This is a genomic window from Acidovorax sp. SUPP1855 (assembly GCF_030158955.1).
In the GTDB taxonomy this organism is placed as follows: domain Bacteria; phylum Pseudomonadota; class Gammaproteobacteria; order Burkholderiales; family Burkholderiaceae_C; genus Paracidovorax.
Genome location: NZ_BQXI01000035.1, coordinates 1 through 47,550 on the forward strand (window position 1 = coordinate 1; position 47,550 = coordinate 47,550).

Sequence of the window (47,550 nt, forward strand, 5' to 3'; positions counted from 1 at the left end):
GAGCAGCGGCCCCACCTGTCCCTAGAATACAAAACGCCCGATGCGGTGCACCGGGCGTCTCTTGCAAGCCAATTACGGCTAGGGTTCAGTCCCGCATAGGTGTCAACCTATTCCAGGACGGGTCACATTTTTTGCCTCCGGAGACTTCTTCCATGAGTTACACCGCCCCCGTCAAGGACATGCTGTTCGCGATCGAACACCTGGCGAACATCGAGCAGGTGGCCCAGTTGCCCGGCTTCGAGGATGCTGGCCTGGATACCGCCCAGGCGGTGCTGCAGGAATGCGCCCGCTTCAACGAGGGCGTGGTGGCGCCATTGAACGTCGTGGGGGACCGCAACCCGTCGTCCTGGAAGGACGGGGTGGTCACGACCACGCCGGGGTTCAAGGAGGCCTTTCGCCAGTACGCCGAGGGCGGCTGGCAGGGCCTGCAGCACCCTGCCGACTTCGGTGGCCAGGGCCTGCCCAAGACCATCGGGGCGGCGTGCATCGAGATGTGCAACAGCGCCAACCTGAGCTTCGCGCTGTGCCCGCTGCTGACCGACGGCGCCATCGAGGCGCTGCTCACGGCCGGCAGCGATGACCTCAAAGCCACCTACCTCGAAAAGCTGGTGACCGGCGAGTGGACCGGCACCATGAACCTCACCGAGCCGCAGGCCGGCTCGGACCTGGCGCTGGTGCGCACGCGCGCCGAGCCGCAGGGCGACGGCACCTACCAGGTGTTCGGCACCAAGATCTTCATCACCTACGGCGAGCACGACATGGCCGCCAACATCGTGCACCTCGTGCTGGCGCGCGTGCAGGGCGCGCCCGAGGGCGTGAAGGGCATCAGCCTGTTCGTGGTGCCCAAGTTCCTGGTCAACGCCGATGGCAGCCTGGGCGAGCGCAACGATGCGCATTGCGTTTCCATCGAGCACAAGCTGGGCATCAAGGCATCGCCCACCGCGGTGCTGCAGTTCGGCGACCACGGCGGCGCCGTGGGCTACCTGGTGGGTGAGGAAAACCGCGGCCTCGAATACATGTTCATCATGATGAACGCGGCCCGCTACGCCGTGGGCGTGCAGGGCATCGCGGTGGCCGAGCGCGCCTACCAGCAGGCCGTGGGCTACGCGAAGGACCGCGTGCAGAGCCGGCCCGTGGACGGCAGCGTGAAGGCCAGCGCCACCATCATCCACCACCCCGACGTGCGCCGCATGCTCATGACCATGCGCGCCTACACCGAAGGCTGCCGCGCCATCGCCACCGTGGCCGCGGCCGCCTACGACGCCTCGCACCACCACCCCGATGCCGAGATGCGCCGGCAGAACACGGCGTTCTACGAATTCATGGTGCCGCTGGTCAAGGGCTACAGCACCGAGATGAGCCTGGAAGTCACCAGCCTGGGCGTGCAGGTGCACGGCGGCATGGGCTTCATCGAGGAGACCGGCGCCGCGCAGCACTACCGCGACGCGAAGATCCTCACCATTTACGAAGGCACCACCGCCATCCAGGCGAACGACCTCGTGGGCCGCAAGACGGCGCGCGACGGCGGCCAGACGGCCAAGGCCATCGCCGCGCAGATCGCGGCGACCGAGGGCGAACTCGACGCCAGCGGCACACCCGCCGCCCGCGCCGTGGCCCGGCGCCTGTCCCAGGCCCGCGCGGCGTTCCTGGAGGTGGTGGATTTCATCGCCGCCAGCGCCAAGGCCCAGCCCAATGCCGCCTATGCGGGCAGCGTGCCGTACCTGATGCTGGCCGGCAACCTGGTGGCGGGCTGGCAGATGGGCCGCGCGCTGCTGGCCGCGCAGCGGCTGTTGCCGGAGGGACAGGACGAAGCGTTCCTGCGCGCCAAGATCGCCACCGCGCAGTTCTACGCGGACCACATTCTGGTCAAGGCCGGCGGCCTGCGCGATGCCATCGTGGAAGGTGCCGACAGCGTGACCGCGCTGGCGCCCGAGGCGTTCTGACGCCCCTCTGGCTGCTTTGCTTGCTATTGAATCGATAGCTGAATGCCCTAGAGAAATATGTGCTGGGGCCGTTTTTCTTCATTAATACCCACCCCGGAGACCGTCCATGTCCCAGTTGCCACCGGCGCTTCAAAAACTCTCGCTGCCCGTCATCGGTTCGCCGCTGTTCATCATCAGCAACCCACAGCTGGTGATCGCGCAGTGCAAGGCGGGCATCGTGGGCTCGATGCCCGCGCTCAACGCCCGCCCGGCCGAGCAGCTGGACGACTGGCTGGCCGAGATCACCGAGGCGCTGGCGGCGCATGACAAGGCGCACCCCGACCGGCCTTCGGCCCCGTTCGCCATCAACCAGATCGTGCACAAGAGCAACGACCGCCTGGAGCACGACATGCAGGTCTGCGCCAAGTACAAGGTGCCGATCGTCATCACCAGCCTGGGCGCGCGCGAAGACGTGAACCAGGCCGTGCACGGCTGGGGCGGCATCGTGCTGCACGACATCATCAACAACAAGTTCGCGCACAAGGCGATCGAGAAGGGCGCCGACGGCCTCATCGCCGTGGCCGCGGGCGCGGGCGGCCATGCGGGGGTCAAGAGCCCCTTCGCGCTGATCCAGGAGATCCGCCAGTGGTTCGACGGCCCCGTGGCGCTGTCCGGCGCCATCGCCTCGGGCGGCGCCGTGCTGGCCGCGCAGGCCATGGGGGCCGACTTCGCCTACATCGGCTCGGCCTTCATCGCTACGCACGAAGCGCGGGCGCAGGAGGCCTACAAGCAGGCCATCGTGGACGGCAACTCCGACGACATCGTCTACAGCAACCTGTTCACGGGCGTGCACGGCAACTACCTGGCACCCTCGGTGCGCGCGGCCGGGCTCGACCCGGACCACCTGCCCGAGTCCGACCCGAGCAAGATGAATTTCGGCGGCGACGCCAAGAAGGCCTGGAAGGACATCTGGGGCTGTGGCCAGGGCATCGGCGCGATCACCGAGGTGACCGGCGCGGCCGACCTCGTGGCCCGCCTGCGCCGCGAGTACCAGGCCGCGCGGGGCCGCCTGGCCGTCATCTGAGCCGCGCCACCGGGCCGGCTGCCCCGGCCCGGGACGCTATACTTTTCGACCCCCGCGCTCCCGGCGCTGCCGCATGGCAGTGCCGGGAGCGCTTTTTTGCGGGCCCGCGGGCACTTTGCCGCGCGGCCCGTTCCATGGTTCGTCCCTCGCCGGTTTCCGCATGTCCTCCGCCTCCCGCAGTTCCCTGATCGACACGGTCAAGGGCCTGGCCTGCGCGACCATCGTCGCGCACCACCTGGTTTTCTACGGCCCCATGTCCGATGTGGCCCTGCCGCTGATGCCGCAGGTGATGGCGTGGCTGTCCCAGCATGGGCGGATGGCCGTGCAGGTGTTTCTGGTCCTCGGCGGCTACCTCGCCGCGGCCAGCCTGGCGCCCACCGGTGCGGCGCGCTTCGACAGCGCCTCCGAGCAGATCGGCCGGCGGTTCGTGCGGCTGGCCGTGCCCTACGCCGTGGCGCTGGTGCTGGCGGTGCTGGCCTCCGCCGCGGTGCGGCCCTTCCTGGACCACTCCTCGGTGCCGGGCGAGCCCAGCCCCGCCCAGCTGGTGGCGAACGCGCTGATGATCCAGGACATCGTGGGCGAGGAGGCGCTGTCCGCCGGGGTCTGGTACGTGGGCATCGACTTCCAGCTCTTCGCGCTGGCGGCGCTGCTGTTTTCGGCCGTGCGCCGCTGGCCGGGCGTGAGCCGGCCGCAGGCGGAGCGCCTGGGCAAGGCGCTGGTGCTGGCCGGCACGGCGCTGTCACTGCTGTGGCTCAACCGCGAGCCGGGCCTGGACATGTGGGCCTGCTACTTCTTCGGCTCGTACGGCCTGGGCATGCTGGCGTGCTGGACCGTGCGCGCGCCCCGTGCGCGGGCGGGGCTGCTGGCCATCGCCGCGCTGGGGGTGGTGGCGCTGGCGGTGGAGTTCCGCGAACGCATCGCGGTGGCCTGGGTGGCCGCGCTGGTGCTGGTGCTGTGGCTGCGCTGGGGGCAGCCCTGGCTGTCGGCGCGCTGGCCCGCCGGGGCATCCAGTGCCGTGCCCCATCCCCTGGAGCGGCTGGGGCGCATGTCGTATTCGGTGTTCCTCGTGCACTTTCCCGTGTGCCTGCTGGTGAATGCCGTGTTCCAGCAGGCCTGGCCGGACTCCGCCGCGATGAACCTGCTGGGCATGGCCACCGCCTTCGGCCTGTCGCTGGCCGCGGGGCGCCTGCTGTACTGGCGGGTGGAGCGCCACGTGCCGTCGTGGACGGTGGCGCTGCGCTGGCAGGCCGGGCTCGTGGGCACCGGCGTGGTGGTGGCGTTCGCGGCCGGGCGCTTCGGCTGATCAGGCCCGGCGGTGGGCCCGGGTGCTGAGGCCCGGGGCCTCGCCATGCCAGGCCGGGATGACGCTCAGGCGGGGTCCTTCGCCACCTCGCGCCCGCGGCGGCGCCAGTCGATGAACCAGGCCATGAACGGCAGGATAAGCATGGAGCCGGGCACCACCCACACCAGCAGGTAAGGGCTGACCGACGAGGCCGAGCGCATCACGCTGCGCAGCCGGTCGCGCTCCTCGGCCGTCCACAGCCCCTGGCGACGCTGCTGCACCAGCCACGTCACCGACCCTTTCATGGTGGCCAGTTCCTTGAGGAAGCGGTTCTTCTCCCGGTTGCTGCCCGCCAGGAAGGCGCAGAACCACTCCGGTGCGCACTCGACGCGGCGCTGCAGGGCCGCGGCGGAGGCGGGATCGGACGCCTGCGTCAGGGCGGTGTCGGGCGGAAGCGGGGGCTCCGGATCGTGGGGAGAAGCGGTGTTCATGGGTTGGGGGGCGTTCACTGCGCAGTGCCGGGCGGGTTGCCTGCAGGCGTGCCCTCCGACTGTGCCACAGAGCGAAATCCATGGTGGGCCAGAGTGTACTGAGTGTCTGTATTTAAATACAGTATGGGCGGCTTTCTTCGGTGCACGGGGCGCGCCGCGATCAGAGCGTCAGCAGCAAATCGTGCCCTCCACTGTCGAGCGGCACGCGCACGCCGCTGTCTTCGCAGTGCACGGGGGCACCGTCCAGCCAGGCCTGCGGCGGGCCGCCGGCATCCGGGGCACGGGTGATGCGGATCGCGCAGTGGCTGGTGCCGATGGTGACCGTCGCCTCGAACCCCGGCCAGTCCGCAGGAATGCAGGGCCGCACGCGCAGCGCCGTGCCTTCGCGGCGCAGCCCCAAAATGCCTTCGATGCCCGCGCGGTACATCCAGGCGGCCGAGCCGGTGTACCAGGTCCAGCCGCCGCGCCCGGCATGCGGGGGCACGGCATAGACGTCGGCCGCGACCACGTAGGGCTCGACCCGGTAGCGGGCGACCTGCTCGGGCGTGCTGGCGTGCAGGATGGGGTTCACCAGCCGGAACAGCGCGGCGGCCCGGTCGCCATCGCCCTGCTGGGCGAAGGCGAGGATGGACCACATGGCGGCGTGGCTGTACTGGCCGCCGTTCTCGCGCAGGCCGGGCGGGTAGCCCTTGATGTAACCCGGGTCGCGCGGCATCTGGTCGAACGGGGGGGCCAGCAGCAGCGCGAGCCCGTCGTCCTGGCGGATCAGGTGCCGCTCCAGCGAATCCATGGCCTGCGCGGCCCGCGCCGGGTCGGCGGCGCCCGACAGCACGGCCCAGGCCTGGGCGATGGCGTCGATGCGGCACTCCCCGCTGTCCTGCGAGCCCAGCCAGGTGCCGTCGTCGAAGGTGGCGCGGCGGTACCAGGCGCCGTCCCACGCGACCGCCTCGATGGCGGCGCGCACCGATTCCGCGTGCGCGCGCCAGAGCGCGACCCGGGCATCGCCCCGGCCCTCGGCCAGCGGTGCGAAGAGGGCGACGGTGCGGATCAGCAGCCAGCCCAGCCACACGCTTTCGCCTTGCCCTTCGGCGCCCACGCGGTTCATGCCGTCGTTCCAGTCGCCGGTGCCGATGAGCGGCAGCCCCTGCCGGCCCGTGAGCGCCATGCACTGGTCCAGCGCGCGGGCGCAGTGCTCGAACAGCGAGGCCGACTGTCCGGACGGCATGGGCTGGAAGAACGCATCGTGTTCGCCGGGCTGCAGCGCCGGGCCTTCGAGGAAGGGCACGGCTTCGTCCAGCACGGCGCGATCGCCCGAGGTGGCGACGTACTCCGCCGCCGCATAGGCCAGCCAGGCGCGGTCGTCCGAGATGCGGGTGCGCACGCCCTGGCCGGAGTGCGGCAGCCACCAGTGCTGCACGTCGCCTTCCGGGAACTGGCGGCCGGCGGCGCGCAGCAGGTGCGCGCGGGTCTGCTCCGGGTGGGTGAAGCGCAGCGCCATCCCGTCCTGTAACTGGTCGCGAAACCCGTAGGCGCCGCTGGCCTGGTAGAAGGCCGCCCGGGCCCAGAGCCGGCAGGCGATGGTCTGGTAGAGCAGCCAGCCGTTGAGCAGGATGTCCATGGCCCGGTCGGGCGTGCGCACCTGCACCGCGCCCAGCGTCTGCCGCCAGCCTGCGGTCACCTGCGCCAGCACGGCATCGAGATCGCAGGTGCGGTAGCGGGCGATGAGCGCCTGCGTGGCCTGCAGCGAGTCGCCTTGCCCCAGCAGGGACACGACCTCCACCGAGGCCCCCGGGGCCAGTTCGACCACGCACTGCAGCGCCGCGCACGGGTCGAGCCCGGCGCCCGTGCGGCCCGACAGCGGGTCGTTGCTGGCGAACGCGGCGGGTGCCCCGGGCCCGCCGTGGCGGCCCAGGAACTCCGTGCGGTCGGCCGTCCACGCCGTCTGCTGCCCGCACAGGTCCGCGAAGGCCACACGCCCGGGAAAGGCCATGTCCCAGGGCTTGTGGGCGAGCAGGGCGCCGCTGCCGGCATCCACCGCAGTCACGATGAACGGCGCCGACGCGCCGCGCGAGGTGCCCAGCACCCATTCGGCGTAGGCCGTGACGGTCAGGCGCCGGGCCTTGCCCGAGGTGTTGCGCAGCGTGAGGCGAGAGATCTTGACGGGGTCTTCGCCGGGCACGTACTGCAGCAGCTCCAGCCCCAGGCCGCGCGCCGCGTGCGCGAACCGGCTGTAGCCGTGGCCATGGCGCGCTTCGTACACGCCATCGTCGCCCAGGGGCTGCGCCGTGGCGGTCCATGCTTCGCCCGTGGCTTCGTCGTGCACGTAGATCGCTTCTCCGGACGGATCGCTCACCGGGTCGTTGGACCATGGGGTCAGCTGGTTCTCGCGGCTGTTGGTGCACCAGGTGCAGGTGCTGCCGCGCTCGGACACCTGGAACCCGAACCCCGGGTTGGCGATGACGTTGATCCAGGGCGCCGGGGTGGCCTGGCCCGGGCCCAGCCGCACCACATACTCCCGCCCGTCCAGGGCGAATCCGCCCAGGCCGTTGAAGAATTCCAGGTCCGCGGAGGCGGCCGCGGCCGCGGGTGTGTCCACCGCCGGAGAGGAGGGCGGCGGCGCCCAGGCCGGCCTGGCGGGGGCCGGTCCCACGCCCGGGGCGGGGGGCGCGATGCGGGCGAGCCGGTCGGCGACCGGGCCCTGGCGCGCAACGAGTTCCAGGCGCGCCGCCGACTGCAGCAGCGCGCGCCCCTGGACCCCGAGCAGGTCGGCCCGCAGCACATGGACCGCGCCCTGCGCCAGGCCCGACGCCATGGCCGGGCGCGCCTGGCTGCTGCGCACCGCGGTCTCGATGGCCACCTGCAGGTCCTGCACGTAGGAAGACGCGCGTTCGTTGAGGATGACCAGGTCCACGCTCAGCTGCTTCATGCGCCAGTATTCGTGGGCGGTGAGCAATTGCCGCACCTGCGGCATGTCCTCGATGTCGTCGATGCGCAGCACCACGATGGGCAGGTCGCCGGAGACCGCGTGCGGCCACAGCCCCGACTGCGGCCCGGCGCCCTGCAGCAGGGTCTCGGGATGGGCGCGGAACCGGCGGTCGGCATACAGCAACGGGGCGGCCAGGCGCTGGAAGTCGGCGGCTTCCTCGCCGTCCACCCCCAGGTGGCGCAGCTGCACCTGGGCCTGCGTCCACGACAGCGTGGCGGCGCGGTCGAAGGCGCTGCGCTCATGGTGCTGATCGATCAGGTCCAGCAGCCCCGCGCGGGTCGATGCCACCACCGTCCAGAAGGCGATGCGCGCCAGCCCGCCCGGTGCCACGCGCACCCGCTGGCGCAGGGCGAACACCGGGTCCAGCACCGTGCCCACGGCGCCCGACAGCGGCAGGTCCTGCAGCACGGCGGCGGCGGTGGCGGGTTCGCGCCCCCGGCCCAGGAAGCCCGCGCGGTCGGAGCCGTACTGGGGCGCCGCGGTGATCTCGCCTTCCAGCACCGCGAAATGCCCGGCCCATGCCTGCGGCTCGTGCGGCGTGCGCGGCCGGCGCGTGGCGATCAGCGCGCCGAATTCCGGCAGGTACTCGGTCAGCACGAAGAGCTTGGAGAACGCGGGATGCGCGTCGTCGGCGGCCTGCGGTGCCAGCACCACCTCGGCGTAGGAGGTCACATCGACCTCGCGCGCCCGGCGCCCGCTGTTGGCCAGCGAGATGCGGCGCACCTCACCGTCGGTCTCGCCGGACACCAGCACGTCCAGCGTGGTGAGCAGGCCCTTGTCGTGGTGCGAGAACGTGGCGTGGTCCTCGCCGAACAGCACGTCGCCGTGGTGGTGGCTGGCGCCCAGGGGCTGGGTGGTGGGGGACCAGAGCTGGGCGCTTTGCACATCGCGCAGGTAGATGAAACTGCCGTGCGAATCCCGCGTGGCGTCCTCGCGCCAGCGGGTCACCGCCACCCCGCGCCAGCGGCTGTAGCCCGCACCGGCGGCCGTGAGCATGACCGTGTAGCTGCCGTTGGACAGCAGGTGCGTGACCGGCCCCGGCGCTCCGGCAACCAGGCGGCGCACGGTGGGTGGCTGGCCCACGCCGCCGTCCAGCGAGGCCTTGACCTCTTCGGCGCGCGGCCGGTCCACCGCCACGTTGCGCGGCGTGCGCTCCTGCAGGAGCAGCTCGCTGGACTGGACCATGGGCTCGCGGTGAAAGCGCTCCCGCATGCGGCCGTCCTTCAGCACGTTGAGCAGGGCCACGATGGTCATGCCCTGGTGGTGGGCCATGTAGTTGCGCACGATGGCCACCGGCTGCCCTTCGGGCAGGCGGGTGGGCGTGAAATCCAGCGCTTCGTAGAAGCCATGGTGGCCCAGCGCGCCCAGGGCGGCCAGGCGCTCGTAGTTCAGCAGCGCCGCGCGCGGCTCCACCATGGCGGCCAGGCCGGTGGCGTACGGCGCGATGACGCGGTTGTCGCCGAGGCCGCGCTTGAGGCCCAGGCCCGGCACGCCGAAGTTGGAGTACTGGTAGGTGAACTCCCGGTCGCGCGCGTTGTAGGCGGACTCCGAGATGCCCCACGGAATGCCGAGCGCCTGCCCGTACGCGATCTGCCGCTGCACCACCAGGCGGTTCGTCTGCTCCAGCAGGCTGCCCGCGGGCGCCCGCATGACCAGCGAGGGCATCAGGTATTCGAACATCGAGCCGGACCAGGAGATCAGCGCCGAACTGCCCGCAAGCGGCGTGGCGGTGCGCCCCAGGCGGAACCAGTGGCGGGTGGGTGCGTCGCCCTTGGCGATGGCGAAGAGGCTCGCCAGCCGGGCTTCGGACCCGAGCAGGTCGTAGCAGTTCTCGTCCAGGCGCTGCTCCGCCAGGGCGTAGCCGATGGACAGCAGCTTGCGCTCCGGGTGCATCAGGAACGCGAAATCCATGGCCAGGGCCATCTCACGTGCGGTGCCGGCCAGTGCCTGCAGCCGCTGGGCCAGGGCCGGCGCCGAGGTGGGCGCCAGGGCATCGTCGGCGTGCGCCGCGGCCACGCGGGCGATCTCGCGGGTCCAGAACAGCATCTCGTCCACGCCCGGATCGCCGTCCACCGAGCCCGCCGGCGTCGCCGCGCTGGCTGCCTTGTCGGCCAGGCGGCCCAGCGCGGGCGCCAGTTCCCGCAGCGGCAGGGGGCCATCGATCAGGGCGGCCATGCCGTCCAGCAACTCGCCCATGCGCTGCGCCAGGGGCACGCCGCGCGCGCTGGCCAAGCCCGGCAGGCCCGCACGCGCCAGCTGCAGCGCGTCGCCGATGCCCATGCGGACTTCCGCGCAGGGGCCGCCCTGGGCCCGCCACTCGTCGCAGGTGTTGGCCAGGGCGATCAGGTGGCCGGCGAGATTGCCGCTGTCCACCGATGACACGTAGGGCGGATCGAGCGCGCGCAGGTCCGCCGTGCCATACCAGTTGAAGAAGTGGCCCCGAAAGCGCTGCAGCTGCTGCAGCGTGGCGAACGTCGCCTCCAGGCGCGCCACCGTCTCCAGCGTGCCGGCCCAGCCGAAATCGCGCGCCGCGGCCGTCGCCAGCAGGTACAGGCCGATGTTGGTCGGCGAGGTACGGCGCGCCACCACGGGCCGGGGCGTTTCCTGGAAGTTGTCGGGCGGCAGCATGTGGTCCGCCGGTGTCACGAAGGTCTCGAAATACCGCCAGGTGCGCCGTGCGATCCGGCGCAGCGCCAGGGCCTGCGCCGGTTGCAGTGCCAGCAGCGGGGCCGTGCCCGGCGGTCGGCTGGCCCAGGCGGCGAGGGCGGGCGCCGCCAGCCACAGCGACAGCATCGGCAGCAGGAGCGCCAGCGTGGCCGCCCAGTGCGATGGCGCAAGCGCGATGGCGGCCCCCGCCACGGCCAGGCCCAGCGCCATGCCCGGGGCCATCTGGCGGTAAAAGCCAATGACGCCCGGTCGGGGCCGCTGGCCGGACTGCGCCGCAGTCGTCCATTCCAGCAGGTGGCGGCGGGTGGCGAACATTCTGGTCAGCGTGCGCACCAGGGCATCGCCCATGCGCCAGGCCTGGTCCGCCAGCAGGCTCCAGGCCAGGACGGTCTGGGCGCAGGCCATCCGCGCATCGGCGGCCAGCACCCGCCATTGGCTGCGCAGCCGCACGCCCGGCCGGTGCGACCAGGCGCTGGAGAGCAACGGCAGGCAGGAAGGAATGGCCAGCACCAGCAGCACCAGCAGCATGGCGACGGCGGCGGGCGCCGTGGGCATCGCCCAGGCCATGCCCAGCGCCAGCAGCGCCGATGGCGCCAGCAGCGAGCGGCGCAGGTTGTCGATCATCTTCCAGCGCCCCACGGCGGACACGGCCTGGGGCCCGCTCCAGTGGCCGGCGATCCAGGGCAGCAGCTGCCAGTCGCCCCGGGTCCAGCGGTGCTGGCGCCGCGCGGCCACGTCGTAGCGGGCCGGGGCTTCCTCGATCAGTTCGATGTCGGAGGCCAGGCCGGCGCGCGCGAAAGTGCCTTCGAAGAGATCGTGGCTCAGCAGGGTGTTGTCCGGCACCCGGCCCTGCAGCGATGCTTCGAAGGCATCCACGTCGTAGATGCCCTTGCCGGTGTACGAGCCTTCGCCAAAGAGGTCCTGGTAGACGTCCGAGATGGCCATCGCATAGGGGTCCATGCCGCCCGGGCTGGAGGAGATCCGCTGGTAGAACGAGCCCTGGCTGCCGGTGGGCAGCGACGGCGTGATGCGCGGCTGCAAGATGGCGTAGCCGCCCACGACGCGTTGCGACACCGGGTCGAACCGGGGGCGGTTGAGCGGGTGGGCCATCTTGCCCACCAGGCGCAGCGCCGCGTCGCGCGGCAGCCGCGTGTCGGCGTCCAGCGTGATCACGTAGCGCACGCCCTGCGGCACGGCCGGGGTGGGAACGAAGCTGGTGTCCGCCGCGCCGCGCAGCAGCCGGTTCAGCTCATGGAGCTTGCCCCGCTTGCGCTCCCATCCCATCCAGGTGCTCTCCGCCGCATTGAACAGGCGGCGGCGGTGCAGCAGCAGGAATCGCGGCCCCTGCGGCGCGGGGCCGTGGCGCAGGTTCAGCGCCGCGATGGCCTGCTCGGCCAGTGCGACGAGGGGGGCATCGGAGGGCAGGTCCTGCGTGGGCGCATCCACGCCATCGGCCACCAGCGCGAAGGCGATGTCGCCCTCGCCGCCCGCCAGGTAGTGCACCTCCAGCCGCTCGATCTGCTCCAGCAGGTCCGCCGGGCTGGTGAACAGCGTGGGCATGGCCACCAGGGTGCGCATCGAGGCCGGAATGCCCCCGGCCAGCTCCAGCCCGGGCAGGGGCGCCGCGCCCAGGCGCCAGGCCACCAGCCGGTGCACCAGGCTGGTGGCGACCTCGGAGGCGGGCAGCAGCAGGCCCAGCAGCCACAGTGCGGTCAGCCACGCGCCCGCGCCCACGGGCAGCACGAACCAGCCCGCGGCGCACAGCGCACCCGTGGTCAGCGCGATGGCGCCCACGTAGCCGCGCAGGCTGTGCTCGCCCCGCAGGCGCGCCAGGCGCCAGTGCAGCGGCGCATGGAAGCCGATGGCTTGCTCGAGTGCCCTGCGGCCCGCGGAAATGAGGTGGTAGCCGGGGTCGTCGGCGCCGTCGCCGCCGTCGCCGCGCTCTGCACCCGGGGCGCTGGCAGCGGCCTTCGCGGCGGCCAGTGCGTGTTCGGCGATATCCAGCTCCGAATGGCGGGAGCGGCGCGCCAATTGCTCGATGGCGTCGCGGTAGAGGTTGCGCGTGGGAAAGTCCATCGCGGCGAAGTGGCTGCCTTCGCGCAGCCGCTCGTCCACCAGGCTCACGCTTTCGAACAGGTCGGCCCAGTCGATGTCGGACATGAGCCGCAGGCTGGTGATCACGTTGCGCACGGTGACGTTGGAGGCGCCCTGGCGCTGCTGGGCATGCGACACCACTTCGTCGATGGTGGTGCCCTGCTGCTGCAGGCGCTCCTGCAGCCAGCCCAGCGCCGGCATGGTCCGCGGGTCGTGGTCGCGCAGCCGCTTGGCGAGCTGGGCGGCGAACAATTCGGACAGCGCCAGGGGCGACCGCGCGGCGATGTCCTCGTCCAGCGCCGAGCGGGCGGAGCCCAGGGCCATCAGGTGCGTGGCGAGCCGGTCGGCGTCGGCCCGCGCGGCGCGTCCCACGGTCATCTGGTCCACCAGCCGGCGCAGGTTTTCGATCAGCACGATGCGCAACGTGATCGCCACCGCCCACAGCTCGCCGATGGTCAGCGGCTGCACGCGCTGGTAGGCCTGCAGGAAGGCCCGCAACGTGCCCGCATCCACATGGCTGTCGGTGTGGGCCACGAAAGCCCATGTCAGGCCCAGCACCCGGGGATAGCCCGCGAACGGGCCCGATGCGAGCTTGGGCAGTTGCCGGTAGTAGTCGGCCGGCAGGTCGCCCCGGATGTCGCGCACCTGCTTTTCGACGAGGTGGTAGTTGTCCAGCAGCCACTCGGCGGCGGGCACGACCCGCCGGCCCGCCTCCAGCTCGGCCGCGCTGGCGCGGTAGGTGGCCAGCAGCACCCGGGCGTTGTCGTCCAGGCGCCGGCGCAGCGGGGCGACGGCCGGGGGCCTGGCGCTGACGGCTTGCGCGGCGGCCAGGCTCTGGGCGTGCTGCTCCAGGCGCTCCAGCCCGAACAGTTCGCCGCGCACCGGCGCCGAGCCGGACCACAGCGATGCATCGTTGCCGCGAAAAAAGAGGCGTTGGAGGAAGGGGGGCATGGTGCCTTTCGGTGGGCAGTGGGCGGTGGTGCGCCCAGGCGACTGAACGGCGGATCGGGCAACGGAAGGCGGGGCGAAGGGGGCGCGGGTGCGCGGCCGGCCGCTCTAGGGCGCGCGCAGGTCGAACTCGCGCAGCATCACGGGCTCGATGGCGCCCTGGTCCACCCGGCGGCGCACCGCGGCCTCGATCTCGGGGGCGTGGCTGCGGTAGGTGTCCATCGGGTCCTCGTCCGCGGTGCCGGGGCTGTAGCGGTAGTGCAGGGCATCCTTGCCGACACTGGCACCGATCCATTGCGACTGGACCTCGACCCAGAAGCGCACCGTTCCCGAGGCTTCGTGGAAAAAGGGAGGCTGTGACATGGGGAACTCCGAAAAGGTGGGGGGTGATCGCATGCCGCCGGGCGGTGGGTGCACCGGCGCGGGCATGGGGTGGAGCGCGCAAGGAAAGCTAAAGGGCGGCCAAAGAGGGCGGCGAAAGACTTGGCGCCGCTTGGCCTGCGAGGCTATGGCCGGATCGCCCGCCTGTCTGTGCGCTGGCACACACAAGCCGGGCCCGGGCCGCGCCCTATACTGAACCGGGCGAATCGTTGCCGGTGGCTGTTCCATCGCTGATGCATCCGGCTTTCTGGAGAATGCGATGCCCCACCGTGAAGAACCCCGGCGCAACCGCCTGCTCGCCGCACTGGGCGACGCCGAATGGCAGCGCCTGCACCCCGACCTCGAATCCGTGAGCCTCGGCGTGGGCCAGGTGCTCGGCGAGCCGGGCGAGCGCGTGGGCCATGCGGTGTTTCCCACCACCGCCATCGTCTCGCTGCTGCATCGCCTGGAAGACGGCGGCTGCGCGGGGGTCGCCGTGGTCGGCTTCGAGGGCATGGTCGGCGCGTGCATCGTGCTGGGCGGCGAATCGATGCCCCACCGCGCCGTGGTGCAGTGCGCAGGCCGCGGCTGGCGCGTGCCGGCCCATGCGCTGCTGGACGTGCTGCAGCGGTCCGCCGCGTGGCAGCGGCAGCTGCTGCGCTACGCACAGGCGCTCCTGGCGCAGATCGCGCAGACGGCCGTGTGCAATCGCCACCACTCGCTGGACCAGCAACTGTGCCGCTGGCTGCTGACCAGCCTCGATCGACTGGAGGGCCCGGACGTCGTGGTGACCCAGGAGCTCATCGCCCACATGCTGGGCGTGCGCCGCGAAGGGGTGACGGAAGCGGCGGGGAATCTGCAGCAGGCGGGATTGATCCGCTACCGCCGTGGCCGCATCACCGTGCTGGACATCGATGGACTGCTGCGCCGCAGCTGCGAATGCCACCGGCTCGTGCAGCGCGAGTACGAGCGGCTTTTGCCGTGAGCGCGTCGCTGCGCCAGGGCGGTTGCGGGAACGGGTGTACCATGGGTCGCGTAGACATGTGCAAGACCGTCACTCCCTAGGTCGCTCCCCAGTTGCCCGCCGGCGCCCTGCCGGTGGATGTTGTCGAATATCCCATCGATGATTTTCTTGGCGTCTCTGCGCCGCAGGCACGTTCGCGCCGCGGCAACTTGAAAAGGAATCGATATGACGACACAAACCGGCACCGTGAAATGGTTCAACGATGGCAAGGGCTTCGGCTTCATCGCCCCCGATGACGGCAGCAAGGACCTGTTTGCCCACTTCCGCGAAATCCAGGGTGGCAGCGGCTTCAAGACCCTGGCGGAAAGCCAGCGCGTGCAGTTCGAAGTGACGCAAGGCGAAAAGGGACCGCAGGCGTCCAACATCCGCGCCGTCGAATAAGGCGCCAGGCCCGGGCGGTGTCCGCCCCGGCCGCACCCTCTCCCGAAACGCGGCCCTGGCCGCGTTTTCTTTTTTTGGAAGGCGCATCCCCATGAAAAACCTGCAAGACGTCACCGAGCGCATCTGCGAACTCAAGGGCAGCCTCATTGCCATCGACGCGCTGCTGCCGGCCCTGCTCGATGCCCTGCCGTCCGGGGCGCACGGCACCCTGGCGCGGTCGTTCGACGCGCACGTCGAAGCGGCCCGGACCGTGATGCTCCACGCCCCCATCTCCGACCATGTGCTGTCCACCTTCGAGCGCGACGCCGCCCGAATGCACGGCGTGATCGCCGCGCTGCCTGGCACGCCGGCGCCGCTGGCCGAGTCCGATACCGAGTCCGGACCCGTGGCGCAGCCCCAGGCCCCGGCCACCGAATCCGTGCTGCTCACCAGCACGCGCATCAGCACGTTCGACGGACCGCGCTCGCTGACGGGCGCGAGCGGCTTCTTCTTCCGGCGCGACGGGCGGCTTTTCCTGGTGACGAGCCGGCACGTGCTGGCCGACGCGCCCAGCGCCCATTTTCCGGACCGCATCGAAATCGACCTGCACCTGCACCCGCAGGACCTCACGCGCGTCGCCGTGTTCTCGCTGCCGCTGTACCGCGACGGCCTGGGCCTGTGGCGCCAGGCGGTGGACAGCGGGGGCGAGGTGGACGTGGCCGCGATCGAGATCGACACCGCCCGCCTGCCCGAGGGCTGCGTCTTCGAGGCGTTCGACGCCAGCCACCTGCAGGCCGCGGGCGATCCGCCCCAGGTCGGCGATGCGCTGGTCGTGATCGGGTTTCCGCTGGGGTTTCACGACACGGTGCACCGCCTGCCCGTGGTGCGCGCGGCCTCGGTGGCCTCGGCCTACGGGGTGCGGTTCCAGCAGCAGGGCTATTTCCTGACCGATGCCCGCACCCACCGCGGCAGCAGCGGCGCCCCGGTGCTGCGCCGGCGCGTGGGCGCCGGGCCGGCGCCGCTGCCGTGGCAGCTGCTGGGCGTGCACTCGACCCGCATGGACATGAGTACCCGCGACTTGGTGCAGGACGAATCGCTGGGCCTGAACTGCGCCTGGTATGCCGACGTGCTGATGGCGCTCACCGGCCCGGGGCCGGCGGCCGCCCCGCCCGTTGCGGCCGACTGAGCCACGGCGCGCCGAACGGCGCATCGGCAGGACGCCCGGGGTGGCGGGCCCGCAACGCAGGGGCCACGGGATGGGCGCAGCGGGAGGCCACCGGGTGCGGCTGTTTTTCATTTTGCTATTAAATTAATAGCGAAATGCCCTAGTGTTGATTGTGCTGGAGGCCAAAAACACCGAAACCGTTGCCGAGGGCAGCACCGTGACCTCCTGTCCGGCCGTGCTTGTGCTGCACCGCGTTGTCGCCTACCGTGTGCCTTCCCTGAGGGCGGCAGCCTTGGCGCCACGGATTCGATCCCCGAGTTCCGGCCGGTGCGCGCGCCAGCCCTGTGAAGAAAGTGCGCATATGAACGTCGTGTTCCTGGGCAAGGTGGCGGAACAGCCCCTGCCGTTCACCACCTCCGACCCCGAGGAAATCCAGCATTTCGAGCTGCTGCGCGCCGCCGGCCTGCTGACGGGCACCACCGCCGTGGAGGAGGAGGGCGGCCCGGTCTGCGCCCGAATCACGGGCTTCACCGAGGAAGGCCGCGCGCTGCAGGCGCTGGACGTGCAACTGCAGCGCATGCACCTGCGCGGCCTGCTGCGCCGCCTCTCCCTGGCCGCCTGACCGCGGGCGGCGGCCCTGGCCAGGGCAGGCCCACGGCATCGGGGCGAACGGCGCCCTGCGAAGGGGCGGAAGACATCCCGAGCGAACGGCGCTAATATCTGTGTTTATATACAGTCTTTGGCTGGCCGCAGGCAGGCGTCGAACCGGCGCCGCCCCTGGCCCAGCCCGCAGCCGAGGCGCCGTCCATGTCCGAATTCCAGATCCCACTGCACGCCATCAAGGGCCGGGGCGCCGCGACGCGGATCCCGCACCGTTTTCTGCGCGATGCGCGCGACGCCTTCGACGATGGCTGGGCCGAACCCGGCGAAGGGCCGGACGCCGCTGAGCCCCAGGCCACGCGCGTGGTGCTGGAGACCGCGCGCAGCGCCATCTGCGCCAACGACTCGCCGGACATCTTCTTCGAGCACTCGGTCAACCCCTACCGCGGGTGCGAGCACGGCTGCATCTACTGCTACGCGCGGCCCACGCACAGCTACCTGAACCTGTCGCCGGGGCTGGACTTCGAGACGCAGATCATCGCCAAGCACAACATCGCCGAGGTGCTGCGCGGCGAGCTGGCCCGGCCCGGGCACGTGCCGCAGCTGCTCAACATCGGATCGGCCACCGACTGCTACCAGCCCGTGGAGCGCGAGCTGCGCCTGACCCGGGGGCTGATCGAAGTGCTGGGCGAGGCCCGCTACCCGTTTTCGGTCATCACCAAGTCGAGCGGCGTGGAGCGCGACCTCGACCTGCTCGCGCCCCTGGCGCGCGACCGCCTGGCCGCCGCCTACGTGACCATCACCACACTGGACGCCGCGCTCGCCCGCCGCCTGGAGCCGCGCGCCGCCGCGCCGCACCGGCGCCTGCGCACCATCCGCGCGCTGGCCGAGGCCGGCGTGCCGGTGGGCGTGAGCGTGGCGCCGCAGATCCCGTTCATCACCGAAGACATGGAACAGGTACTGGAGGCCGCGCGTGACGCCGGCGCCACGACCGCCTTCTACACCGTGGTGCGCCTGCCCTGGGAGGTGGCGCCGCTCATGCGCGAGTGGCTGGCGCTGCACTACCCGCAGCGCGCGGCGCGCGTGATGGCCCGCATCCAGGACCTGCACGGCCTGAGCGCCGAGGCCCGCGCGGCGGGCAAGAGCTACCAGAGCGACTTCGCCACGCGCATGAAGGGTACGGGGCTGTGGGCTGACCTGGTGCGCCAGCGGTTCGCCACCGCGTGCCGGCGCCTGGGCCTGAACCGCCAGCGCGTGGAGCTGGACCTGTCACAGTACCGGCCAGCACTGGCACGGGGGCAGGGCGTTCTTTTTTAAAGTGCCTCACCGCACGCTGAAGGAAATGGATGCGGGCGGTTGCCTGGCGAGCCCGAGCCTCAAGGCTTTGCCGCTTCGAGCAGACGGTCGCGCAGTTCCAGCCTGTCGGGCATGTCGATGCCGGAGAGCGCAGACAGCCAGATGCCATCCGTCGCGAACCTGACCAGTGCGAATCGGGTGTCTCGATCCGTGGCGTCGTGCCGGTCCAGTCGTGCGTTGAACCAGTTGGCCCAGGCGTGCCTGAGCTGGGGTTCGGTCAGCATGAAGATCGACAGCGCTGCCTTGGGATTGTCGCTGCTCTCCCAGTCCGTTTCCAGCACGACCTTCACATAGGCGCGAGTGAAGACGCCGGCGGCTTCAGTGTCGTTGGCCATGTAGCGGTCCAGCTCGCTGTCGATGGAGTCGAGCAGGTCTTTGAACACGGCGTCGATCAACGCAAGCTTGGTCGGGAAGTGGTGGAGGAATCCGCCCTTGGAAACCCCTGCCGCTGCGGCAACCGCCTGCACGGTGACGGCTGAAAGGCCGCCCGAGACGATCAGTTTGACAGCCTCGTCCAGCAGTGCCTTGCGCACCACCTGGGGTTGTTTGGCCCGCTTGTACGGATTGCCGCCCTCGCTGCTTGTGTCTGGTGCTTCGATATCCATAGGGGTGAAGTGGATCACAGCGCGAGATGTGTTATACACAAACTTCTTTGAGTTGCGCACACATACAGGCGCATCGCAACGCAGTCGGCGAGCGTGCCAAGGGGTATTGCGGACTGGAGCAGGATTTGAAATAAGATACCGTCTGGTTGGTATGTTTTGGTGCCGCGGATTCCGTTTATTCGCGCAGTGCCTCAGCGCCACCCAGTCTCTCTTCGCAATGCAGCAACTCCGAGGTGATATGTCCCCAAGCCCCCTTCTCGTCATCGGCGCCACCGGCAAGACCGGTCGCCGTGTCACCGCCCAGCTGCAGCAGCGCGGGCTGGCGGTCCGCGCCGTCTCGCGAAAATCAGAAGTGCCCTTCGACTGGGACGATGCCACCACCTGGCGCCGTGCGGTGGAGGGTGTGAGAGCGGTTTATGTCGTGCACGCGGGCCTGGGCACCACCGAAGCGTCGGACCAGGTGGGCGAGTTTGCGAAGGTGGCCGCTGCCGCCGGTGTGACCAAGGCCGTGCTGGCTTCCACGCCCGACGATGGCAGCGCCTTCTCCCAATCCATGCGTGCCGCAGAACGCCATATTCTCGACGCCGGCTTGGGCTTGACCAGCCTGCGCCTGCGCTGGTTCTTCCAGAACTTCAGCGAAGACTTTCTGCTGCCGTCCGTGCTGTCGGGTGAACTGCGCCTGCCTGCCGGCGATGGCAAGGAGGCTTTCGTGGATGCGCAAGACATTGCCGAGGTGGCGGCTGCAGCGTTGACGGACGACCGCCACAACGGCAAGTGCTACGACCTGACCGGCCCGCGCACCTTGTCCTTTGCCGAGGTGGCCCGGGAGATCAGCCGGGGTGCCGGGCATCCGGTCAGCTACGTGGCCGTCGAGCCGGACGTCTTCGTGGCGGAGCAGATCGCCATGGGGGTGCCGGCGCAGTGGGCTGACACATTCAGCCACTTGTACCAGGACATCGCACAAGAAAAGCTGGACCTTGTCTCTAACGACATTGAGGCGGTTCTGGGCAAGCCGCCTCGTGATTTCGCCGACTTTGTGGCCTCGGTGGCCCAGGACGGCACATGGAGAGCACACAGCGCTCACTGATCTGGCACTGGCCCCGAGCCTGAAGCGGCGCCGCACACGCCGTCGGCTCAAGCCTGCGCAGCGCTGGCCAGCAGCGCGGCCACCAGCACCTGCATGCCGCGTACCAGCGGCTTGTCCTGCCGCATGATGATTCCCAGCTCGCGCGACAGGGCGGGCCGCAGCGGGCGCACCTGCAGGGCCGTGCGGTCCGCATCACGCAGGGCCATGGCGGGCAGGATGCTGCATCCCAACCCGGCGGACACCATCTGCTTGATCGCTTCGATGCTGCCCAATTCCATGGTGGGCCGGGCGCGTACGCCGCCGGACAAGAGCCAAGCTTCGGTCCGCTGGCGCGTGTTGGTGCCAGGCTCGAACAGGATGAGCGGCTTGTCTGCCAGGTTTTTGGGCGTGACGGTTCTGGGCAGTGCCGGTGCCTGCACGGCGCTGACGGCCACGAACGCGTCTGTCAGCGCGGTGGATACCGTGAGCGCACGGCTGGCGACCGGCAGGGTCACCAGCCCGAGATCGAGCGCATTCAGCTCCACGCGGCGAACGATGTCGTCGGTGTTTCCCGTCGTGACGACGACGTGCAGGGCCGGGTGCGACGAGCGGATCTGCCGCAGCAGCGCAGGCAGCAGATGCAGGCAGGCCGTCGCGCCGGTGCCCATCCGCACGGTGCCCTGAACGCCGTCGGCATGGCTGGACACCGCGGCGGCGGCCTGCATGCCGGCGTCCAGCAGCCCACGCGCGTGCCCGGCCAGTGTCGTGCCGGCGGCAGTGGGGGCAACCGTTCTGCCCACCCGCTCGATCAGGCGCAGGCCGGCCTTGCGCTCGAGTTCGCGCACCTGTGCACTCACGGCGGGCTGGGTCACGCCGAGCTGCTCGGCCGCGACCGAGAAGCTGCCGGTGTCCAGCACCAGAATGAACGCCTGCAGCTGATCGAAGGTGAAGGGTAGGGCCATAATTTTTATTATGCAGTGAAGAGCGTGTAACAACTTCTCTTATTGTGTCAGAGGCTCCACCATGCATGCCATGAATGCCATCCACATCCCACCCCTCATGCCTTGCGCACCCACCACCACCGTCATCGTCGAGGCCGCTTCGTCCCATGTCCCAGCGCTGCGCGACATCTACGGCCACTATGTGCAGACCGCCATCTGCACCATGGAAGAACAGGTTCCCACGCTGGCCGAGATGCACCGCCGCCACGATGCGCTGCGCCGCGAAGGGCTGCCGTGGCTGGTGGCGCTCTGAGGCGGCGAAGTGGTCGGCTATGCGTATGCGAGCCGGTATCGCCCGCGCCTTGGATACAGCCGCACGGTAGAGACCTCCATCTACGTGCGCAGCGGATGCCACGGCCAAGGGGTGGGGCAGGCCCTGATCGATGCGCTCGTGCGAGCCTGCGAATCCTTGGGATTGCGCCAGATGGTGGCGGTGATCGTGGACGACGGTGAAACCGCCGGCTCCATCCGTCTGCATGAGCGCTCCGGATTCCGGCGCGTCGGCGTGTTCGAGCAAGTCGGCCGCAAGTTCGGGCGCAATGTGGACACGATCCTGATGCAACGCAGCCTGATGCCGGCCACCACGGCCCGCGCCGCCTGCGGATGAGTGCGGGTGCGTGCACCAGCGCTGCGCACTCGCCGAAAACTGCGCGCCCGCGCAGCCAGAACGCCATTCGCTGCCGTGCAGCGGCATGCGTGCAGTGGCACGCCGAACGCCACCCTCCTGAGCAGGTGGTCGATGGCGCCGCCCTGGAGCCAAGCCGATGAATGCCGCTGCCTGGGCCTGAACCGCCAGCGCATGGAGCCGGACCTCTCCCAAACCCGGCCCGGCCTGCCGGGGAGCTGAGCAGCCTGTTCTGAGCCCGCGGAGGACGGCGCGGCCGGGGGGCTGCAAACAATCTTTCGCAATGCGCCGGACAACGCAACTTGCTGCTGTCGCCGGCCCCCGCTTCAGTGCCACGCGGGGCGGCCACGGTTCTAAGCTCGGCCGTGAATGTTCTGTGGCCGCTGCCGTTTCCTGCGGTGGCCGGCTTTCCGCCATTTCCTGCTGTCTGGAGTGCGACCCATGGCCTTGCGTGATTTCAAAGTGCTGACCTTCGACGTGGTCGGCACCCTCATCGATTTCGAGGGCGGCATGCTCGCCTATCTGCGCCGGGCCGTGCCCGGCAGCGCCGTGACCGAAGAGGCGTTCCTCGCGGCCTACCGCGCCGCGCGCAAGAGCGGCGACACCTGGGCCTATCCCGACGACCTGGAGCGCTGCTGGCATGCGATCGCGCCGTCGCTGGGCCTGCCCGACAGCGAGGCGCTGGCGCGCGGCTTGCGCGACTCGGTGGCCGACTGGCCGGCGTTCCCCGACTCGGTGCAGGCGCTGCAGCGCCTGCGCGGGCATTTCAAGCTCGTGACCATGACGAACGCCCAGGCCTGGGCGCTGGAGCACTTCCAGAAAGCGCTGGGCTCGCCCTTCGACCTGCTGCTGAGCTGCGACGATGCCTTGTGCGAGAAGCCTGATGCGCGCTACTTCGCCTATGCCCGCGGCCGCTACGAGGGGGCCTGGGGCTACCGGCAGGCCGACAACCTGCACGTGGCGCAGAGCCAGTACCACGACATCGGCATCTCCAAGCGGCTGGGGATCGCCACCTGCTGGATCGAACGGCGGCACGGCATGAAGGACTCGGGCGGCACCATCGAATCCGAGCACACCGTGCCGGACTACCACTTCCACACGCTGGCCCAGCTGGCCGACGCGGTGGAGGCGGGGCAATGAGCCTGGACGGCCACGAGCGCTTGCCCGCCCTGGAGGGCCTGGAGGGCATCGCCCGGCCGGTGGCCGACCTGCTGCCCGAGCTCATTGCCCTGCGGCGCGACCTGCATGCGCACCCCGAGCTGGCCTTTCAGGAGCGGCGCACGGCCGGCATCGTGGCGCAGTCGCTGCGGCTGCTCGGCCTGGAGGTGCACGAAGGCATCGGCGGCACGGGCGTGGTCGGCACGCTCCGCTGCGGCAGCGGGCCCCGTAGCGTGGGTTTGCGCGCCGACATGGATGCGCTGCCCATGGTGGAACTGGGCACGGCGGCCCATGCCAGCCGCCACCCGGGCTCGCACCACGGCTGCGGTCACGACGGCCACACCAGCATGCTGATCGGCGCGGCGCGCCAACTGGCGCGCACGCGCGGGTTCGATGGCACCGTGCACTTCATCTTCCAGCCCGCCGAGGAAGGCCAGGGCGGCGCGCGCAAGATGATCGAGGACGGTCTGTTCGAGCGCTTTCCGTGCGACAGCGTCTACGCGCTGCACAACTGGCCCGACCTGCCGCTGGGCCACGCCCAGACCCGGCCCGGGCCCATCATGGCAGCGGCCGACCGCTTCGACATCGCCGTGCGCGGGCGCGGCGGCCATGCCGCTCAGCCGCACCACACGCCCGATGCCATCCTGGCCGCGAGCCAGCTGGTGGCGCAGCTCAACACCATCGTGGCGCGCCGCATCGACCCCGGCGAGTCGGCGGTGCTGTCGGTCACGCGCATCGAGGGCGGGCACAGCCACAACGTGCTGCCGGCCGAGGTGCAGATCACCGGCACGGTGCGCAGCTTCGACGCCGCATCGCAAGACCGCATCGAGGCCGCGCTGCGCGCCACCGCCGAGGGCATTGCCCTGGCCAGCGGCACGCAGGTGGAGGTGACCTACCTGCGCTACTACCCCGCGACGGTGAACACCCCGGCCGAGGCGGATCTGGCACTGCAGGCTGCACGCGCCATCGGCCTGCAGGCCGGCGTGGCACCGCGCGCCGCCTTCACCTCGGAAGACTTCGCCTTCATGCTGCAGCGCCGCCCGGGCGCCTACCTGTGGCTCGGCCAGGGCCGCGCCGAGCCCGGGCCCGACGGCGAGCGCGCGCTGCACCACCCGTGCTACGACTTCAACGACGACGCGCTGCCGCTGGGCGTGCGCTGGTTCTGCGAGGTGGCGGCGCGCGCCCTGGCGCCCACCTGATGCGGGCTTGAAGTCTGGCATCGCCCCGGCGCCGCACTTTGATTCCTTCCATCCACTTCATCGACCCAAGGGACCATCCCATGAGCATCACCGTGCTGCGCCAGTCCGCCACCCTCGGCGGCTTCGAACACCAGGGCACGCCCGCCCGTCCGCTGACCCTGCCGCCGTGCGAGTTCAGCGGCATCGACGTCGATCTGCAGGGCGCGGGCGAGAACCGCTCGGGCCTGTGGGAATGCACGCCCGGCCGCTTCGAGCGCCAGTTGGCCAATGCCGAGGTCATGCACATCCTGGCCGGGGCCTGCACCTTCACGCCCACGGGCGGCGAGCCGCAATCCATTCGAGCCGGAGACACGCTGTTCTTCCCGTCGAACACGACGGGCGAGTGGCATGTGACGCAAACGCTGCGCAAGGTGTTCGTGGTGCTGGCTGGTGAGCGGTGAAGCCTCCATGGTCTGTTTCCGGTGTGCATCCGGAATTGGGCTAAAGAGACGGGTCCTGGCTACGGGGCCAAAACGATCACGTCACCTATTGGGTGCACGCATGGGCACTGCTCGCATGATTGCGAAGAAGTAACGCAACCATTGCGCAAGTTTTTCATGAATAAGCTGGAGATTTTTTCAAACTTTCCGCACAGCGATATATGATCGCGGCCATTTCAATGTAACGGCCCGATACGCGGGCCTGCCAAACATGACCCGCCGCGTCACGATCCAAACGCCCCTGGGAGAGCAACTGCAGTTCCGGCAGTTGCAGGGCAAGGAAGCCATCAGCCAACTGTTCTGTCTTGACCTGGACCTGCTCAGCGACAGCAAAAGCATCGACCCGAAGGCGCTGCTGGGCAAGAACGCCACGGTCGTGGTGGAAACGCAAGGTGGCGGCCGGCGCTACCTGGACGGCATCGTCACCCGCTTCGGCATGCAGGGCGAAGACCACCGCTCCTATTCCTACCGGCTGCGCTTGCAGCCCTGGCTGTGGCTGGCCGCCCGCAAGACCGATTTCAAAATATTCCAGAACAAGACCGCGCCGGAGATCGTCGAAGAGGTCCTGGGCAAATACGGCTACCCCCTGCAAAAGAAGCTCACCCGCAGCTACCGCAGCTGGGACTATTGCGTGCAATACGGCGAGAGCGATTGCGACTTCGTGTCCCGGCTGCTGGAGCATGAAGGGGCGTATTACTACTTCGAGCATGCCGCGGGCCAGCACACCCTGATCCTCGCCGACGACATCGTCGCCTCACACAGCCCACTGCCGGGGGCGGCGGTCATCCCGTTCTATCCCCCGGAGAAGGCCGCCGTCGCTGACAAGGAAAACATCCATGCCTGGGAACTGCACCAGGCGATCCACTCCGGGCGGCACTACAACGACGACTACGACTTCCAGAAACCCCGTGCCGACCTGTCCAACATGCGCCAGACCCCGCCGGGCCACGCGCACGACGCCCACGAAGTCTACGAATGGCCGGGCGGCTACACCCAGTTCGGCGACGGCGAGGCCTATGCCCGCGTGCGCCTGCAATCGAGCCTCACCGGCCAAAGCACCGTCCGGGGCCAGTCGCGTCACCGGGCGCTCGCCCCTGGCTACACCTTCACGCTGGAGAACTATCCGCGGGAAGACCAGAACCAGCAGTACCTGCTGACGGGCATCGAATACCACTTCAAGGAAAACCCCCAGGTCAGCGCCGCCGCGCCCGGCCCCAAGGGCACGCCGCAGGAAGAAGGGTCGTTCCAGAAGTTCACCTTGCAGGCCCAGCCTACCAGCCTGCCCTACACGCCTGAGCGCACTACGCGCAAGCCGCGCACCACCGGCCCGCAGACCGCCGTGGTCGTCGGCCCGCCTGGGGAGGAGATCTGGCCCGACCAGTACGGCCGCGTCAAGGTGCAATTCCACTGGGACCGCATCGGCGCAATGAACGAGAACTCCAGTTGCTGGGTGCGGGTGTCCAGCAGTTGGGCGGGCTCGGGCTTCGGGGCCATGTTCATCCCGCGCATCGGCCACGAGGTCATCGTGGACTTTTTGAACGGTGATCCAGACCACCCGATCATCACCGGCTGCGTTTACAACGCCGACAACATGCCCCCGTGGGCGCTGCCGGGCAACGCCACGCAATCGGGCATCAAGACCAAATCCAGCAAGGGCGGGGCCTTCGGAGCGGGCATTAAAGATGGGGCGGGCGATGCCAACGCCATCCGCTTCGAGGACAAGGCCGGGGCCGAGCAGCTGTGGCTGCATGCGCAGAAGGACCAGCTCGTCGAGGTCGAGAACGATGAAGACCACTGGGTGGGTCAGGATCGCCGCAAGACCATCGACCGGGATGAGACCAATGTCATCCACCGTGACCGCACCGAGACGGTGGACCGCAACGAAAAAATCACCGTGCACGGCTGGCGCACCGAGGAAGTCGATGGTGACGAGACCATCACCATCCATTCCAACCGTACCGAGCGGGTGGACCACAACGAGAAGATCGACATCGGCGACAACCGCGATGAAACCGTGGGGATCAACGAAGACATCCGCATCGGAAGGAACCGAAGCAAGACGGTGGGGCGAAGCGAAACCGATGCCATTGCCAAGAACTGGACCACCACGGTGGGCATTCTGAAAACCGAGACCATCGGTGTCGGCTGCATCCAGAGCACGGGCGTCTTCAAGATGGCCAACGTCGGGGTCGCCTACAACCTCAATGTGGGCTTCACGATGATGACCAACGTGGGCATGAATCGCAGCGATGCCATCGGCATGGAGCACACCCACACGGCCGGCAAGAAATACGCGCTCACCGTGGGCGGTAGCGGTGGCAGCGCGCCCGGCGCCGCGCCCAAGAACATCACCGCACCGTCTAGCGGCGGTGGTGGAGGTGGCGCGAAAAAGAGTTCCAGCCTCGTCATGGACGAAAGCAGCATCACGCTGAAGGTGGGCAAATCGGTGCTGGAGATGAAGGATGACGGCACCGTCAATCTCAACGGAAAACTGATCCAGATCACTGCCGAGGGCGACAACGTGGTGATCAGCGGCGAAGACATCCATCTGAACTGAAGTCAATCAGCTCGGTATGGACGTCGAAAACCACAGCCCATTTCCGCACATGGTCATCGAGAAAGCGACCACCCAGGGTCGCTACTTCGATGTCGTCATCGTTGCGGGCAGCTTCAACCTCACGCATGGCCAGCCCATGCCGGCCATGGATGAGCAGATGCCCATCCAGTGCATCGACCGCTACGTCGGCGCGCCCGAGAGCACGCCCTTCCTGGAGGAAACCCATCTTGTGGTGGGCAAGCAGCGCACCGACATCCACCTGATCGGCCATGCGCGGTCCCTGGACGGCAAGCCGATACCGCAATGGCCCGTTGGGCTGAGGGTGGGGCCGGTGTTGAAGACCGCGATGGTCACTGGCTTGCGTGCGTGGCACTGGACGCCGCTGCGTGGCTGGCACCTGACGAAGCCCGAACCGACGACCGCCGTGCCCCTGCACGCAGGCATGGCATATGGCGGCGCGGTTCGCCGGGCTCGCTACCGCGGCCCGGCCACCGACGACATCCATAACGAGCAGGCCTTCGACACCTATCAGCCCAATCCGGTGGGCCGGGGCTATCTGGGCGATGCGGAACTGGACCGTGCCCAGTTCTACGTGGCCCCGCAGATCGAGGAGGTGCAGAAGCCGCTGCGCGACATCCGAGAACGGCTTGCGCCCGTCTGCTTCGGTCCCCTGCCGCGCTGGAGCCCGCAGCGTGCCCGCTATGCCGGAACCTACGACGACGCATGGCGCGCGGAGCACTTGCCGTTTCTGCCGCCGGACTTCGATTTCGCGTTCTATCAGTCCGCGCAGCCCGACCTGATCGCCCCCGGCTGGCTGAAAGGCGATGAACCGATCACCCTGGTCGGCTGCGACCCAACGGGCCGCATCGACACCCGGTTGCCGGGCATCGATCTCCTGGCGCTGCTCACGGACCAGGGCGGGCTGACCCAAGCCGTGCCGCTGCGGCTGGACACGGTGACCATCGACCTGGACGCGCAGTGCGTGCAGTTGGTGTGGCGGCGTGCCGTGCCCAAGGAGTGGGGCCTGCGCAGGGCTTTGCTGGCGGCCATCCCCGCAGGGCCGGCGCAACGCGGCGCAGAGCAGCGGATTCACATCCATCGCGGCCCTTCCCCTGCCGAGGTGGCGAATGGCTAGGAAACATATCGCCTGCGCGGAGGCCGTGTGGCGGGCCATCTGCACCGCGCCCGACGTGTGCAAGGTGGGCAACACGCCGGTGCCGTTCGACAGCTTTCGCGATCTGTCGAACCAGTTGCGGACTTCGCCGAATGTCCATGCGCGCGGAAAGCCCGTGTATCGGCTCACGGACTGGGTCCGCGGGACCGAGGCGAATGCCGGCCAGGGCGTGGTGTCGCAGACCTCCCAGCAGCCTGGGCATGTCCGGCTGATCGGCGACAACACGAGCGTGAAGGTGAACGGCCTGGTCTGCGCGCGGCACGACACCGTGGTGCAGATGAACGTGGGACCGGGTGGCCCGAACACGGTGGGCAAGCTCGTCACGGAGCAAGGCGAACCGGCCGGGACCGTCAAGAACGGCAAGCTGCCCTGCAACGATCCGCCCAAGACCTCCGACAGGCTCAGGAAGCTGCAGCAGTACAAAGAGGAGCTGAGCTTCATGAATCCGGACCAACTGGACGAGTACGTCCGGTTCGGAGACCTGAACAAGATGGCGGACGGCGGCATTGCCTCGATCAACGTCAAGAACGAAGGCGGCTGGTCCAAGGCGGGCAACTACGGCACCCAGGCCCTGCGCGGCGTGCTGGGCTTCGTGAAGGACATCGGCCTGGGACTGGGCGAGTTGGCCTATACCGTGGGCAAGAAGGTCAACCTGGCGGGCGCGATTCACAGCAACCTGGACGCGGCGATCCTGGGGGAGAACATCGCGCTGGGCAATGTCTGCCTGGCGTCGGTCAAGGAAGGCGCGGCGGCTGCCGTGAACGAAGTCATCAAGCCGGTGACCGACCCGTGGGAGAAGGGCGACTACGTCGAGTCCGTGACCCGTGCGGGCCTGGAGATCGGAGGCATCGTCTTTGCGATTGGCGACGTTGCAAAGGCCGCCCAAGGCGCCAAGGCGGCGGAAGCAGCGAACGCCGGCGCGAAAGCTTCGGAGGCAGCCAAGGTTGCAGAGGCCGCGAAAGCCGCTGAAGCTGCAAAGGCTGCCGAGGGAGCCAAGGCCGCGGAGGCCGCCGACGCAGCGAAGGCCGGAGACGCGGCCAAGGACAATGGCGTCAAGATCAAGCAACTGACCAGTAACGAGAAGGCTGCGATCGGCGAAAAGACGGGGCACGAAGCGTTAGTGGACAAGAAGTTGGAGCCCGTTGGGAAAACGGATGGCGTCTACGAGGTAGGGAAGAACGGCATTGATGGGGTGTACAAAAATCCTAATCCTCCTCCGGATTATGTTGTTGCGGAATTCAAGTATGGTAAGGCTAAGTTGGACAAGAATCTCGCTGATGGTACTAATCAGATGGATGATAAGTGGGTTGAAAAGAGGCTAATGGACAAGGTTGGCGAAGAGGAGGCTGCAAAAATAATAGACGCCATGAACCAGGGTAAAGTAGAGAAGTGGCTGGTTCGGACTGCCGAAGATGGCACTACGACTGCTGCTAAAATTGGTGCCGACGGAAATGTTATTAGAGGTAAGGCCGGTAAGGTTCCAGGATTTAAGGATTAGTGATCATGAGAGATTCCGAAAAGGACGTTGAATATTTCACGAAGCGGATTGCATTCCGCGAAAAGCTGGTAGATGAAAAGCTGCCAGCGGCTGAAAATTTCCCCCGTGTTGAAGGGCGACCAGGCAACGCTTCCAGTCTCTGTATGTACACATTTCAGATTTGTGTCCTTCGGTATGGAAGAGGTGATGCGATAAAAGAAATCGGCCCAAGCATCTGGAGATGGGTTGAAGCAAAAGAAATTGAAAGGAGAGTAATTTCTCAAATTCCGCCAGAGCGGAATAATGAGAAGGTGATGCATGAGCGTGTAACGCTGGACACTGTCTACGACGCGCTGACAATGATGGCTTTTGCCAAGGCACTGCACTTCAATGCCTCGGAAATGAAGCGGCTTTTCGATGCCATAGGCCACGCCGGCGAGGACGCCCTAATTGATGAGGCCGCGAGAGCGTTAGGTGATACCGAACGCCCCGTCGCCGAAGCCTGCAAATTCCCCAAGGTCTATGAGCCGCTACTGGAGGTCTGGCGTTGCTCTCCTGCGGAGCGATCCGCCAAGCTGCTCGCCTTCTCCAAGGTCTGGAAAAAGAAGATCAAGCCGATCTATTGGTCCGACAGCCTGAACGGTGCGGATGGTGCCTACTTTGGCTACTGGTGCTTCGACGTGGCGCTGGCCGCCATCGTGCTGGGCATCGATGACGAGAAACTGCGCGACAACCCCTACTACCCGAAGGACCTGGTGGATGCGGCCAGGGCGAAGTGAGCGGGTTTGCAGCGCCACTAACCAGGAAGGGCATCGATGCCGTCCCGATTCCACCCCCTGCCCGATTTGTTGCTGCGCAGCATCGGGCGATACAACCGCCAGCACCTGTTGAACCGGGTGCTGCGGTCGCTCGATCCGCCCGTCCTGGACCTGCGTCAAGGCCATGGCACCGACCCGTATCCCGTGGGTGTGGAGAGCCAGGGACTCGACTTGATGCTGCAGTGCATGGACCCGTCACTGCCCGAGAAAGAGCAGCTCTGGGGCGTGCATGCGCTGACCTTCCACACGCCGCTGTCGCGGCCGGGCCAACCCTGGCAAGGGGACTGGCCGCAGGGGCTGGAGGTTGCCACCGCGACGGCCGATGATGTGGTGGCCTTGTTGGCCGATAAAGACGACGAGGCCGTGCTGGCCTTGCCGGGCATGGCGTGCTTTCGGGTGCCGGGTTTCGATGGGCAGACCTGGGCAGTGCAATGCGTGTTCGACGGGCCGGGCAAGACGCTGAAGACCCTGAGCCTGGTCCGGGTGGGGGAATGGGTCGGGGCGCCCTTGTTGCCAAAATCGGCCTCCAGCGCATGATTCACTAGGGCGTTTTGCTATCTATTTTATAGCGTTTTGCGGCAGTTCCCCGTTACGGGGGGCTGACGCTTACCCTGGCATGAAGGTGATTTCCGTCAAGCCGCCTTCTGCGCCTTCTGCGATGCCGCGAACCGGCCGATGAAGTAGGGCGCCAGCGGAATCGACGTCTGGCCAGTGGCGATCAGTTCGGCCATGGTCTCGCCCACGCCGGGGCTGATGGCGAAGCCCTCGCCGTTGAAGCCGAAGGCGTAGTGCAGCCCCGCCACCTTGGCGCTCGGCCCCATCACCGGCTGCCAGTCGGGGGTGTAGCCCTCGATGCCGCTCCACACGCGGATCAGCTGCACGTGCTCGAACGCCGGCACGAAGCGGCGCAGCTCGCGCAACTGGCGCAGCACGTTGTCGGGCTTCACGTAGGCGCGGATGCGGTCGGCATGCGCGGGCCCTTTCAGGCCGCCGCCGAAGACGATGTTGCCGCGCGCAATCTGCCGGAAGTACAGGCCCTCGGTCTCGATGGGGGACGATAGGCCGATGGACGGCCCGAGCGCGTAGGGCAGGGGCTCGGTCACGCCCATCTGCGGGCCGCGGGCCTCCATCGGCACGGGCTCGCCGAACTGCTCGGCCATGCGGTTGGACCAGGCGCCGCAGGCCACCAGCATCTGCGGGGCGCGAAAGCGCCGGCCATCGGCCGTGTGGGCGACGAAGCCGTTGGCGTCGCGCTCCACCTGCATCACCTCGGCATGCTCGACGATGTTCGCGCCCGCACGCCGCGCCGCGCGGGCGAAGGCCGGGCCGGCCAGGCGGGGGTTGGCGTGGCCGTCCTGGGGCGAGTAGGAGCCCGCCACCACGCCGGGCGCGAAGATGCCCCAGCGCTGGCGCAACTGCTCGGCGGTGAACAGCTGCAGGTCCAGCCCCAGGGGCTTGACGTCGTGCGCGTGCTTTTCGAGCACCGCGGCCTGCTTTTCGGTGTAGCACACGCGCAGGTGGCCGTAGGGCACGAACTCGGCGTCTTCGCCCAGCAGCGACCGGATGCGGCCCCACACGGCGCGCGCGCGGTTGGCCAGCGGCATCTGGTGCAGCTCGCGCCCCTGGCGGCGCACGTTGCCGAAATTGGTGCCGCTGGCCTGTCGGCCCACCAGTTCGCGCTCCAGCAGCGTGACGGACAGGCCGTGCTGGCGCAGGAAGAAGGCCGTGGTGGTGCCCATCAGGCCACCGCCCAGCACCAGCACATCGGTGTCGTGCGTCGTGGCGTTCTGGCTGCCGTGGTTCATGCCTGCACCTCGCGCGTGTTCATCATCAAAGGCTTGACCGGTGCCTGCGACCGCAGGCGGCCCACCTGTTCCACGGGAACGTGGCAGGCGCTCGCGACGATTTCCGCCGCAGCATGGCCGCAAAAGCGCCCCTGGCAGCGGCCCATGCCGACGCGGCTGAAGGCCTTGGCGCGGTTCACTTCCTGGCTGTCCATCTCGGTCACGCAGCGGCGCAGTTCGCCCGCGGTGACGGCCTCGCAGCGGCACACCACGGCCGCATCGGGCAGCGCCGCGGCCTGCGCATGCGGCCAGGGAAAGGCCCGCGCCAGCCCCTGGCGAAAGCGGTCCATCTGGCCCAGCGTGCGGCGCAGCGCGGGCGCCTCCTGGCCGTAGCGGGCGCTGCCGGCGGCATGCTTCAGGTCGGCCAGCGCCGCTAGGGCGGCCAGGCGGCCCGCGGCCTCGGCCCCGTCGGCCCCCAGAATGCGCACACCGTCGCCCGCCAGGTACACGCCTGGTGTGCTGCTGCGGCCGTCCGCGTCGATGCTGGGCAGCCACTGGCGGCTCACGGGTTCGAAGGCGAACGCGCAGCGCGCCAGATCGGCCAGTTGCGTCTCGGCCCGCAGGTGCCAGCCCAGGCCCACGGCATCGCATTCGAAGCGTCGTTCCTGGCCCTGCGAATCCCGCACGGCCACGGCCTGCACACCCAGGCGGTCGTCGCCGTCGATGGACAGCGGCGCCACGCCCTGCAGCACCGGCACGCCAGCCGCCCGCAGGCCGCGGATCAGCCCCAGTCCGCGCAGCGCGAGCGTGGGCCGCGCCAGCAGGCCCGCGATGGCGGCCCAGGGCTTGGATGCGGGCGCGGTGTCGAGCACCGCCGCCACGCGCGCGCCGGCCTGCACGTACTGCGATGCCACCAGGTACAGCAGCGGCCCGCTGCCCAGAAAGACGACCTGCGAGCCGATGGCGCAGGCCTGGGCCTTGAGCGCGATCTGCGAGGCGCCCAGGCTGTAGCAGCCGGCGCGGTGCCAGCCGGGCACGGGCATGAGGCGGTCGGTGGCGCCGGAACACACCAGCAGCGCATCGAACGGCAGCGTCTGCGGCTCGCCGGCATGCACCACGTGCAGTTCGCCGGCGGTCACGTTCCAGGCCAGGGTGTCGGGCCGGTAATCGACCGATGCGCGCAGGGCGTCGAAGTCGCGGTGCAGCGCCTGGGCCTTGCCGGCCTCGCTGCCGTAGAGCTTGGCGTAGGGCCGCTTGAAGCCTTCGGGCTGGCGGCGGTAGATCTGCCCGCCGTCGCGCCGGCTTTCATCGACCACGGTGGGGCGCAGGCCGGCCTGCACCAGCGCCTGGGCGGCGCGCACGCCGGCCGGGCCGGTGCCGACCACCACGATGCGGGGCGAGCCGGTGGGGTTAGTGATTGGGGTGGCGGTGGGGGCGCTCATGCCGCGTCCCCTTGCGCATGGCGCGCCAGCGATTCGCGCAGGTCCGGCGTCACCGGCCAGTGCGCCGCGGGTGGGTGGGTGAGCACCTCCATGCCGGCTTCGGCCGGGGTGGAGCAGGCGCGCAGCCGCCCGCCCGAAGGTGTCCACACCCAGCAGTCCTGACAGGCGCCCATGAGGCAAAAACCCGCGCGCGGGCCGTCGCCGAACTCGCTGTCGCGCACCCGCCGGCCGTGCTGCAGCAGTGCCACCAGCAGGGTGTCGCCAGCGAGCGCGGCGGCAGGCAGGCCATCGATCGTCAGGGCGATCGGGGGGCGATCGGTCTCGGCCAGCCGCACGAAGCGGGCCGGCGGGCGGTGGGCGGTGTCGGGCATGGGCGTCTGGAGGGAAGTCAGCGCTGGTGGGGGAAAAGCCGCTCGATGGGACAGTGCGTCTTGATGAACGGCGTCTTGATGACGATGTAGCTGAAGTACTTGGAGATGCCGAGGTTGCGTTCGAGCAGGTCCTCGATCACCTCCTGGTAATGGTTCACGCCGCGCGTCAGAAAGCGCAGCAGGTAGTCGTAGCCGCCGCTCACCAGGTGGCATTCGAGCACCTCGTCCACCTCGCGGATCGCAGCCTCGAAGCGCGTGAAGTCTTCGCGGCGGTGGTCGGTGAGCGTGACTTCGGTGAACACGGTGAGCGTGTCACCCAGCTTTTCCAGGCGCAGGTGCGCGCCGTAGCCGGCGATGTAGCCCGCCTGCTCCAGGCGCTTGACGCGGATCAGGCAGGGGCTGGGCGACAGGCCCACCGCGTCCGCCAGGTCCACGTTGGTCATGCGCCCGTTCTTCTGCAGCTGCGCGAGGATGCGCAGGTCCAGGCGGTCGATCTTGAAGGCTTCGTTCATCATGGCGGCATCGGGGCGTGAAGGAGGCTTCGATTCTGCGGCGGCGCGCGGTCGCTGTGTTGGGGTTGCTGGGGCGTTGCCGCCGGTTTCAGCCCTTGAGCGCGGCGCGCACGTCGGGCGCGTCCAGCACGTCGTCCAGCGTCTTTCGCAGGCGCTTGAACATTTCGGCGAACTCGTCCTCGGTGTAGGTGAGTGCGGGCGCAAAGCCAAGAATGTTGTCGCCGAAGGCGCGGAACACGATGCCGTTGCGGTACGCCGTGGCCGCGATGCGTTCGGACAGGCCCAGCGCCGGATCGAACCCGCGCCGGGTCGCCTTGTCGCTCACCAGCTCCAGCGCGCCCAGCAGGCCGCGGTGGCGCGAGTCGCCCACCAGCGGGTGCGCCAGCAAGGCATCCAGCCCGGCTGCGAAAGGCGCGGCGCCGCGCTGGCCGTTGGCGAGAATGCCGCCTTCCTCGTACAGCCGCAACACCTCCAGTGCCACCGCCGCGCTCACCGGGTGGGCGGAGTAGGTGGCGCCGTGGCCGATGGGCGCGCCCTCGGGTGCACCGTCGGCGATGCCGGCGTAGAGCGCGTCCGAGATCACCGTCGCCCCCATGGGCACGTAGCCGGCCGTCAGGCCCTTGGCCAGCGTGAGGATGTCGGGGGACACGCCTTCGGCCTCGCAGGCGAACAGTGGGCCGGTGCGGCCGAAGCCGGTGATGACCTCGTCCACCACCATCAGGATGCCCAGCTCGCGCGTGGCCTCCCGCATGGCCTTGAGCCAGCCCTGGGGCGGTACGATCACCCCGCCCGATCCCTGGATGGGCTCGCAGAAGAAGGCCGCCACGTTGTCCGCGCCCAGCTCGGCCACCTTGGCCCGCAGCGCTGCCACCGAAGCCGCGATGATGGCCGGGCCGTCCGACGGGTCCGCGGCGCGGTAGGGGTTGGGCGAGGGAATGTAGTGCTGCGTCGGCAGCGGCAGGTCGAACCCGCGGTGGAAGGCGGGCAGGGCGGTGAGCCCGGCGCCCGTGGACGACGAGCCGTGGTAGCCGCGCTCCAGCGCGATGAAGTGCTTCTTGGCCGGTTGGCCGATGGCATTGTGGTACTGCACGATGAAGCGCACGGCGGCGTCCACCGCTTCGGAGCCGCCCAGCGTGAAGTACACGTGGTTCAGCGATTTCGGCGTGATCTGCACCAGCTTTTCGGCCAGAAGAATGGCCGGCTCGCTGCTGAAGTGGAAGTAGCCCGTGGCGTAGGGCAGGCGGCGCATCTGCTCGGTGGCGGCCTGGACCACGCTCTCCTGGCCGTAGCCCACGTTCACGCACCACAGGCCGGCGAAGGCGTCCAGCAGCTCGTTGCCCTTGGCATCGGTGAGCCATGCCCCCCGGCCCGAGGACAGCACGGTCGGGCCGCGGCGCTCGTGCGTTCGCCAGGGCGAGACGGGGTGGATCAAATGCGCCCGGTCGATGGCATCGAGCGAGGCGAGCTGGGGCAGGTCGGTGAGTTGGGTCATGGCGGGGTCCGGTCGCGGGCCAGGGGTTCGGTGGCGGTGGTGAGGCGTCTGTCGATGGCCCCAAGGTTAGGTCAGCGGCCGCTGCGCGTGGTGCTGCTTTGGCGGGGTTTCGCGCAGCACGCTGCGGTTGTTGGCGCGGTGGCAGCAGATCGTGCGGTGCCCCTGGGGATGCTGGCTGCCGGCTGCCATGCGTCAGTAGCCGCGCGAGCGGTCCACCAGCCCCACCATGGGCTCGCCCGCCTCGAACCGGCGCAGGTTGTCGACCACCACGTTGGCGGCGCTCAGGGGCTGGGTCATGCTCGCGATGTGCGGGGTGAGCTGCACGCGCGGGTGCCGCCAGAAGGCGTGCGACGGCGGCAGGGGTTCGGGATCGGTCACGTCGAGCACCGCCTCGCCGATCTGCCCCACGGCCAGCGCGGCCAGCAAGTCGGTGTCGATCAATTGCGGCCCGCGCCCCACGTGCACCAGCCCGGCACCGGCCGGTAATTGCGCGAACAGGTCCTTGTTCAGGAAGCCCCGCGTGGCATCGGTCAGCGGCAGCAGGCACACCAGGATGTCGGTGCGCGCCAGGAAGGCCGGCAGTTCATGCCGGTCCGCGTAGCAGTGCACGCCGGCGAACTGGTGGCGCGAGCGGCTCCAGCCCGCGCAGTCGAAGCCCAGGCCCCGCAACTGGGCCAGCACCGCCTGCCCCAGCGAGCCCAGGCCCAGCACGCCCACCCGGCGTTCGCTGGCCGGGCGCACCGGCAGCACGCGCCATTCGCCTTGCTGCTGCTGGCGGCGGTACTGGGGCATGTCGCGGTGCAGGCCCAGTACGGCGTGCGTCACGTACTCCACCATGCCCTGCACGATGCCCGGCTCCACCATGCGCACCACGGGCAACTCGGGCGGCAGCGCGGCGAAGTCGAACTGGTCCACGCCCGCGCCCGATGAAAACAGCACTTGCAGCTGCGGAAAGCGCGTGGCCAGGTCCTGCGGCGGCTCCCAGGCCGCGAGAAAGCGCACCTGGGCCGGGTCGCCGATGTCGGGCCAGATGCGAAAGTCGATCTCGGGCGCGCGGTCGCGGAACACGCCGGCCCACTGGCGACCGCGCACGGGGTCGGATTTGTAGAGAAAGGTGGTGGAGGTCACGGCAAGGCCCGGCAGGTTGGATCGTCGAAGGGGTGGGCTCAGCCCAGCGCCTGGGTGACCAGGGCGAACAGCCGCGGGGCACCGTGCGGGGCGTCCGATGCGGTGGGCAGGGTGCCGCCGCGCACCATGGTGGTGGGCGCGTCCACGCGCAGCAGGCCGATGCTCTCCAGCCACTCGGCCAGGCCGCTGTCGAAATCGATGTCGATGCGCGTGAAGTGGCCGGCGTTCATGCCGGCCAGGTGGGCGATCAGCGCCTTGGCGCTTTCCGCATCCGGCGCCACGACGGGGCCGATGGCATGCCCGCGGCCGAAGCGCCGCAGCAGCGCGAAGCCGCGCTGCTCGCCGTCGTGGTCCAGCACCACGCAGGCATCGCTGCGAGCCAATAGGTCGTCGATGAGCGCATCGCGCGGCATGCCGCGCGCCTGGGCGTCGAGCCGGTGCAACGCGGCCGCCTCGTTCAGGCCGGAGGGGCGCAGGCGCCAGCCGGGGGGCAGGGCGATCAGCGGCGTCGGCCGGGCCACGCCCTGGTGCTGGCGCACCTCGCCCGTGCGCACGAAGCCCAGGCGCTCGTACAGGCCGCGCCCCTCGGCGGTAGCGTGCAGCAGCACCGTGTGGCCGTCCAGGCCGTCGAGCAGCGTGGTCATCAGGCGGTGGCCGATGCGGCGGCCCTGGCAGGCCGGGGTGACGAGCACCAGCCCGATGGTCGCGTGCCGATCGCCCCACTTCCAGCGCTGGGCGGTGGCGATGGTCTGCCCGTCGCGCTCGGCCACGAGGCCCTCGGAATGCGCGAACACCTGCTCCCAGTCGGCCAGCCGGTGCGGCCAGCGCAGTTCGGCCGACAGCGCCTGCGCCTGCGGCAGGTCGTCGGGTGTCATGGGGCGCAGCAGCACGCCGTCCTCGGCGGTGGCAGGAGTGGCGGGCAGGGCGGTGGAGAGCATGGGCGGCGTCCTCGTTGCGAAGGGATTGGGCGTCTATCTTGGACGACATCGGCAGGCCGCACCACCCCGAATTCGGGTTTGCCCGCAACTTGCAAGCTTCGTCTGCCGGGCGCGTGCGTTTTGCAATTCGCTGCGGTGACGCGGGGCGTTACGGGCACAAATGCTGGACCTTCCTGCCTAGCATCGAAGCACCTTTTTCCAACTGCGCGCAGCCCCTTGCGCGCCCCCGTTCCATGCTGCTTTTCGATCCCCGGTCCATCGCCGTTCCTGCCGGCCACTTCATCGGCGGGCGCCTCGTGCCCGATGCCGGCCGCATCGCCGTGCTGCGCCCCTCCGATGGCCAATGGCATGCCGACCTGCCGCTGGCCGATGCCGCCACCGTGGACGCTGCGGTGCAGGATGCGTGGCAAGCCTGGCGCACTACCGACTGGGCGCGGCGCGCCCCGCGAGAGCGCGCCCGCGTGCTGCGCCGCTGGGCTGACATGATCGAGGCCGACGGACCGCAACTGGCGCCGCTGGAGGCCGTGTGCTCCACGCGCCCGGTGCGCGATGCCGCTGCGTGGGACGTGCCCTTCACCGCCGAAGGGCTGCGCTTTTTCGCCGAGTACGCCGACAAGCTCGGCGGCGAGGTGGCCGCCACGCGGCACGACCACCTGGGCATGGTGGTGGCCGAGCCCTACGGCGTGGTGGGCGCCATCACGCCGTGGAATTTTCCGCTGGTGATGATGTCGTGGAAGGTGGGCGCCGCGCTGGCCGCAGGCAATGCGGTGGTGCTCAAGCCGTCCGAGATGACGCCGTATTCCGCCGTGCGACTGGCCCAGCTGGCGGTGGAGGCGGGCGTGCCGCCCGGGCTCTTCAACGTGGTGCAGGGCGATGGCCGCACCACCGGCGATGCGCTCACGCGGCACCCCCGGATCGCCAAGATGACCTTCACCGGATCGACGCGCACGGGCGCCGCCATCATGGCCAGCTGTGCGCTGCAGGGCCCCAAGCCCGTCACGCTGGAACTGGGCGGCAAGAGCCCGCAGCTCGTCTTCGACGACGCGCCCGATGTCGACCGGCTGGCCGGCCTCATCGCCGGTGCCATCACCGGCAACGCGGGCCAGGTGTGCGTGGCGGGGTCGCGGCTCATCGTGCAGCGCGGCATCGCGCCGGAACTGGTGGAGCGCATCGGCGCGCGGTTCGCCGCGCTGCGGCCCGGCGCCACCTGGGACGACACCGCCACGCTGCCGCCCATCATCTCGGCGCCACAGGCCGCGCGCATCCTGGACATCGTGGAGCGCGCGCGCGACGCGGGCGCGCAGCTGCGCTGCGGCGGGGGGCTGTTCGACGACGTGGCCGGCGGCGTGGCGGCCGGTGCGCCGGGCGGAGCGTACTTCCAGCCCACGCTGCTCGAAGGCGTGGCGGCCGACAGCCCCGCCGTGCAGGAAGAGATCTTCGGCCCCGTGCTCACGGTGCAGACCTTCGACACCGAGGAAGAGGGCCTGGCCCTGGCCGCGCACGCGCACTACGGCCTGGCGGCCGGCGTGCACACCGCCGATATCGGCCGCGCGCTGCGCGCCATGCGCGGCATCAGCGCGGGCACGGTTTGGATCAACCGCTACGGGCGCAGCGCGGACTTCGTCATTCCCACCGGCGGCTATCACCAGTCGGGCATCGGCAAGGACCTGGGCCGCCAGGCCGTGGAGGCCAACCTGCGCTTCAAAAGCGTGCTCATCGACTTTGCTGCAGCGCACTAACGGTGCGTTGCCGCACGCCGGCGGTGCAGACCGCATGGCATGCCGCAAGGCCCCCGGCAAACCGCAGCTTTCGCGCGCCGCACCCCTGCATTTCCCTATGACACCCGCGAAACCGCGTGCTTCAATCACTTCGTAATGACACTGTCGCAAACGCCGAATAAGGCGCTGCGAACCGCCCCGGTCGGTGACCGGCCCAACCCGAGGATTCCGAGACCATGACCTTCCGTCCCAAGTACGTGACCTTCGACTGCTACGGAAAGCTCACCCGCTTTCGCATGGGCGAGATGACGCGTGAACTCTTCGCCGACCGCATTCCGGCCGAGCGCATGGAGCAGTTCATCGCCGACTTCAGCGCCTACCGCTTCGACGAAGTGCTGGGCGACTGGAAGCCCTACGAAGTGGTGCTCAAGAACGCCGTGCGCCGCCTGTGCAAGCCGTGGAAGATCCAGTACCTGGACGCCGACGGCCAGAAGTTCTACGACGCCGTTCCCACCTGGGACCCGCATGCCGACGTGCCCGCAGGCCTGGCCAAGGTCGCCAAGGAGATCCCGCTGGTGATCCTGTCCAACGCCTCCGACGACCAGATCCAGAAGAACGTCGCCATGCTCGGCGCGCCCTTCCACCGCGTTTACACCGCGCAGCAGGCCCAGGCCTACAAGCCGCGCCTGAAGGCGTTCGAATACATGCTCGACTCGCTGGGCTGCGGCCCGCAGGACGTGCTGCACGTGTCCTCCAGCCTGCGCTACGACCTGATGTCGGCCGACGACATCGGCATCAAGAACAAGGTGTTCGTGAACCGCGGCCACGGTCCGGGCAACCCGGCCTACCACTACGTGCAGATCGAAGACATCGGCGGCCTGCCGGGCGTCGTCGGCCTCTGAGCGGTTTTTACCTTCCTTCCCACAGCCCGCACGCCCCTTGCCATGAAGCTCGAGTCCTACTGGAACGATTCGGTCCCGCCGTTTGCGCTGGCACCGCACGATCTGCCGAGGCAGGTCGATGTCGCCATCGTCGGCGCCGGCTTCACCGGCCTGTCGGCCGCCCTGGCCCTGGCCCGGCGCGGCGCGAGCGTGGCGGTGCTGGAGGCGGGCGCCAGCGTGGCGCCCGAAGCATCGGGCCGCAACGGCGGCCACGTCAACAACGGCCTGGCGGTGGACTACGCCGAGGTGACCGCCAAGGTCGGCGTGGCGCAGGCCCGGGCCTGGTACCACGCCTACGACGCCGCGGTGGACACCGTGGACCGCATCGTGCGCGACGAGGCCATCGACTGCGATTTCCTGCGCCACGGCAAGCTCAAGCTCGCCACCCGGCCCCACCACCTGGAGGCGCTGCGGCGCAGTGCCGAGCGGCTCATCGCCGACGGGGTGGATACCGACGTGGAGATCCTCGACGCCGCCCGGGTGCGCGCCGAGGTGCAGAGCGACCGGTTCGAAGGCGGGCTGCTGTACCGGCGCAGCGCGCAGATGCACATGGGGCGGTTCGCCCAGGGGCTGGCCCTGGCCGCCCAGCGCCAGGGCGCGCAGATCCACACCGGCACCTGCGTGGACCGCATCGAGCGCGTGCAGGGCCAGGTGCACCGGCTGCACACCGCGCGCGGTGCGGTGCAGGCCAGCCAGGTGCTGCTGGCCACCGGCGCCTCGCGCCACGGCGGCTACGGCACGTTCGGCTGGCTGCGCCGGCGCATCGTGCCCATCGGCAGCTTCATCGTGGTGACCGAGCCGCTGGGCGCGGCGCGCGCGCAGGCCCTGCTGGCCGAGCGGCGCACTTACGTCACCATCGCCAACATCCACCACTATTTCCGCCTCACGGCCGATCACCGGCTGGTGTTCGGCGGCCGGGCGCGCTTCGCCATCTCCAGCCCGCAGCAGGACGCCGCCAGTGGTGAGATCCTGCGCGCCGGCCTGGCGGAGACCTTCCCGCAACTGGGCCGCGTGCGCATCGACCACTGCTGGGGCGGCCTGGTGGACATGACGCAGGACCGCCTGCCGCACGCCGGCGAGCGCGACGGCCTGTTCTATTCCATGGGCTACAGCGGCCACGGCACGCAGATGTCGGTCCACATGGGCGAGCGCATGGCCGCCGTGATGGCCGGCGATGCTGAGGCCAATCCCTGGCGCGGCCGCGACTGGCCCGCCGTGCCCGGCCACTTCGGCCCGCCGTGGTTCCTGCCGGCGGTGGGGCTGTACTACCGCCTGAAGGACCGGCTGGCCTGACGTCCCAGCGGGCGCCTGCCACCTTCCCTTGATTCCCACCATTCCAAGATCCCCGTTCCCCCCACTGCCACCCGTCACAGGAGCATCACCATGAGCGACAGCCGCACCCCGTTCGACACCCTCGTCGGTCCCCAAGAAAGCCTTCGCGTGATGGACTCGCTGCGGCGGGGCGCCACGCGCCGCGACGTGCTCGCCATGCTGATGGCGGGCGGCATGCAGGCCACGCTGGCCGGCGGCCTGGCGGGCATGGCGGTCACCGCGCATGCGCAGACGCCCCGCCGCGGCGGCCGCATCCGCGTGGCCGGCGCCACGGCCGCGGCCACCGACACACTGGACCCGGCCAAGCAGTCGAACCAGACCGACTACTCGCGCGGCACCATGCTCTACAACGGCCTGTTCGTGCTGGACGGCTCGCTCACGCCGCAGCCCGCGCTGGCCGAATCGTCCGCCACGCAGGACGCCAAGACCTGGGTGTTCACCCTGCGCAAGGGCGTCACCTTCCATGACGGCAAGGCCCTGTCGCCGGCCGACGTGGTGTTCTCCATCCTGCGCCACAAGGACCCGGCCACGGCCTCCAAGGCCAAGGTGCTGGCCGACCAGATCGAGACCGTCAAGGCCTCGGGTCCGAACGAGGTGACCATCGAGCTGACCGCGCCCAACGCCGACCTGCCGGTCATCCTGGGCACCTTCCACTTCCACATCGTCAAGGAAGGCACCACCGACTTCAACGCCGGCATCGGCACCGGCCCCTACAAGCTCAAGGAGTTCAAGCCCGGCGTGCGGTCGCTGATGGTGCGCAACGACGCCTACTGGAAGCCCGGCAAGCCCTACCTGGACGAGATCGAGTTCGTGGGCATCGGCGACGAGAGCGCCCGCGTGAACGCGCTGCTGTCGGGCGGCATGGACCTGGTGGCCTCGGTCAACCCGCGCGCCGTGGCACGGGTCAAGGGCACGCCCGGCTACGCCATCTTCACCACGCAGTCGGGCCAGTACTCCGACCTCATCCTGCGCAAGGACATGGGGCCGGGTGCCAACCCCGACTTCATCCTGGCCATGAAGTACCTGTTCGACCGCGAGCAGATGAAAAAGAGCATCGCGCTCGACTACGCCGTCATCGCCAACGACCAGCCCATCGACCCGACCAACCGGTTCTACTTCAAGGACCTGCCGCAGCGCGCGTTCGACCTGGACAAGGCCAAGTTCCACCTGCAGAAGTCGGGCGTGACGGGCAAGGTGCCCGTGGTCACCTCGCCGGCCGCCATGTACTCGACCGAAACCGCGCTGCTGCTGCAGCAGTCGGGCCAGCGCATCGGCCTGGACCTGGACATCAAGCGCATGCCGGCCGACGGCTACTGGTCCAACCACTGGCTCAACAGCCCGGTGGGCTTCGGCAACGTGAACCCGCGCCCCAGTGCCGACACCATCCTGACGCAGTTCTTCAAGTCCGACGCGGCCTGGAACGAGTCGCGCTGGAAGAGCCCGCAGTTCGACCAGCTGCTGTTGGCCTCGCGCGCCGAGACCGATCTGGCCAAACGCCGCCAGATGTACGCCGACATGCAGACCATGATCCACCAGGACGCGGGCATCGGCATTCCGCTGTTCCTGGCCAGCATCGACGGACATTCCACCAAGCTCAAGGGCTTGTCCCCGATTCCGCTGGGCGGCCTGATGGGCTACTCTTTCGCCGAGCACGTCTGGCTCGAAGCCTGACGCCCCGCACGCACCGAGCACTGGAAGCCGCCGCGCCATGAACCGTGTGATTCTCAAGCTCCTGGTCCAGCGGATCCTGCTGGCGCTGCTGTCCCTGCTGGCGGTCTCGGTGATCGTTTTCTCGATCACCGCCGTGCTGCCGGGCGACGCCGCGCAGGAGCAGCTGGGTCAGGACGCCACGGTCGAGGCCCTCGCCGCGCTGCGCGCCCAGATGGGGCTGGACGTGCCGGCCCCGCTGCGCTACCTGCGCTGGCTGGGCGGCATCGTGCGCGGCGACCTGGGCCAGTCGGTCACCACGCAGATGCCGGTGGGCGAGCTGGTGGCCAGCCGCCTGCCCAATTCGCTGCTGCTGGCGGCCGTGACCGCGCTGTTCTCGGTGCCCATCGCGCTCACCCTGGGCATCGCCTCGGCCGTGTGGCGCGGCTCGTGGTTTGACCGCCTGGCCTCGTCGGCGGCGGTGGCCGTGGTGTCCGTGCCCGAGTTCCTGGTGGCCACGCTGGCGGTGCTGGTGTTCGCCGTCAAGCTCAAATGGCTGCCCGCGCTGTCTTACGTGAGCGACATCGAATCGGTGGGGCAGATGCTGCGGGCCTTCGCCATGCCCGTGCTCAGCCTGTGCTGCGTGATCGTCGCGCAGATGATGCGCATGAGCCGCGCCGCCGTCATCGACCAGCTGGAGGCGCCCTACATCGAGATGGTGCGCCTGAAGGGCGCCTCGCCCCTGCGCATGGTCATGGCCCACGCGCTGCCCAATGCCATCGGGCCGATCGCCAACGCGGTGGCGCTGTCGCTGTCATACCTGCTGGGCGGCGTCATCATCATCGAGACCATCTTCAACTACCCCGGCATCGCCAAGCTCATGGTCGATGGCGTGACCCAGCGCGACATGCCGCTGGTGCAGACCTGCGCCATGATCTTCTGCGCGGGCTACCTGATCCTGGTGACGGCGGCCGACGTGTGCGGCATCCTCGCCAACCCGCGCCTGCGCCACCGCTGACCACACCGAAGGGCCGACCCATGGATTCCCTGACCCACCCTTCCGGCCCGCCCGCCACGCCGCGCCACGCGGTGCGCCGCTGGCTCTCGGGCTTCGGCATCTCCGGCCTGATCGGGCTGGCGGTGCTGCTGTGCTGGATGCTGGCCGCCCTGGCCGGTCCCGTGCTGCTGCCGGGCTCGCCGCAGGCGGGCGGCGGCTCCGACGTGTTCGCGCCCATCAGCGCCCAACACTGGCTGGGCACCGACTACCTGGGACGCGACATGCTGGCGCGCGTGATCGACGGTGCGCGCTACACCGTGGGCGTGGCCCTGCTGGCCACCCTGCTGGCCAGCGGCACGGGCACGGCCCTGGCGCTGTTCGCCGCCGCCATGGGCGGCAAGGTGGACACCATTCTGAGCCGCGTGCTGGACACCCTCACCGCCATTCCCAGCAAGATGTTCGCACTGATCCTGGTGGCCGGCTTCGGCTCGTCCGTCGCCATGCTGGTGGCCACGGCGGCGGTCATCTACATCCCGGGCGCCTACCGCATCGCGCGGTCGCTGGCCGTCAACATCAATGCGCTCGACTACGTCACCGTGGCGCGCACCCGGGGCGAGGGCACGCTCTACATCATGCTGCGCGAGATCCTGCCCAACATCGTGGGCCCCATGCTGGCCGACCTGGGGCTGCGTTTCGTCTACGTGGTGCTGCTGCTCGCCGGCCTGAGCTTCCTGGGCCTGGGCATCCAGCCGCCCGCGGCCGACTGGGGATCGCTGGTGCGCGAGAACATCGGCGCGCTGCCTGACGCCGGCGCCTCGGTCATCGCGCCGGCGCTGGCCATCGCCAGCCTGACCATCGCGGTCAATCTCGTCATCGACAACCTGCCGGGCCGCGCGGCCCGCGAACGCGGAGGGCGTTGAACATGGGGGCATCCGTTGTCGTCCAAGACCTGAGCATCACCGCGGGCGACCAGACGCTGGTCGAGCGCCTGAGCTTTCAAATCGCGCCCGGCGAGGTGCTGGCGCTCATCGGCGAATCCGGCTCTGGCAAGACCACCACGGCGCTCGCGCTGATGGGCTATGCACGGCACGGCTGCACCATCTCCGGCGGTAGCGTGCGCATCGGCGACGTCGACGTGCTGCACCTGGCGCCTGCCGCGCAGCGCGCGCTGCGCGCGCTGCGCGCGCTGCGCGGGCGCACCGTGGCCTACATCGCGCAGAGCGCCGCCGCGTCGTTCAACCCGTCGCGCACCATCATGGACCAGGTGGTCGAGCCCACCCGCATCCACGGCACCATGAAGCGCGCCGAGGCCGAGGCCAAGGCGGTGCAGCTGTTCCGTGAACTCGCGCTGCCCGACCCGGACACCATCGGCGACCGCTACCCGCACCAGGTCTCGGGCGGGCAACTGCAGCGGCTGATGGCGGCCATGGCGCTCATCACCGACCCCGACCTCGTCATCCTCGACGAGCCCACCACCGCGCTGGACGTGACCACGCAGATCGAAGTGCTGCTCGCCTTTCGACGCGTGGTGCGCGAACGCCGCGCCACCGCCGTCTACGTGAGCCACGACCTCGCCGTGGTGGCGCAGATGGCCGACCACATCCTCGTGCTGCGCAACGGCCGGATGCAGGAGGTGGACACCACCGCGCACATCCTCGCCGCCCCGGCCAACCAGTACACCCGGTGCCTGCTGGCCGCCGCGCGCCCCACGCCGCGCGTGGCCGAGCACTGCCGGGGCGAGGGCGAGCTGCTGCTCGATGTGCGCGACCTGTCCGCCGGCTACGGCCCGGTGGACGCCACCGGCCGCCCCGCCGCGCTCATCCTGGAAGACATCAACTTCAAGCTCTACCGCGGCCAGGCCATCGGCGTCATCGGCGAATCGGGCTCGGGCAAGACCACGCTGGCGCGCGCCATCGCCGGGCTCATACAGCCCTGGCACGGCACCATGCTGTTTGGCAACTCGGAGCTCAAGACCACGCTGGGCGCGCGCACCAAGGAAGAGCTGCGCCGCATCCAGATCGTTTTCCAGATGGCCGACACGGCGCTCAACCCCTCGCACACCATCGAGCGCATCCTGGCCCGGCCGCTGCAGTTCTACAAAGGGCTCAAGGGCGAGGCGCTGCAGCGGCGCATCCGCGAGCTGCTCGACCTGGTCAAGCTGCCGCACAGCGTGGAGGATCGCCTGCCCGGCGGCCTGTCGGGCGGGCAGAAGCAGCGGGTCAACCTGGCCCGCGCGCTCGCGGCCGACCCCGACCTGATCCTGTGCGATGAAGTGACCTCCGCCCTCGACACCGTGGTGGGTGCCGCCGTGCTCGACCTGATGGCCGAGCTGCGGCGCGAGCTGGGCGTGTCGTACCTCTTCATCAGCCACGACCTGCACACCGTGCGCTCCGTGTGCGACGAGATCGTCGTCATGCAGCACGGCCGCAAACTGGCGCAGGTGGCGCGCGCCGACTACGACCGCGGGCCGCACCACCCGTATTACGAACTGCTGGCGCGCTCGGTGCCCGAGCTGCGCCAGGGCTGGCTGGAGGAGAGGGCCGGCGCACCGGCCGTGCTGGCCGCAGCGGCCTGAAACACAGGCGATCCCTACCGGAGACACCCCATGCACCCCATCTTCCGCATCGCCGTGATCCCCGGCGACGGCATCGGCAAGGAAGTCATGCCCGAAGGCCTGCGGGCCATCCAGACCGCGGCCGAACGCTTCGGCTTCGAGCTGGAATGCCGCACCATCGACTGGGCCAGCTGCG

General features: G+C 69.4%; 39 protein-coding genes and 1 pseudogene. 27 read left to right on the forward strand and 13 right to left on the reverse strand.

The features are described from left to right. Positions 1-152: 152 nt before the first annotated feature. The 3 genes from AVMA1855_RS22455 (at position 153) to AVMA1855_RS22465 (ending at position 4,309) form a co-directional block, all read left to right on the forward strand. The gene (locus tag AVMA1855_RS22455; RefSeq protein ID WP_284427366.1) at positions 153-1,943 is read left to right on the forward strand and encodes an acyl-CoA dehydrogenase; all 1,791 of its coding nucleotides are present in this window, start codon (positions 153-155) and stop codon (positions 1,941-1,943) included. A gap of 106 nt (positions 1,944-2,049) precedes the next feature. Continuing rightward, entirely contained in the window at positions 2,050-3,006 is a 957-nt protein-coding gene (locus tag AVMA1855_RS22460; RefSeq protein WP_284411842.1) for an NAD(P)H-dependent flavin oxidoreductase, read from the forward strand. Positions 3,007-3,166: 160 nt separating this feature from the next. After that, a complete protein-coding gene (locus AVMA1855_RS22465) occupies positions 3,167-4,309 on the forward strand; it encodes an acyltransferase family protein (protein ID WP_284427367.1) in 1,143 nt (380 codons plus the stop codon). A 65-nt stretch (positions 4,310-4,374) separates the two neighbouring features. On the opposite strand, the gene AVMA1855_RS22470 is transcribed toward AVMA1855_RS22465, so the two are convergent. The 3 genes from AVMA1855_RS22470 to AVMA1855_RS22480 form a co-directional block, all read right to left on the reverse strand. Beyond that, positions 4,375-4,779 (reverse strand): hypothetical protein, encoded by a 405-nt coding sequence (locus AVMA1855_RS22470; RefSeq protein ID WP_272568355.1) that lies wholly within the window; start codon positions 4,777-4,779, stop codon positions 4,375-4,377. Between the two features lie 160 nt (positions 4,780-4,939). Then, positions 4,940-13,477 carry a glycoside hydrolase family 94 protein gene (locus AVMA1855_RS22475; RefSeq protein ID WP_284427368.1) on the reverse strand — a complete coding sequence of 2,846 codons (8,538 nt, stop codon included), beginning with the start codon at positions 13,475-13,477 and terminating at the stop codon, positions 4,940-4,942. Positions 13,478-13,582: 105 nt separating this feature from the next. Continuing rightward, positions 13,583-13,837 (reverse strand): DUF1488 family protein, encoded by a 255-nt coding sequence (locus tag AVMA1855_RS22480; RefSeq protein WP_272568357.1) that lies wholly within the window; start codon positions 13,835-13,837, stop codon positions 13,583-13,585. 277 nt (positions 13,838-14,114) lie between these two features. Here AVMA1855_RS22480 and AVMA1855_RS22485 point away from each other — a divergent pair, with 277 nt between their 5' ends. From AVMA1855_RS22485 to AVMA1855_RS22505, 5 genes are all read left to right on the forward strand, one after another. Continuing rightward, complete coding sequence (locus AVMA1855_RS22485) at positions 14,115-14,819, forward strand: Crp/Fnr family transcriptional regulator (protein ID WP_284427369.1); 705 nt, start codon at positions 14,115-14,117, stop codon at positions 14,817-14,819. A gap of 204 nt (positions 14,820-15,023) precedes the next feature. Continuing rightward, the gene (cspE, locus tag AVMA1855_RS22490) at positions 15,024-15,239 is read left to right on the forward strand and encodes a transcription antiterminator/RNA stability regulator CspE (RefSeq protein ID WP_272552015.1); all 216 of its coding nucleotides are present in this window, start codon (positions 15,024-15,026) and stop codon (positions 15,237-15,239) included. A 91-nt stretch (positions 15,240-15,330) separates the two neighbouring features. Next, positions 15,331-16,404 carry a S1 family peptidase gene (locus tag AVMA1855_RS22495; RefSeq protein ID WP_284427370.1) on the forward strand — a complete coding sequence of 358 codons (1,074 nt, stop codon included), beginning with the start codon at positions 15,331-15,333 and terminating at the stop codon, positions 16,402-16,404. Between the two features lie 340 nt (positions 16,405-16,744). After that, on the forward strand, positions 16,745-17,005 hold the full coding sequence (locus AVMA1855_RS22500; RefSeq protein ID WP_272568362.1) for a hypothetical protein: 261 nt from the start codon (positions 16,745-16,747) through the stop codon (positions 17,003-17,005). Positions 17,006-17,190: 185 nt separating this feature from the next. Further along, the gene (locus AVMA1855_RS22505; RefSeq protein ID WP_284427371.1) at positions 17,191-18,300 is read left to right on the forward strand and encodes a PA0069 family radical SAM protein; all 1,110 of its coding nucleotides are present in this window, start codon (positions 17,191-17,193) and stop codon (positions 18,298-18,300) included. A 59-nt stretch (positions 18,301-18,359) separates the two neighbouring features. Here AVMA1855_RS22505 and AVMA1855_RS22510 read toward each other — a convergent pair whose 3' ends face one another. After that, positions 18,360-18,962, reverse strand: a complete 603-nt coding sequence (locus tag AVMA1855_RS22510) for a TetR/AcrR family transcriptional regulator (RefSeq protein WP_284427372.1) — start codon at positions 18,960-18,962, stop codon at positions 18,360-18,362. Between the two features lie 220 nt (positions 18,963-19,182). Here AVMA1855_RS22510 and AVMA1855_RS22515 point away from each other — a divergent pair, with 220 nt between their 5' ends. Beyond that, complete coding sequence (locus AVMA1855_RS22515) at positions 19,183-20,031, forward strand: NmrA family NAD(P)-binding protein (protein ID WP_284427373.1); 849 nt, start codon at positions 19,183-19,185, stop codon at positions 20,029-20,031. Positions 20,032-20,078: 47 nt separating this feature from the next. On the opposite strand, the gene AVMA1855_RS22520 is transcribed toward AVMA1855_RS22515, so the two are convergent. Continuing rightward, positions 20,079-20,972, reverse strand: a complete 894-nt coding sequence (locus tag AVMA1855_RS22520) for a LysR family transcriptional regulator (protein ID WP_284427374.1) — start codon at positions 20,970-20,972, stop codon at positions 20,079-20,081. A 61-nt stretch (positions 20,973-21,033) separates the two neighbouring features. On the opposite strand from AVMA1855_RS22520, the gene AVMA1855_RS22525 reads away from it, so the two are divergent. The 10 genes from AVMA1855_RS22525 to AVMA1855_RS22570 all read left to right on the forward strand — a co-directional run bounded on the left by AVMA1855_RS22525 (position 21,034) and on the right by AVMA1855_RS22570 (position 31,035). Next, on the forward strand, positions 21,034-21,264 hold the full coding sequence (locus AVMA1855_RS22525; protein WP_284427375.1) for a GNAT family N-acetyltransferase: 231 nt from the start codon (positions 21,034-21,036) through the stop codon (positions 21,262-21,264). A 9-nt stretch (positions 21,265-21,273) separates the two neighbouring features. Continuing rightward, positions 21,274-21,618: a GNAT family N-acetyltransferase gene (locus AVMA1855_RS22530; RefSeq protein WP_284427376.1), complete on the forward strand. Its 345-nt coding sequence runs from the start codon at positions 21,274-21,276 to the stop codon at positions 21,616-21,618. Between the two features lie 459 nt (positions 21,619-22,077). Continuing rightward, complete coding sequence (locus tag AVMA1855_RS22535) at positions 22,078-22,776, forward strand: HAD-IA family hydrolase (protein WP_284427377.1); 699 nt, start codon at positions 22,078-22,080, stop codon at positions 22,774-22,776. Beyond that, complete coding sequence (locus AVMA1855_RS22540) at positions 22,773-23,993, forward strand: M20 aminoacylase family protein (RefSeq protein ID WP_284427378.1); 1,221 nt, start codon at positions 22,773-22,775, stop codon at positions 23,991-23,993. Before AVMA1855_RS22535 ends, AVMA1855_RS22540 begins: the two co-directional genes overlap by 4 nt. A gap of 80 nt (positions 23,994-24,073) precedes the next feature. Further along, positions 24,074-24,433 (forward strand): cupin domain-containing protein, encoded by a 360-nt coding sequence (locus AVMA1855_RS22545; protein WP_284407451.1) that lies wholly within the window; start codon positions 24,074-24,076, stop codon positions 24,431-24,433. A 250-nt stretch (positions 24,434-24,683) separates the two neighbouring features. Next, entirely contained in the window at positions 24,684-27,029 is a 2,346-nt protein-coding gene (locus AVMA1855_RS22550; protein ID WP_284427379.1) for a type VI secretion system Vgr family protein, read from the forward strand. A 16-nt stretch (positions 27,030-27,045) separates the two neighbouring features. Next, positions 27,046-28,164 carry a DUF2169 family type VI secretion system accessory protein gene (locus tag AVMA1855_RS22555; protein WP_284427380.1) on the forward strand — a complete coding sequence of 373 codons (1,119 nt, stop codon included), beginning with the start codon at positions 27,046-27,048 and terminating at the stop codon, positions 28,162-28,164. Next, positions 28,157-29,701, forward strand: coding sequence for a PAAR-like domain-containing protein (locus AVMA1855_RS22560; RefSeq protein WP_284427381.1), 1,545 nt, complete (start codon positions 28,157-28,159; stop codon positions 29,699-29,701). The genes AVMA1855_RS22555 and AVMA1855_RS22560 overlap by 8 nt, the downstream gene beginning before the upstream one ends. Before the next feature lie 5 nt (positions 29,702-29,706). Further along, positions 29,707-30,459 carry a PoNe immunity protein domain-containing protein gene (locus tag AVMA1855_RS22565; protein ID WP_284427382.1) on the forward strand — a complete coding sequence of 251 codons (753 nt, stop codon included), beginning with the start codon at positions 29,707-29,709 and terminating at the stop codon, positions 30,457-30,459. 36 nt (positions 30,460-30,495) lie between these two features. After that, positions 30,496-31,035, forward strand: a complete 540-nt coding sequence (locus AVMA1855_RS22570) for a hypothetical protein (RefSeq protein ID WP_284427383.1) — start codon at positions 30,496-30,498, stop codon at positions 31,033-31,035. Positions 31,036-31,130: 95 nt separating this feature from the next. Here AVMA1855_RS22570 and AVMA1855_RS22575 read toward each other — a convergent pair whose 3' ends face one another. The 8 genes from AVMA1855_RS22575 to AVMA1855_RS22610 form a co-directional block, all read right to left on the reverse strand. After that, positions 31,131-32,303, reverse strand: coding sequence for an NAD(P)/FAD-dependent oxidoreductase (locus AVMA1855_RS22575; protein ID WP_284398949.1), 1,173 nt, complete (start codon positions 32,301-32,303; stop codon positions 31,131-31,133). Beyond that, the gene (locus tag AVMA1855_RS22580) at positions 32,300-33,724 is read right to left on the reverse strand and encodes an FAD/NAD(P)-dependent oxidoreductase (RefSeq protein WP_284427384.1); all 1,425 of its coding nucleotides are present in this window, start codon (positions 33,722-33,724) and stop codon (positions 32,300-32,302) included. Before AVMA1855_RS22580 ends, AVMA1855_RS22575 begins: the two co-directional genes overlap by 4 nt. Further along, a complete protein-coding gene (locus AVMA1855_RS22585) occupies positions 33,721-34,095 on the reverse strand; it encodes a (2Fe-2S)-binding protein (protein WP_284411883.1) in 375 nt (124 codons plus the stop codon). Before AVMA1855_RS22585 ends, AVMA1855_RS22580 begins: the two co-directional genes overlap by 4 nt. A gap of 17 nt (positions 34,096-34,112) precedes the next feature. Next, the gene (locus AVMA1855_RS22590; RefSeq protein ID WP_272553201.1) at positions 34,113-34,607 is read right to left on the reverse strand and encodes an Lrp/AsnC family transcriptional regulator; all 495 of its coding nucleotides are present in this window, start codon (positions 34,605-34,607) and stop codon (positions 34,113-34,115) included. A gap of 88 nt (positions 34,608-34,695) precedes the next feature. Next, positions 34,696-36,099, reverse strand: coding sequence for an aspartate aminotransferase family protein (locus AVMA1855_RS22595; protein WP_284427385.1), 1,404 nt, complete (start codon positions 36,097-36,099; stop codon positions 34,696-34,698). Positions 36,100-36,165: 66 nt separating this feature from the next. Further along, on the reverse strand, positions 36,166-36,288 hold the full coding sequence (locus tag AVMA1855_RS22600; protein WP_284427386.1) for a hypothetical protein: 123 nt from the start codon (positions 36,286-36,288) through the stop codon (positions 36,166-36,168). Positions 36,289-36,291: 3 nt separating this feature from the next. Further along, positions 36,292-37,227, reverse strand: coding sequence for a 2-hydroxyacid dehydrogenase (locus AVMA1855_RS22605; RefSeq protein ID WP_284411887.1), 936 nt, complete (start codon positions 37,225-37,227; stop codon positions 36,292-36,294). Positions 37,228-37,265: 38 nt separating this feature from the next. Then, a complete protein-coding gene (locus tag AVMA1855_RS22610) occupies positions 37,266-38,165 on the reverse strand; it encodes a GNAT family N-acetyltransferase (protein WP_284398936.1) in 900 nt (299 codons plus the stop codon). Positions 38,166-38,398: 233 nt separating this feature from the next. Between AVMA1855_RS22610 and AVMA1855_RS22615 the strand changes: the two genes are divergently transcribed. The 8 genes and pseudogenes from AVMA1855_RS22615 to AVMA1855_RS22650 all read left to right on the forward strand — a co-directional run. Continuing rightward, entirely contained in the window at positions 38,399-39,904 is a 1,506-nt protein-coding gene (locus AVMA1855_RS22615) for an aldehyde dehydrogenase family protein (RefSeq protein WP_284427387.1), read from the forward strand. A gap of 215 nt (positions 39,905-40,119) precedes the next feature. Then, positions 40,120-40,785 (forward strand): haloacid dehalogenase type II, encoded by a 666-nt coding sequence (locus AVMA1855_RS22620; RefSeq protein WP_284427388.1) that lies wholly within the window; start codon positions 40,120-40,122, stop codon positions 40,783-40,785. A gap of 42 nt (positions 40,786-40,827) precedes the next feature. Beyond that, entirely contained in the window at positions 40,828-42,117 is a 1,290-nt protein-coding gene (locus AVMA1855_RS22625; RefSeq protein WP_284427389.1) for an NAD(P)/FAD-dependent oxidoreductase, read from the forward strand. Positions 42,118-42,207: 90 nt separating this feature from the next. Next, positions 42,208-43,827 (forward strand): ABC transporter substrate-binding protein, encoded by a 1,620-nt coding sequence (locus tag AVMA1855_RS22630; RefSeq protein WP_284398929.1) that lies wholly within the window; start codon positions 42,208-42,210, stop codon positions 43,825-43,827. Between the two features lie 37 nt (positions 43,828-43,864). Then, entirely contained in the window at positions 43,865-44,821 is a 957-nt protein-coding gene (locus tag AVMA1855_RS22635) for an ABC transporter permease (protein ID WP_272568392.1), read from the forward strand. Positions 44,822-44,841: 20 nt separating this feature from the next. Further along, complete coding sequence (locus AVMA1855_RS22640) at positions 44,842-45,720, forward strand: ABC transporter permease (RefSeq protein WP_284427390.1); 879 nt, start codon at positions 44,842-44,844, stop codon at positions 45,718-45,720. A 2-nt stretch (positions 45,721-45,722) separates the two neighbouring features. Continuing rightward, positions 45,723-47,375 carry an ABC transporter ATP-binding protein gene (locus AVMA1855_RS22645; protein WP_284427391.1) on the forward strand — a complete coding sequence of 551 codons (1,653 nt, stop codon included), beginning with the start codon at positions 45,723-45,725 and terminating at the stop codon, positions 47,373-47,375. Positions 47,376-47,405: 30 nt separating this feature from the next. Beyond that, positions 47,406-47,550 (forward strand): annotated as a pseudogene (locus AVMA1855_RS22650) (isocitrate/isopropylmalate family dehydrogenase); the annotation flags it as partial.

Excerpts from the sequence above, each read along its gene's own strand:
- AVMA1855_RS22620 (WP_284427388.1), top strand. The coding sequence starts at position 40,120 with ATGACCTTCCGTCCCAAGTACGTGACCTTCGACTGCTACGGAAAGCTC.
- AVMA1855_RS22460 (WP_284411842.1), top strand. The coding sequence starts at position 2,050 with ATGTCCCAGTTGCCACCGGCGCTTCAAAAACTCTCGCTGCCCGTCATC.
- AVMA1855_RS22565 (WP_284427382.1), top strand. The coding sequence starts at position 29,707 with ATGAGAGATTCCGAAAAGGACGTTGAATATTTCACGAAGCGGATTGCA.
- AVMA1855_RS22540 (WP_284427378.1), top strand. The coding sequence starts at position 22,773 with ATGAGCCTGGACGGCCACGAGCGCTTGCCCGCCCTGGAGGGCCTGGAG.
- AVMA1855_RS22645 (WP_284427391.1), top strand. The coding sequence starts at position 45,723 with ATGGGGGCATCCGTTGTCGTCCAAGACCTGAGCATCACCGCGGGCGAC.
- AVMA1855_RS22635 (WP_272568392.1), top strand. The coding sequence starts at position 43,865 with ATGAACCGTGTGATTCTCAAGCTCCTGGTCCAGCGGATCCTGCTGGCG.
- AVMA1855_RS22515 (WP_284427373.1), top strand. The coding sequence starts at position 19,183 with ATGTCCCCAAGCCCCCTTCTCGTCATCGGCGCCACCGGCAAGACCGGT.
- AVMA1855_RS22545 (WP_284407451.1), top strand. The coding sequence starts at position 24,074 with ATGAGCATCACCGTGCTGCGCCAGTCCGCCACCCTCGGCGGCTTCGAA.
- AVMA1855_RS22525 (WP_284427375.1), top strand. The coding sequence starts at position 21,034 with ATGCATGCCATGAATGCCATCCACATCCCACCCCTCATGCCTTGCGCA.
- AVMA1855_RS22475 (WP_284427368.1), bottom strand. The coding sequence starts at position 13,477 with ATGCCCCCCTTCCTCCAACGCCTCTTTTTTCGCGGCAACGATGCATCG.
- AVMA1855_RS22600 (WP_284427386.1), bottom strand. The coding sequence starts at position 36,288 with ATGGCAGCCGGCAGCCAGCATCCCCAGGGGCACCGCACGATCTGCTGC.
- AVMA1855_RS22495 (WP_284427370.1), top strand. The coding sequence starts at position 15,331 with ATGAAAAACCTGCAAGACGTCACCGAGCGCATCTGCGAACTCAAGGGC.
- AVMA1855_RS22485 (WP_284427369.1), top strand. The coding sequence starts at position 14,115 with ATGCCCCACCGTGAAGAACCCCGGCGCAACCGCCTGCTCGCCGCACTG.
- AVMA1855_RS22455 (WP_284427366.1), top strand. The coding sequence starts at position 153 with ATGAGTTACACCGCCCCCGTCAAGGACATGCTGTTCGCGATCGAACAC.
- AVMA1855_RS22590 (WP_272553201.1), bottom strand. The coding sequence starts at position 34,607 with ATGAACGAAGCCTTCAAGATCGACCGCCTGGACCTGCGCATCCTCGCG.
- AVMA1855_RS22480 (WP_272568357.1), bottom strand. The coding sequence starts at position 13,837 with ATGTCACAGCCTCCCTTTTTCCACGAAGCCTCGGGAACGGTGCGCTTC.
- AVMA1855_RS22615 (WP_284427387.1), top strand. The coding sequence starts at position 38,399 with ATGCTGCTTTTCGATCCCCGGTCCATCGCCGTTCCTGCCGGCCACTTC.
- AVMA1855_RS22520 (WP_284427374.1), bottom strand. The coding sequence starts at position 20,972 with ATGGCCCTACCCTTCACCTTCGATCAGCTGCAGGCGTTCATTCTGGTG.
- AVMA1855_RS22505 (WP_284427371.1), top strand. The coding sequence starts at position 17,191 with ATGTCCGAATTCCAGATCCCACTGCACGCCATCAAGGGCCGGGGCGCC.
- AVMA1855_RS22580 (WP_284427384.1), bottom strand. The coding sequence starts at position 33,724 with ATGAGCGCCCCCACCGCCACCCCAATCACTAACCCCACCGGCTCGCCC.
- AVMA1855_RS22500 (WP_272568362.1), top strand. The coding sequence starts at position 16,745 with ATGAACGTCGTGTTCCTGGGCAAGGTGGCGGAACAGCCCCTGCCGTTC.
- AVMA1855_RS22550 (WP_284427379.1), top strand. The coding sequence starts at position 24,684 with ATGACCCGCCGCGTCACGATCCAAACGCCCCTGGGAGAGCAACTGCAG.
- cspE (WP_272552015.1), top strand. The coding sequence starts at position 15,024 with ATGACGACACAAACCGGCACCGTGAAATGGTTCAACGATGGCAAGGGC.
- AVMA1855_RS22595 (WP_284427385.1), bottom strand. The coding sequence starts at position 36,099 with ATGACCCAACTCACCGACCTGCCCCAGCTCGCCTCGCTCGATGCCATC.
- AVMA1855_RS22625 (WP_284427389.1), top strand. The coding sequence starts at position 40,828 with ATGAAGCTCGAGTCCTACTGGAACGATTCGGTCCCGCCGTTTGCGCTG.
- AVMA1855_RS22470 (WP_272568355.1), bottom strand. The coding sequence starts at position 4,779 with ATGAACACCGCTTCTCCCCACGATCCGGAGCCCCCGCTTCCGCCCGAC.
- AVMA1855_RS22555 (WP_284427380.1), top strand. The coding sequence starts at position 27,046 with ATGGACGTCGAAAACCACAGCCCATTTCCGCACATGGTCATCGAGAAA.
- AVMA1855_RS22610 (WP_284398936.1), bottom strand. The coding sequence starts at position 38,165 with ATGCTCTCCACCGCCCTGCCCGCCACTCCTGCCACCGCCGAGGACGGC.
- AVMA1855_RS22575 (WP_284398949.1), bottom strand. The coding sequence starts at position 32,303 with ATGAACCACGGCAGCCAGAACGCCACGACGCACGACACCGATGTGCTG.
- AVMA1855_RS22640 (WP_284427390.1), top strand. The coding sequence starts at position 44,842 with ATGGATTCCCTGACCCACCCTTCCGGCCCGCCCGCCACGCCGCGCCAC.
- AVMA1855_RS22560 (WP_284427381.1), top strand. The coding sequence starts at position 28,157 with ATGGCTAGGAAACATATCGCCTGCGCGGAGGCCGTGTGGCGGGCCATC.
- AVMA1855_RS22630 (WP_284398929.1), top strand. The coding sequence starts at position 42,208 with ATGAGCGACAGCCGCACCCCGTTCGACACCCTCGTCGGTCCCCAAGAA.
- AVMA1855_RS22570 (WP_284427383.1), top strand. The coding sequence starts at position 30,496 with ATGCCGTCCCGATTCCACCCCCTGCCCGATTTGTTGCTGCGCAGCATC.
- AVMA1855_RS22585 (WP_284411883.1), bottom strand. The coding sequence starts at position 34,095 with ATGCCCGACACCGCCCACCGCCCGCCGGCCCGCTTCGTGCGGCTGGCC.
- AVMA1855_RS22465 (WP_284427367.1), top strand. The coding sequence starts at position 3,167 with ATGTCCTCCGCCTCCCGCAGTTCCCTGATCGACACGGTCAAGGGCCTG.
- AVMA1855_RS22535 (WP_284427377.1), top strand. The coding sequence starts at position 22,078 with ATGGCCTTGCGTGATTTCAAAGTGCTGACCTTCGACGTGGTCGGCACC.